The sequence below is a fragment of the Sphingobium sp. genome, assembly GCF_035511395.1.
Classification (GTDB): domain Bacteria; phylum Pseudomonadota; class Alphaproteobacteria; order Sphingomonadales; family Sphingomonadaceae; genus Sphingobium.
Window position 1 is genome coordinate 1 of record NZ_DATKFP010000235.1, and the last position, 55713, is coordinate 55713.

Here is a 55713-nt window from a genome sequence, read left to right on the forward strand (position 1 = left end):
CTACTTCGGCCCCAGCCAGTCCGACGAGCCGATCCTCGGCCTCGATGCCCGCGAACTGAGCATGGTGCTCGGCCTGGCGGTCCTGCTGGTCCTGCTCGGGGTCTACCCGCAGCCAGTGCTGGACATCTCCGCGGCCAGCATTTCGGTGCCATTTGCCGGGCTGGTGCCAGTGGCCGGGCACCGATTGGACGAGATTGAGCGCGACATCACGGCCCGGCTGCGCGGCAAGGCCCATCTGCCGCAAGTCGCGGTGCGCCTGCTTCGCAACCAGAGCGCCAATGTGGCTGTCGTGGGCGAAGTGGCCGAGAGCACCCGCATGCCGTTGACGCCGAAGGGCGAACGGGTTCTCGACGCGATTGCGGCAGCCGGCGGAACCAAAGCACCTTCCGACAAGGTCACCATCCAGGTCAGCCGCGGCGGGCAGGTCTATGCCATGCCCATGTCTGCGGTGATCCGCGACCCAAGCCAGAACGTCGTGTTGCAACAGGGGGACGTCGTCACGGCCCTGTTCCAGCCCTACAGCTTCACCGCGCTCGGCGCTTCAGGCAAGAATGAGGAAGTAAATTTCGAGGCTACCGGCATCACCCTCGCCCAGGCCATGGGCCGCGTGGGCGGCCTTCAGGATGGCCGCGCCGATGCCAAGGGCGTTTTCCTTTTCCGTTGGGAAGACCCGGCACTGGTCCCCAACCACGGCGCGGACGTCGCGCCAGGACCAGATGGCCGGATTCCGGTTATCTATCGGGTCGACCTGAAGGATCCAGCCACTTATTTTGCGATGCAGCAGTTCGCTGTCCACAACAAGGACGTGCTCTACGTATCCAACAATCCGGTTGCCGAAGTCCAGCGGATCATCGGCCTGTTCGCATCGACAGTCCTGCCCCTTGTCGCGATCGACAATGCGGTGAGTACAAACTGATCGGAGCATGAGGAGCAGCGGATTGGCCCGTGCCGTACGACAATTGCAGCCGCGCCTCGTGGAAAAGCCTTGGGGTCGCGAAGCCTTGCCACCCCTCTTCGGACCGACCGGCGGGACACCGATCGGCGAAATCTGGTTTGAGGACGAAGCCAGCCTGTCGCTGCTCGTCAAATATATCTTCACCAGCGAACGGCTTTCAATCCAAGTCCATCCCGACGATGCGGCCGCCCGCGCATCGGGTTTGCCCCGGGGCAAGGAGGAAATCTGGTATATTCTCGATTGCGAGCCGGGCGCGACTTTGGGAATCGGCCTCAAACGGCCGACGACGCCGCAGGATTTTCGTCTCGCCGCGCTGGACGGCTCGATCGAGGACATGATCGACTGGAAGGCTGTACAGCCGGGCGACTGTTATTTCATCCCGGCCGGAACCGTTCATGCCATTGGCGCCGGCATCGTGCTGGCCGAAATCCAGCAGAATGCCGATATCACCTATCGGCTATACGATTATGGGCGACCGCGCGAACTGCACCTCGACCAAGGACTATCGGTCAGCCTCCTCGAACCCTATCGGCGGCCGGTCATCCACGCGCCGATCGGAACGAAAGAAACGACGCTCACACCGGACGGTGCCCCATTTACACTGACGCTGTGCCATTGGGACATCGGCGCAATGACGTTGCCGGCAACTGATCAGCTATGGTTCACGCCGCTTGACGGACATGGTACCATCAATGGCGCAAACTGGAGCAAGGGTGAATGCTGGTTGCTCGATGGCCAATGCCTGATCGAAGCGCTGGCGCCCACATCCGCCTTGCTCGCAACATCGACCCGGATCTAGCGTCACCTGAAGGCCCCATCGCGCCAGCCTGAGAAGCCCCGCGCGATCTGCGGATCAGACAAGCGCGCCACCCCTGATCCTCTCCACCACGGTCTTCACATCCTGAGACCTGTCGCGTGGCATCACCAAGACGCCCTTTGCCGTCGACACGACCACGGAATCGCGCAGCCCGATCATCGCGACTGGCGGCCCGCCGTCAACATAGATCAGGTTGCCGACACCATCGACGCTGACCACGCCGCCCTTCATGCTGTTGCCATCGCCATCCCGGTCGCGGATCGCCCAGAGCGCATCCCAGGAGCCGACATCGGACCACCCCATATCGACCGGCACAACGGCGGCACGATCCGTTTTCTCCATCACTCCGACGTCGATCGATATGTCGGGGCTTGCGCCAAAAGCCGTTTCATCCGGAAGGATGAAGCCATCCTCCTGACGCGATGCTGCCATGGCGTGACCTGACGAAGCTGCCACCGCAGGCGCATAACGCTCCAGTTCGTCGAGCAACACCCCCGCGCTGAACAGGAAGATGCCACCATTCCAGTAGTGCCGCCCCCCGGCCAGATAGGCTTCAGCCTGGGCACGCGGCGGTTTTTCGACGAACTGGGCGACCGTATGAACCACGCCATCGGCGTCGAGAGCATCTCCCTTGGCAATATAGCCATAGCCGGTTTCAGGATAATGGGGCTGAATACCAAAAGTGACGAGACGTCCATCTCGCGCGGCCGGGGCAGCGGCAGCGATCGCTGCATGGAAAGCAGGCACGTCTGCAATGACATGGTCGGAAGGCATGACCAGCATCAGCGCTTGGCGATCTTGCTTGGCAATCCAGTTGGCGGCAAGAGCGATGGCTGGCGCGGTGTTGCGGCCCATCGGTTCCAATATGACGGCCGCAGGCATATGGTTCAGCGCGGCTACCTGTTCCCGAACCAGTGCCCCATGGCTAGCGCTCGAAACGACCAGCGCCGGCTCGAAACCGGGCACCCCCAAAGTGCGCAACAATGTTTCCTGCATCATGGAACGATCGGTCACAAGCGGGATGAACTGCTTGGGACACTCGGGCCGCGAAAGAGGCCATAAGCGCGTACCGGACCCACCCGACAAGATGACCGGATAGATGGGCCCATGAGAAGAGATGACGGAAATGGCTGATGGTCCCTGACAATTGACTGAGGCATTATCGGCATGTCGATGCGACCGGCAGTCGATACGACATGTCAACTCAACCATTTATGACTGTCTATTCGGGCAAATGATCCGATGCAATCCGATGTGGCAAGGCGCCGACTTTTTTGCGCCCCGCGCCAATCGACAAAAGGGGTTGTTCGCCCCCGGTCGCTGCGGATATGCCCCTGCGAGCATCGCCCGATCAAGGCATTGCGGACTTGGGGGTGTGAATGGATTGGTTACATGCGGTCGCCGGACTGTTCGTCGGCGTCATGGTGGGCATGACCGGCGTGGGCGGCGGATCGTTAATGGCGCCGATCCTGATCCTCCTTTTTGGCGTCTCACCGACTACCGCGGTTGGCACCGACCTTTGGTTCGCGGCCATCACCAAGTCGGTGGGCGGCTTCGTCCATCACAGGCATGGCGGCGCGCACGGCGGTCCCGACTATGAAGTGATTCGGCGTCTCTGCCTTGGCAGCCTGCCTGCCGCCATCATCGTTGTGATCCTGCTCGCCCAGATCGACGCCCACCAGATCAAAAGCGGCCTGATCATGTCGGCCCTGGGCATCGTGTTGATCCTGACCGCCTTCGCCACCCTCTTCCGCAACCGCTTTCACCATTGGGCCGTCCACGCCCGCACTGATACGGCAAGTAACTTTCTGCGCTATCAGACCGGGCTGACCGTGGCAGCCGGCGCCCTCCTGGGAACGATGGTGACGCTGACGTCCGTCGGGGCGGGCGCGTTGGGCGCAACCCTGTTGCTCGCGCTCTATCCGCTGCGGATGCGGCTGCAACGGTTGATCGCCACCGATATCGTCCATGCCGTGCCGCTGACATTGGTGGCGGGCATAGGGCATTTGTGGATCGGCAATTTCAACCTGATCCTGCTGCTCAACCTGCTGATCGGATCTGTCCCCGGCATCATATTGGGGTCGATGCTGGCATCGAAAGTGCCGGAACGCGTGTTGCAGCCCTTGCTCGCAACAGTGCTGCTCGTCGCAGGATGGCGCCTGATCGGCTGACCACGCGCTACCCGATGTCCCACTGGCCGCTGCCATATTGTCGGCGGCTCAACCCATCGCATGGCATTCGGCAATTAACCTCCCATATGGGAGGTTTTCGATCCATTGCTTGATGGCATGGGATTGCGCACAGAAATTGCGAGGATTGATTGGTGGACGCAAAGACTCTGACCCATTTGGAGCGACTCGAAGCCGAGAGCATCCACATCCTGCGGGAAGTGGTGTCGGAAGCGGAAAAGCCGGTGATGCTCTATTCCGTCGGCAAGGACAGCGCGGTGATGCTGCATCTCGCGCGGAAGGCCTTCTATCCCTCGCCGCCACCCTTCCCGCTTCTGCATGTCGACACGACCTGGAAGTTTCAGGAAATGTACAAGCTGCGCGACCGGATGGCGCAGGAAAGCGGCATGGAACTGCTGGTCTACCAGAATCCCGAGGCGCAAGAGCGCGGCATCAATCCGTTCGATCATGGCCCGCTGCACACTGACATGTGGAAGACGGAGGGCTTGAAGCAGGCACTCAACCTCTACGGTTTCGACGCGGCTTTCGGCGGTGCGCGCCGCGACGAGGAAAAGAGCCGGGCGAAGGAACGCATCTTTTCCTTCCGCACCGCCAGCCACGGCTGGGATCCCAAGAACCAGCGGCCCGAGCTGTGGAACCTCTACAATGCCCGCAAGAACAAGGGCGAAAGCATCCGCGTCTTCCCGATCAGCAACTGGACCGAGCTGGATATCTGGCAATATATTCACCTCAACAATGTTCCGATCGTGCCGCTCTATTTCGCCGACAAGCGTCCGACCGTGGAGCGGGACGGCATGTTGCTGATGGTCGATGACGAACGCTTTCCGCTGAAACCCGGCGAGGAGCCGGTGATGCGCTCGATCCGTTTCCGCACGCTGGGCTGCTATCCGCTGACCGGCGCGGTGGAGAGCGAGGCGAAGACGCTGCCGGAGGTGATCCAGGAAACGCTGCTCACCACCACGTCGGAACGCCAGGGCCGCGCCATCGACAAGGATGCGGGCGGCGCCGGCATGGAGAAGAAGAAGCAGGAAGGCTATTTTTGACGCGCCACGTCATCCGCGCAGCGGGTGACGAAGTGTCAACCCCAGCGCAGGCTGGGGCCTCGTGCCTCTCCGGCAGCCCCTCCCCAAGATCACAACGATCCCAGCCTTCGCTGGGATGACGGGACAGACAACATGACCGATATTGCTGAACCCATCTACAAGACCGATGCCTTGATCGCCGAAGATATCGACCAGTATCTCAAGGTGCATGAGCACAAGACGATGCTGCGCTTCATCACCTGCGGCAGCGTCGACGACGGCAAGTCCACGCTGATCGGCCGCCTGCTTTACGACAGCAAGATGATCTTCGAGGATCAACTCGCGGCGCTGGAGGCCGACAGCAAGAAGGTCGGCACGCAGGGGCAGGAAATCGACTTCGCCCTGCTGGTCGACGGCCTCGCCGCCGAGCGCGAACAGGGCATCACGATCGATGTCGCCTATCGCTTCTTCGCGACCGAAAAGCGCAAGTTCATAGTCGCCGACACGCCCGGCCATGAACAATATACGCGCAATATGGTGACGGGCGCGTCGACCGCCGACCTCGCCGTCATCCTGATCGATGCGCGCAAGGGCGTGCTGACGCAGACGCGGCGCCACTCCTATCTGGCTCACCTGATCGGCATCAAGAATATCGTGCTGGCCATCAACAAGATGGACCTCGTCGACTATGACCAGGCCGCCTATGACGCGATCCTCAAGGATTATAGCGAGTTCGCCCAGTCGATCGGCATCAAGGCCTTCACGCCGATCCCGATCTCCGGATTCAAGGGCGACAATATCACCGGCCCGTCGGCCAATACGCCCTGGTACAGGGGACCGGCGCTGATCGAGCATCTGGAGACGGTCGAGGTCAACAGCGCGACCGACGCGGAAAAGCCCTTCCGCATGCCTGTGCAGTGGGTCAATCGCCCCAATCTCGACTTCCGTGGCTTTTCGGGCCTGATCGCCACCGGCACGGTGAAGCCGGGCGACACCGTCCGCGTACTGCCTTCGGGCAAGACCAGCACGATCACGCGGATAGTGACGCTTGGTAGCGATCTGGAACAGGCGGTGGCCGGCCAGTCGGTGACGCTTTGCTTCGCCGACGAGATCGACTGTTCGCGCGGTGACGTCATCGCGCTCGCCGACAATCCGCCGCAGGCCGCTGACCAGTTCGAGGCGACCATCGTCTGGATGGCGGATGACGAAATGCTGCCTGGCCGCTCCTATTGGCTCAAGATCGGCACGCAGACCGTAACCGCCACCATCCAGCAGCCTAAATATCAGGTCAACGTCAACACGATGGAGCATCTGGCGGCGAAAACGCTGGAACTCAATGCCATCGGCGTCGCCAACCTGTCGACCGACAAACAGATCGTGTTCGAGCCCTATGAGCAGAACCGGGCACTCGGCGGCTTCATCCTGATCGACAAGATCACCAACGCTACCGTGGCGGCAGGCATGCTGCACTTCTCGCTGCGGCGCGCGCAGAATGTCCACTGGCAGGCGACCGACGTCAGCCGCGACTTCCATGCGGGCCTCAAGAACCAGAAGCCCGCTGTGCTATGGTTCACGGGCCTCTCGGGTGCGGGCAAATCGACCATCGCCAACCTTGTCGAGAAGAAGCTGGCGCGGATGAACCGCCACACCTTCCTGCTCGACGGTGACAATGTCCGGCATGGCCTGAACAAGGATCTGGGCTTCACCGACGCCGATCGGGTGGAGAATATCCGACGCGTGGGCGAGGTCGCCAAGCTGATGACCGATGCGGGCCTGATCGTCATCACCGCCTTCATATCGCCCTTCCGTTCGGAACGCGACATGGTGCGACAGATGATGCAGCCGGGCGAGTTCATCGAAGTGCATATCGACACGCCGCTGGCCGATGCGGAAGCGCGCGACGTCAAGGGTCTCTACAAGAAGGCGCGGTCGGGTGAGCTGAAGAATTTCACCGGCATCGATAGCCCTTATGAGGCGCCGCACGATCCCGAAATCCACATCGACACGACCAGCCTGACCGCCGAAGAAGCGGCAGACGCCATCGTCGCAAGGATCATCCCATGAGCGAAGCCCAGATAGACATCACGACGATGACCGACGCCGACCTCGCCGCCCATCTCGCCGAGGTGGCGGGGCGCTTACTGCTCGACGTCCGCGCATCCGGCCTGTTCAGCGCCAAGGCGCTGGGCAAGGCAGGCGACCAGACCGCCAACCAGTTCCTCTGCCACGCCCTGCGCGAAGTGCGACCGGAGGACGGGCTGCTCTCCGAGGAGGAGAAGGACAATCCCGCACGGCTCGACCAGAGCCGGGTATGGATCGTCGATCCGGTAGACGGCACGCGCGAATATGGCGAAGCACGCGCCGACTGGGCCGTCCATGTCGGCATGGCGATCGACGGAACGCCGGCGATCGGCGCGGTGGCGCTTCCGGGGCTGGAGGGCGGCACCGTGCTGCGCTCCGATCAGCTGCGCGCTGTGCCGCCCGCACCCGCAAAGCTGCGCATGGTGGTCAGCCGTACCCGTCCTGCCGCCGAGGCGGTCGCGGTGGCGGACGCGCTGGACGCCGAGCTGGTGCCCATGGGGTCGGCCGGCGCCAAGGCGATGGCCGTGATCCTGGGCCAGGCAGACATCTACCTCCATTCGGGCGGCCAATATGAGTGGGACAGCATGGCGCCGGCCGCCGTCGCACTCGCCCATGGCCTTCATGCGAGCCGGATCGACGGCAGTCCGCTGGTCTACAACCAGAGCGACGTCTACCTGCCCGACCTGCTCATCTGCCGGAAAGAGCATGCCGATCGCGTACTCGGCCTGATCGCCGGGCTGGCGAAGGACGCCGCCTGACAGTCATGCGGCCGGGGGATTTTCGATCACCCGGCCAGCAGGCGGCCGGCCAAATCCGCCCAACCCGCCGATACGCGGTCCATCCCGAAGCGATCGATCCGGTCGCCGGGACGGATGCGGGTGGCCGGATCGACCTGCGCGGCCATTGCCAGCGCTATCGCGCGCGGGTCCGCCGGATCGACCAGCAGGCCATGGCGCCCATCGTCCAGCAGTTGCGCCGCATTGCCCGCACTGATCGAGGCGATGCAGGGCGCATCGACCGCCATCGCCTCCAGCAGGACATTGGCCGACCCTTCCCACCAGGACGGCAGCACGAAAGCATCACACCGGGCAAGCCAGGGGAAGACATTGTCGACCGTGCCTGGCAAGGCCACATGCTGCGCCATGCCCAGCTGGTGGGCCTGTGCCATCAGCGCCGCGCGCGCGTTGTCCCGGCTTTCGCCCAATATGATGAGGCGCGCCGGCCTTTCCTGCCGCAACAGCGCGAAGGCGCGTAGCAGGGTACCGAAATTCTTCTGCGGCGCGAGCCGGCCGATGGCGAGCAGGACCGGCACATCATCGACGAACCAGGGATGCGGTATATCTGTACCGATCCGCTGTCGCGCGGCGGTCGCGTCGATCCCATTGGCGATGACGCTCACCCGCTCCGCCCGCGCCGCTCGGACGAAGGCAGGCGCGTCCGTCAGGGTCGGCGACACCAGCACCAGATGCGCGGCATCGGCTGCGATGACTCGCATCATGGCGCGGCGGATCGAGCGGGAGAGGCTAAGTGACGGTGCGCCGGGAATGCGTCGAACGATATCGTTGCTGATGCGATAGACCCGGTGCAATCCGGGCACGCCACGGCTGCCGGCCCAGACCACGCCATGACCGTGATTGCCGGCCGAGATCAGCATTGCGGGCTTCTGACGCCGCAGGTGGCGGCGAAGCGCCAGCGCGGCCTGCCCCTTTTCCAGCAGACGCGACCGGCGCGCATTGGGCAGCAATATATGATGTGAAACGCCCGACACGCCCTCCCCGCCGGGCAAGGCCGTGACCAGTTGCACCCGGTGCCCCTGCGCGGCGAGATCGGCTGCGATCAGCCGGGCATTGCGCACCACGCCCGTTGCAACCAGCGCATGGACATAGACGCAGATCAACGGCCGCGCCGGTCCCATTCCACCACCCGCGCCGTGCGCCAGCATTCGGTCGAAAGCCGGGCCAGATGATGCCGATAGAGCATGCCGAGCCGCATATCCGCCAGCCCCTGCCCGGTCACAAGCTGGAGGATGTCGGTGCCAGGGTTCCAGTTCCCCTCGATCAGCACCGGCCCGTCGCCGGTCAACCCCACGTCCCAGCCGATCACCGTGAACTCCGCAAAGGCCAGATGCGCGCGGGCCGCCAGCGCCAGCGCCTCGACCAGATCGGGTACGGGCGTTCCGACGATCGCCGCACCCGTTGCGGGATGGCGATCATTCGCCACCGGGCGTCCCCCGCCGCCCAGCCAGCCAGTCAGGCAACGCCCTTGGTCGTCCACCCCTAGCACCAGATTGCCGGCGTTGAAATTGTCGACCGGCCGCACCCCGCCCGCCGACAGGCGCAGCGCCAGACCGCAGGCTTCCGGAACACCCGCTTCATTCAGGCAGGTGACGACCCGCAAGGTCGGCAACGCGCCGGGCGACAATGACTCCAGCACATGGTGCGTCGGCAGCCGGCGCTGGATCACGCCGCCCGCCTGGCACAGCGCCCGCAACCGGGCCAGCAACCTCGCGTCGGCGATCGCACCGTCTATGCCGTACCAACCGGCCTCACCACGCTGGAACCGCTCCACACCCTGCCCCTTCGACCGGAAGCTGGGTTTGGCGATGATGTCGGTTTCTCCCGCCAGCCAGTGTTCCAGATCGTGGCGCGCCGGATCGCAGGACGCGGCGACCGGCAACCCGGCCGCTTGCGCCACCTCGGCAAAGAGCTGCTTGTTCTTGAGCGGATTGGCGGCGAAGGGGAAGGCGCCCTGATTGAGCAACCTGTGCATCCCCTTGCGATCGCGCATCGACAGGCCGGCCTGCCGCACGGCGTCGGGCAGCAATTGCCGTTCCGACGAAGACCATCCCCCCTGTCCCGTTCTGGCCAGCAATTGCGCCAACGCACGCGCGCCACACGGCCAGTGCCGCCGCAACCCGGCATGATAGGCGGCGAGCAGGCTGTTGTCGTCCCGGCGCGGGACTGCGCGGATGGTGAGCAAGCGCTACTCCGCGGCCTGCAACAGAGCGGCGCGCTGTTCGAGCACCTGCGTCGCGACACCGCGCGTGCGCGCATTGTCGACGTCGATCGCGATCGCGCCGTCCGACAGGATCACCGGCGCGATCGTCATGTGGAAACGGCGCGAGAAACGCTCGAACGTCGCCGCCAGCGTGCCGAGGCCAAAGCGGAAGCGGATGAGGTTGGTGAGGCCGAAGGCGCCGACGATGCGCAGCGGATGCTTCACGAACTGCCCGCCGGTACGAAAGGTTTCCGCCGTCGCCAGCGCCGCGCGGTCCTTCATCCAGTAGGTGTTGCAGTTGGAATAGCTGTCTTCGGAAAACCGGTAGAATTTCCGCTGCCCTTCAGAATGCGCCGCCAGCACGGATTCGCGCCGAGTGAAAGCCACGGCCGCGTCCGCACACTGCGCCATGCAGCCGTCCAGCATTTCGGCAATGGCGGACGGGGTCAGCAGCACATTGTCGGCGGTGGTGATGAGCAGCGGGAAGGCGGCGCCCTCCGCCGCTGCCAGCACCGAATCCACCAGATTGAGTCGGGCGGCGACCGGCACCAGCCGTCCGGTCGTTATCAACCCGCGCAGTTGCGCCAACCCCTCCAGCACCGCCGGTTCCTCGATCGCGACGCGGATTTCGCCGATCCGGTCGCTCGCCGCCAGCGCATCGATCACATGAACGAGCATCGGCTGGCCCGCGACCGGCACCAGGCATTTATGCGTGACGCCCGCCTCCAGCGCGAGCGGATCGGTGGCACCGTCGCGCTTGCCGGCCAGCACCAGCGCTGTCGTCAGAGCGCCCATGTCAGGCCGCGACCCGCAGCGGCGCCTCGGTCAACATTCCCTGCCGCTCCAGGCTGTGGCCGATGATGGTTTCGACCAGGGTCTGGTGATCGACGCCGATCGAGCGGGCCGAGCGCGAGATGGTCTTCTTCGACCAGAGGTTGCAGGACAGGTTTACTTCCATGAACTGCACCGCGCCGCTCACCGGGTCATAGCGAAACTCGAAGCGGCCATAATCGAACGGCCAGAGTTCGGGGAGCAGCCGGCGGGTCATGTCTTCCAGTTGCGTTAGCAGCGCGCGATCCTCGACCAGCACCAGCGGATCGTCGCCGGCGTCGATCAGGCCGCGCTTTTCCTCATGGCTGCGCGCGCGATGCGGATCGGCGGGCACATACATCATCGGCGGCAATATCCAGGGCTGGCCGCCGCTGCCTCCCACCACAGGGACGGCGATGTCGAGTAGCGGCGCCCAGGCCTCGACCAGCGCGTCATGCCCCTCGCCATGCAGATAGTCGATCTGCGCCTGCGCCTGCGCCCAGCTGTCGACCATGGCGAGGCCCCAGGAGGCGGAGGAGGCATTGGGCTTCACCACCAGCCGCTCGGCGCGGAAGGCGGGTTCGGCGGGCAAGCCGCCGCGGCGGAAAATCTGCGCGTCCATGGTCGGCACACCATGCGCGCGAGCGATCAGCTTGCTTAGATATTTGTCGTCCGACACGCCGCGCAGGATCGGGCTGGCGCCCATGTGCGGCACGTCGCGCCAGTTGAGCAGCAGCGGCGCCATCATCTCGCTATTCTGGAAGCCACCGCGATTGAGGAGCGTGACGACGAAATCGACGTCCGGCCGTTCGAACAACGATTCATAGCTGTTAGCGACCCGGATATTGAAGCCGATATCCTCCAGCGTCGTGCGCATCTCATGATGATAGATGGCATGATTGCCGTCCACCACGTCAGGCGCGCCCGTCGCCCGCGCATGTTTGGCAAGGAAGAGGACGCGCAGCCGGGCCTTGTCGGCCGGGGAGATGCGTACGCAGCGGTCGATATGGGTCAGCATGCGGGCCTTTTGCCCGATGCGCGTGACATGTCCTTGACCGGGGGATGACGCCGCCACGACGGGATGACGGCATCGTCATGACGATGCTGTTACGGGAAAATGTCAGCCGGCGGTGATCGCCAACGCCACGCCCTCCGCCACCTTGATGCCGTCGATCGCGGCGGACAATATGCCCCCGGCATAGCCGGCGCCCTCCCCGGCCGGATAAAGGCCCGCGACGTTGAGACTCTGGAAATCCTTGCCGCGCGTGATGCGCAGCGGGGAGGATGTGCGGGTTTCGACGCCTGTCATTACCGCATCTGGGTGGTCGTAATTGGCCAGTTGGCGACCGAAGACGGGCAGCGCCTCACGGAACGCCTCGATCACGAAGCCGGGCAGGCATTGCGACAGGTCGGTGGGCGCCACGCCCGGCTTGTAGGAGGGCGTGACGGAACCCAGCGCGGTGGAGGGACGACCGGCCAGGAAATCGCCAACTGTCTGACCTGGCGCCCAATAGGAGGAACCGCCCGCCATATAGGCCAGGCTTTCCCAGTGGCGCTGGAAGTCGATGCCGGCGAGCGGTCCGCCGGGATAGTCGCGCTCCGGGTCGATGCCGACCACCAGTCCGGAATTGGCGTTGAATTCGGCGCGGCTATATTGGCTCATGCCGTTGGTGACGACGCGGCCTTCCTCTGACGTGGCAGCGACCACGCGGCCGCCGGGGCACATGCAGAAGCTGTAGACGGTACGGCCATTGTCGCAATGATGGGCAAGGCTGTAGGCTGCCGCGCCGAGGTCCGGATGCCCCGCACAATTGCCGTAACGCGCGCGATCAACCCAGCTTTGCGGATGCTCGATCCGTACGCCGATCGAAAAGGGCTTGGCCTCCATATGGACGCCGCGACGATGGAGCATTTCGAAGGTCGGGCGGGCGCTGTGGCCGACCGCCAGGACGACATGGTCCGTCTCGATCACGCTGCCGTCATGGAGGAGGAGACCGCGCAACTGCTGCGTGCCGTCGCCCTGCCGATCCAGCACCAGATCGTCGACCCGGTGCTGCCAGCGATATTCGCCGCCCAGCGATTCGATCTGCCTGCGCATCGCCTCCACCATCGAGACGAGGCGGAAAGTGCCGATATGGGGATGCGCTTCCCACAGAATGTCATCGGGCGCGCCGGCAGCGACGAATTCCTCCAGAACCTTGCGGCCCAGGAAACGGGGATCCTTCACCCGGCAATAGAGCTTGCCATCGGAGAAGGTACCCGCCCCGCCCTCACCGAACTGGACGTTGGAATCGGGGTTGAGTTCGCCGCGCCGCCACAGGCCCCAGGTGTCCTTGGTCCGTTCGCGCACCACCTTGCCGCGATCGAGGATGATCGGCTTGAAGCCCATTTGCGCGAGGATGAGGCCGGCGAACAGGCCGCATGGCCCAGCGCCGATCACCACCGGCCGCTTGCCCTGCCAGCCTTCGGGAACATGGGCCACGAACTTGTAGCTGGTGTCCGGGGTCGGGCGGACATCATGATCGGCGGCGAAGCGATCCAACACGGCGGCTTCGTCGGTCACATCGACATCGACGGTATAGACCAGCTGGATCGCATTCTTGCGCCGCGCGTCGTTGCCGCGCCGGACGACGCTGTGGCTGCGCAGTTCCTGCGGTTCGAGGCCAAGGCGCTCGCAAATGGCGACGGGCATCGCCTCGGCCGGGTGGTCGAGGGGCAGTTTCAGGCCGGAAAGACGGATCATCGCCGCCCCATAGTCCTTCCCGGCCCGAAAGGGAACTATGCCCGCTTCAACCGCCCGACCAGCCATTCGCCCGCGAGCGCCGCAACCATGCTGAGGCCGGTCAGCGGGAAGAGCAGGCCCAGCGCCAGCATCAGTCCCGCGATCATGCGCTGCACGCCGGGCGGTGCGGGCGGCGGGCTGGCGAAGCGGCGTTTCCACCAGAGGATGGGCGCTGTGAGGCAGAGAGCCAGCAGGCACAGGCAGCCCGCCAGCATGAGCAGCCGGTTGGCTTCGCCATATTGCTGGCCCTGATGAGTGGCGACGCCCCATTCGACCGACTTCGCGCCGATGCCGAACTGACGCCAGTCCATGTCCTGCAAGACAGCGCCGGTGCCCGCGTCGATGGCGATGGCGCGGGCGGCGTCGGCACGGGTCGTGACGGCCGTAACCAGATAGGGCGCGCCGGGACTCGCAGGCAAAAACAGCTGGTAGCCGGAGGCAAAACCATGGCGCGCCGCGATGCGGGCGACGGCATCGACGCCGATGTCGCCGGGGCCGCCGGCGGGCGCGCCCTGCTCCCGCAAAGTCCAGGGCAGCGCCTGCTTCACAGGGGTCGCCCAGGGATTGACCTTCATCGGTGGGCGACCGACGCCCCTGGCCGCAACGACCGCACGCAGCCCACCGCCCCAGACGTTGGTCCAGGGCATGCCGGTGATGGCAAGGAACAGGATGACCCCGGCCGACAGGAAACCCAGCGTGCCATGGACATCGCGCCAGAACAGGCGTCCTCCTGCCCGGCCCCGGATAGCCAGCGCCGGCTGCCCGCGCCGGGGCCAGCGCAGGTAGAGGCCGGTGACGCAGAGCAGGATCGCCCAGCCCGCCACGACCTCCACCAGCCGGTTGCCGACCGGCCCGGTCAAGGCAAGACTGTGGAGGTCGCGCACCGTCTGCATCACGCCGCCGTCGGTCATGTGGCCGAGGATGAGACCGCTTTTCGCGTCAACGAAATAGACAATCTCGCGGCCGTTTCTCGTATCCGTGGTGACACGCCAACTTTCGTCGGGCGCTGATGGATGGAGGAGCTGGATCACCCTGGCCTTCGCAGATTGTTCCGTTATCGAAATGATATGCGCGGGCGCCAGTGTGGGCCGGTCCTCTGTCGACATGACGTGCACCGGATAGAGCAGCGCCTCGATCTCCGACTTGTAGAGATAGAGCGCGCCCGTCACCGCCATCAGCGCCAACACGGGAAGGACGATGAGGCCCGCGTAGAAATGCCAGCGCCACATCGCCCGATAGACATCGGCCTGTTTCATCGCCGTCTCCATCAGAAATGCGCGCGGACGCCGGCGTAGAAGGCGCGGCGTTCGACCGGGTAGAAGCTGGCGCTGCCTTCATCGGCGGCGGTGGCGGGGTTGTCGGGCGTGTAGCGGACCAGCGCGCTGATATCGCCGATCGCCCGCTTGCCGGTTAGGTTACGGGCATCGAGGAAGAGGGTAACACCGTCGCGCAATTGCGCCTGCGCGGCGAGGTTGAGCAGGGCGTAGCTACCGACGCGCTTTGTGTTGGCATAGTCGACCCATGCGCCCTGCGGCAGCCATTCGACTGCCGGGGAAATGCTGAACCGGTCCGTGCCGAGCGCCAGTTCGGCGCGGTAGAAATGGCGCGGGATGACCGGCAGGCGGTTGTCGCCGAACTGCACATCGTCGCGGAACCGGAAATCGCTATACTGATAGACCTGCCGCAGCATCGCCCAGGGCGCCAGGGTCAGGTCCAGACCTGCCTCGATACCCTGATGGCGCGTGCGGTCGGCGTTGAAGGTCGCGGCGGGGATGGTCCCGGCGACGACGCTATATTGCAGCATCTCACCCTCTATGCTGGCGCGATAGAGGCTGATGTCCCAGGCCGCGCTGCCCAGCCGGCCGCGCGTGCCGACTTCCGCCGTCCACGCCTTTTGCAGGCCGACGGGCGTGAAACCGGGGGAGCCGTCGGTAGGCGTCTGGCTGAGTTCGCCGAAACCGGGCATTTCGACCGAGCGGCTGTAATTGGCGTAGACTTGCAGCGTTTCGGCCGGTTGGTAGAGCAGACCGAATTTGGGCGCGAAGCTGTCAAAATCCGCGTCGCCGCTGCGGGCGGGAATGAAGCGGCTGGCGATCTTCCGCTCGCCATGGCTGTAGAGGCCGCCGCCGATCAGCCAGAGGTTCGGCACGGGCGCGATACGAAATTCGCCATAGCTGTTGATCGTCTGCGCCGTCTGGCGGGCGTTGGCGGTGATCGCTCCGCGACGGCCAGCGACATTGACGAATTGCCGCGCCTCGACCTCGCCGAAGCGCGCCTGACTGCCGATCGCCAGTTCGAACGGCATGCCGCCCAGATCGCCCGCCAGGTCGAGGCTGGCAAAAAGGCCGCGATCCTCCGACTTCTGGTCGATCACCTGATAGATGGGGTGGAAAAGGCTCTTGGCATTATAGAAGAGACCGAAGGCGAGGCTGCCTGAGCCAAGGTCCACGGTGGTGCGGTTCTGGAGGCGAAGCGAATCGATGTCGCGCGCCTGATCGCCGGTAAAGTTGCCTTTGGCTGGATTTTTGAGCGAGTCCTTTTCGCTCAGGGCACCCGCCAGATGCTGGCGGATCGTCTGCGCGCCGGCATAGAAGCGCGTTTCGACCCGGTCGGACAGGTGCAAACCGACATTGGCGTTGAAGCGCAGCGCCTTGCGGTCGCCATGCGCGCGATCGCCATCGGATCGATCGCCCGCGACAGCGACATAGGCATCTCCATCATCATCGGCATGGCCATAGGCGATTTTGCCGCGCTGGGTATCGAAGCTGCCGCCATCGACGCGCAATTCCAATCCTGGCGCGCTGCGCCCGGTCGGCGTCACGGCGTTGATCGCGCCGCCCAGGGTCGAGCCGCCGTAACGCAGGGCGTTGGCGCCGCGATACACCTCCAGATGCTGGAAGAACTGCGGGTCCAGCTCCTGGAAATCGCCATTGTCGTCGGCGGCGTTGATGGGGATGCCGTCCTGCAACAAGGTCAGGCCGCGCATATGATAGCCGCGCGACAGGCCCGAGCCGCGGATCGATATGCGGACCTCCTGACCGAAACGCGGCTGAGTGTAAACGCCAGGCGAGAAGGCCAGCGCGTCGCGAAGCGAAACAGCGAGCCTGTTCTCAAACTCGTCCGCCGCGACGACATCGACGCCACCGGGCGTTTTCTGGATGCGGGCAGCAACTTCCCCAACGACGGGGCTGGCGGTGACGATGATCGCGCTCTGTTCGCACTCGTCGGCGAAGGCTGGAGCGGCGGACAGGATGAGGGCGCACAGCGGCAGGCTGCGCACGGCATGAATGGGACGCATGAATCCGGTGACTTTCTGAAATAGCATAACGAAGCACGCGCCAATGAGGCACGGCCGGACGTTGAATTTCAGGAAATCGCGGGTGGCCCCAAGGCAGGCGGCGGCGGCGCGGCAAGGCGGGCGATCAAGCCTGTCTTGAGCGCGAAGGCGATGGGACCGAAGGCCAGTTGCCATGCGGGAAGCGGCAGGTCGGCCAGCACCAGTGGCGGTATGACCGGCTGGACCGAGGCGGCAAAGGGGCAATGCTGCTGCCCCGCCATCCCGTCATCGGTCCGGTGATCGCGCCGATCGGGCGCCATGCCGCGATCGACCACCACATTGACCGGCCCGGTCCCGGTGCAGAGCGTGACGACCACGCCCCGCTCGGTTCGCACCGGCATGAAACCTGATGGTGCGACAAGCTGGATGGCGAGGACGAGCAGCGCCAGCGCGGCCAGTAGACCGCGCGCGCCTTCATTCTGTCTGATCGCCCCCATCATGTCCTTGCCGTAGCGGCTTGGCCCCTGCCTGTCACTGAGGCAAAAGGACCATGGGAGCAGGCTGGGACTCTTCTTCCACTAACCTTGACGTAAACGTAAAGCAAGGCTACATTGGCAATATGGACAAGCGCAGCAGCATCGCCGGCATCGAACTGCCCGACCATAGCGAACGGCAGAGCTACACGATCACCGATCTTTCGGAGGAATTCGGCGTCACCGCGCGGGCGCTTCGCTTCTACGAGGATGAAGGCCTGATCTCGCCCGAGCGGCAAGGTCTGGCCCGCATCTATTCGCGCCGTGACCGCGCCCGCCTCGCCTGGATCCTGCGGGGCAAGCGAGTTGGCTTCAGCCTCACCGAAATCCGCGAGATGATCGATCTCTACGACGCGGACGAGGGCCATGAGGAACAGCGTCGCGTCACCGTCGACAAGTGCAAGGCGCGGATCGATCTGCTGACGCGGCAGAAGGACGATATCGACGCCGCCATCGCCGAACTGGCGAGCTTCGTCGCGACCATCGAAGCAAACTGAACCTTCCCCTTCCGGGGCCACAATATTTGTCAGGAGAAGATCATGCCCAGCTATGCCGCCCCCATTCGTGACACCCGTTTCGTGCTGGACCATGTCGTCGGGCTGGATCGCTATACCAACCTGCCCGGCTTCGAAAACGCGACCCCCGACCTTGTCGAGGCGATTCTGACCGAAGGTGGCAAGCTGGCGGCGGAAATACTTTTCCCGCTGAACGCTGTGGGCGACAAGGAAGGCTGCACCCGCAACCCGGACGGCAGCGTGACGACGCCGACGGGCTTCAAGCAGGCGTTCGACGCCTATGTCGAGGGCGGCTGGACAACGCTGCACGGCCCGACCGAATATGGTGGCCAGGGCCTGCCGAATGTCGTCGCTGCGGCGGTGGGCGAATATGTTCTGTCGTCCAACCACAGTTTCGAAATGTATCATGGCCTGACCAGCGGCGCCGTTTCCGCCCTGCTTGCCAAGGGTAGCGACGAGCTGAAGCAGAAATATGTCCCCAACATGGTGTCGGGCAAATGGACCGGCACGATGAACCTGACGGAGCCGCATGCAGGCACCGACCTCGGCCTCATCAAGACCAAGGCCACGCCCAATGCCGATGGCAGCTACGCCATCAGCGGCACCAAGATCTTCATTTCCGCTGGCGAACACGACCTGTCGGAAAACATCATTCACCTGGTCCTGGCCAAGACGCCAGGCGCGCCGGACAGCAGCAAGGGCATTTCGCTGTTCGTCGTGCCGAAGTTCCTCGTCAATGAGGACGACTCGCTGGGCGACCGCAATGCCGTGTCCTGCGGTTCGCTGGAGCACAAGATGGGCATTCACGGCAATGCGACCTGCGTCATGAACTATGACGGCGCGACCGGCTGGATCGTGGGCGAGGAGAATAAGGGCCTTGCCGCCATGTTCATCATGATGAACGCCGCACGCATGTGGGTCGGCATGCAGGGTCTGGGACAGGCCGAGATCGCCTATCAGAATGCGGTTCACTATGCCCATGACCGCCGCCAAGGCCGCGCCCTGACCGGCCCCAAGGAGCCGGACGAAAAGGCCGACACGCTGTTCGTCCATCCCGATGTGCGCCGCATGCTGATGGAGGCCAAGGCGTTGACCGAAGGACTGCGCGCGCTGATGCTGTGGGGCGCCTTGCAGGTCGACCTCGCCCATCAGGCCGCGACCGAGGAAGAGCGGCAGGCGGCCGACGATCTGGTCCAGTTGCTGACGCCGGTGCTCAAGGGCTATGGCACGGACAAGGGCTTCGACGTCGCGGTTATGGCGCAGCAGGTGTTTGGCGGCCATGGTTATATCTGGGAAAATGGCGTCGAGCAGTATGTCCGGGACGCGCGCATCGCGCAGATCTATGAAGGCACCAATGGCGTGCAGGCGATGGATCTGGTCGGCCGCAAGTTGCCGATGAACGGCGGCCGTGCACTTCAGGGCTTCCTGAAGATGGTCGGTGACGAAGTCGCCGCCGCGAAGGACAATGAGAAGCTGGCCGGCATTGCCGACGCGCTGGAAAAGGCCAGCGGCCAGCTCGGCGCAGCGACCATGTGGCTGATGCAGAATGCCATGAAGAACCCCGATCATGCCGGCGCCGGTGCGCATCACTACATGCACATCCTTGGCATCGTCGCGACGGGCCTGATGTGGCTGCGTATGGCGAAGGCCGCCACCGCGCTGATCGAGGCGGGCGACGGGGATGCCAAATATCTGGAAGCCAAGCTGGTGACGGCGCGCTTTTTCGCCGAACGGATCATGCCGGATGCGGGATCGCTGCGCCGCAAGATTGAGGGCGGCGCCGATGCGCTGATGGCGCTCGATCCGGATATGTTCCTGGCCGCCTGATCAGGCAACCGAAACGATCATGCAAGGGGCGGCCTCCGGAAGGATGGCCGCCCTTTCTGCATGTATCAGGCTGCGAGCGGCAGCTGTTCGTCGACCGGAACCAGAGCCGGGTCGATCGTCACGTCGTCGGCGACGGGCGCCTTTGTCTTGTTCAGCGCGGCGATGTAGCGCTCGGCCGAAACGACGTCACGGCGATAGGCGAAATAGAGCGACAGCAGGGAAAACATATTCAAGCCTCGACAGGAAATTTGCTGCGTTGCAGCATCGCAGCCCATCTGCGCTTCCTGGACCGACTTCGCAAATGCAATGAAATCAAACACGATTGCAGGAAATGTATCCTCCCTCTGAGCGCGCATGGTGCGGAGGGGCCAGGGCAACGTGCGGATGGCGGGATGGCGGGATGGCGGGATGGCGGGATGGCGACCGTCCTTTTCTTTCGAGCCTCATTTTGGAAGAGGAAATGCGCTTCGACAGGCTCAGGGCGAACGGAAGTTGCGGGCAGCCCGCCGCCAAACCACCTTGCCCAACCGCCCGATCCTCGCCGGATAAGCGCCCATAGCCTAGCAATCGATCGCCTCCGCCATTAGGCATCCTCATATGAGCAATCCGTCGAACGACGTCGGCATCCAGTCGGCATCCTCCCGCACCTTGGGCCTGGCCGCCTGCATCGCGCTCGTCATGGGCAACATGATCGGGTCGGGCGTGTTCCTGCTGCCCGCGTCGCTTGCGCCCTTCGGCTGGGATGCGGTTGCGGGATGGGTGTTCACCATCGCAGGATCGCTGGTGCTGGCCTTCGTCATCGCGCGACTGACGGTCGCGATGCCCGACGCAAACGCATCGCAGATGATCGCGCGCGCCTATGGGCCGTTGGCAGGCTTCGCGATCGGATGGATCTACTGGATTTCGATCATCATCACCAACGTCACCATCGCGGTGGCGGCGACGGCCAACCTCAGCAGCATCATACCGTCATTGGCGGAACCGGGGGTCGGCGCGATCTGCTCCATCGCCTTCCTCTGGGCAATGACCGGCATCAACCTGATTGGCGCACGGGCAGCGGGCATGACGCAGATCGCCACCACCTGCGTCAAGCTGATCCCGATCATCGTCGTGCTTGTACTGCTGGCGCTGATCCTGGGCAGCGGCCGGGCGGAGGTCGCACCCTTTCCCGCGCAGGGCCTGACCGGCGCGGGCATCACCGCGTCGGCGGCGCTTACCCTTTGGGCGCTGCTCGGCTTCGAATCCGCCAGCGTCGCTGCCGACAAGGTGCGCGATCCCGCCCGGACGATCCCGCGCGCGACACTGATCGGCACGGCGGCGACCGGGCTCGTCTATCTGATCGTCTGCTCCGGTATCGCGCTGACCCTGCCCGCGGCGGAAACCCAGACCGGATCGCCCTTCGGTGCCTTCGTCAGCCATTATTGGTCGTCCGGTCCCGCCGGCTTCATCGCGATCTTCGTGGTCGTAAGCTGCCTCGGCGCGCTCAATGGCTGGACGCTGCTCCAGGGCGAGGTGCCGCTGGCGATGGCGCGGGCAGGCGAGTTACCGCGCTGGCTGGCGACTACCGATGCCAGGGGAACGCCCTGGCGTGGGCTGATCCTGTCGACCGTGCTGGCCAGCCTGATGCTGGTGGCGAACAGTTTGCAAGGGCTGGTGTCGCTGTTCACGGCGATGGCGCTGCTGGCGACATCCGCAACGCTGTGGCTCTATGTCGGCTGTGCGCTGGCCAGCCTGCGATTCCGGCTGGTGATGCCGGCGGCAATCATCGGACTTGGCTATGCGCTCTGGACGCTGTGGGGCGCGGGCGTGGTGGCGAGCGGGTCTAGCATCCTGCTGATGCTGGCGGGCCTGCCCTTCTACTGGTGGGCGCGGCGGGGGCGAATGAATAACCCATGATCCGTTCGTTTCGAGCGCAGTCGAGAAACATGTCGTATTGCACTTGCGCTTCTCGACTTCGCTCGAAGCGAACGGAGGTTTGATTTGGGGAGGACTTAATCCCCCCACAATTCCTTGAGCTTGGAGAAGAAGCCCGTCGATTGCGGGCACTCCTCGCCGGTTTCCGTCTCGCGGAAGGCTTCCAGCAGTTCCTTCTGCTTGGCGCTGAGCTTGGTCGGGGTCTCGACATCGACCTGGATGACGAGGTCGCCCTGCCCGCGCCCGTTCAGCACCGGCATGCCGGCGCCGCGCTGGCGGATCTGCTTGCCCGACTGGATGCCGCTCGGGATCTTGATTTCATGCCGCGAGCCGTCGAGACCCGGCACTTCGATCACGCCGCCGAGCGCAGCCGTGGTGATGCTGACCGGTGCGCGGCAGAACAGCGTCGTGCCGTCGCGTTCGAAGATCGTGTGGCGCTTCACATGCAGGAAGATATAGAGGTCGCCCGCGGGCGCACCCCGCGCGCCGGCCTCGCCCTCGCCCGACAGGCGGATGCGGGTGCCTTCGTCAACGCCGGCCGGAATATTGACCGACAGCGTCTTGGGCTTGTCGACGCGGCCTTCGCCCCGGCAGGAGCGGCAGGGGCTTTCGATCACCTGGCCCGCGCCATGGCAGGACGGACAGGTGCGCTCGACCACGAAAAAGCCCTGCTGCGCACGGACCTGGCCATGGCCGCCGCAGGTGCCGCAGCTCTTGACCCCGGTGCCGGGCTGCGCGCCCGACCCGTCGCAGCTCTCGCAGGCGGCCGACACCTCGATCTGGATTTCGGTCTGTTTGCCATGATAGGCCTCGTCCAGCGAGATTTCCATATCATAGCGCAGGTCCGCGCCGCGGCGCTGTTGCTGGCGACCACCGCCGCCACCGCCGAACCCCGCCTGGCCGAAGATCGTCTCGAAAATATCGCCCAGGTCGGAAAAGCCGCCCGCGCCGCCACGGAAACCACCACCGCCGCCGCCGCCCGACTGGGCGTTGGTATAGGCCGCATGGCCATAACGGTCATAGGCCGCGCGCTTTTGCGGATCCTTCAGGCATTCATAGGCTTCGGATACGGCCTTGAACTTGGCTTCGCTGTCGGTGCAGCCCCCGGTCTTGTCCGGGTGATATTTCATCGCCAGTTTGCGATAGGCGCTCTTGATGGCCGAGCCATCGGCGGTGCGCTCGATTTCGAGCAGTTCGTAATAATCAACTTCGGTAGTCATATCGCCCCCGGCGCGCACGGTCCCCGGCTTCGCCCCGAACGGTCGCGCTGGTCAAGGACCATGCCGTCCGCGCGGAGCGAAGTCGAGAAGCGTTTCATCGGGCTTACGCCTTGTTGTCGTCCACTTCCGAGAATTCGGCATCGACGACATCGTCGTCGGCCTTGGGCGCGTCATCGCCCGGAGCAGCAGCCGAAGCCTGCTCCTTCTCGTAGATCGCCTGGCCGAGCTTCATCGCGACCGTGGCGAGTTCCTGCGCCTTGGTCTTCATCGCTTCGGCGTCGCCGCTTTCGATCGCGCTCTTGGTCGCGGCGATCGCGGTCTCGATCTCGCCCTTCAGCGATGCGTCGATCTTGTCGCCATGTTCGACCAGCTGCGCCTCGGTGGTGTGGACCAGGCTTTCGGCATTGTTCTTGGCTTCGGCCGCTTCACGACGCTTCTTGTCCTCTTCGGCGAAGCGCTCGGCATCCTTGACCATCTGGTCGATGTCGGAATCGCTGAGGCCGCCGGAGGCCTGGATGCGGATCTGCTGTTCCTTGCCGGTGCCCTTGTCCTTGGCGGACACGTTGACGAGGCCGTTGGCGTCGATGTCGAACGTGACTTCGATCTGCGGCACGCCGCGCGGTGCGGGCGGGATGCCGACGAGGTCGAACTGGCCGAGGATCTTGTTGTCCGCCGCCATTTCACGCTCGCCCTGGAACACGCGGATCGTCACCGCCTGCTGATTGTCGTCGGCGGTCGAATAGACCTGCGACTTCTTGGCGGGGATGGTCGTGTTACGGTCGATCATGCGGGTGAACACGCCGCCCAGCGTCTCGATGCCCAGCGACAGCGGGGTCACGTCGAGCAGCAGCACGTCCTTGACGTCGCCCTGCAACACGCCGGCCTGAATGGCGGCGCCCATGGCAACGACTTCGTCCGGGTTCACGCCGGTGTGCGGTTCCTTGCCGAAAAATTCCTTCACGGCTTCGCGCACCTTGGGCATGCGGGTCATGCCGCCGACGAGGACGACTTCGCTGATCTCGCTCGCCGAAACACCCGCGTCGGCCATCGCCTTCTTGCAGGGTTCCATCGTGCGCTTGATCAGGTCGGCGACCAGACGCTCCAGATCGGCGCGCGTGATCGTCTTCACCAGATGCTTGGGACCATTCTGGTCGGCGGTGATGAAGGGCAGGTTAACTTCGGTCGTCTGCGCGCTGGACAGCTCGATCTTCGCCTTTTCAGCGGCTTCCTTCAGACGCTGGAGCGCCAGCTTGTCCTTGGTGAGGTCGATGCTTTCCGCCTTCTTGAAGTCGGCCGCCAGATATTCCACCAGCTTGGCGTCGAAGTCTTCGCCGCCCAGGAAGGTGTCGCCGTTGGTCGACTTCACTTCGAACACGCCGTCGCCGATTTCGAGGATCGAAATGTCGAACGTGCCGCCGCCAAGGTCATAGACGGCAATGGTCTTGCCGTCCTGCTTGTCCAGCCCGTAAGCAAGGGCCGCCGCGGTCGGCTCGTTGATGATGCGCAGCACTTCGAGGCCCGCGATCTGGCCGGCGTCCTTGGTCGCCTGACGCTGGGCGTCGTTGAAGTAGGCGGGAACGGTGATGACCGCCTGCGTGACGGTTTCGCCGAGATAGCTTTCAGCCGTTTCCTTCATCTTCTGAAGGATGAAGGCGCTGATCTGCGACGGGCTGTAATCCTCGCCACCGGCCTTGACCCAGGCGTCGCCGTTGGGACCCTTTGAAATGTCATAGGGGACGAGTTCCATGTCCTTCTTGGTCATGGGATCGTCGAAGCGGCGGCCGATCAGGCGCTTCACCGCGAAGATCGTGTTGTCGGGGTTGGTCACCGCCTGGCGCTTGGCCGGCTGACCGATCAGACGTTCGCCATCCTTGGCGAAGGCGACGATCGACGGGGTGGTGCGGGCCCCTTCCGCATTCTCGATCACCTTGGGCTTGCCGCCGTCCATCACAGCGATGCAGCTGTTGGTGGTGCCAAGGTCAATACCGATTACTTTTGCCATCTCTTCCTCTTGTAACCCCAAAATACTCAGCGGTTGTCGGCCCCATACCTCACTAAAGCGCCAAGGCAAGGCCGGTTTGCAAGGGGGGATATAGGCGTGCTTTCGCTTGGCACAAGAAGGGCGCGCGATTACCTATGCTTGCAGACCAAAAACGAGACAGTCATGGAGTGTCGGATGCGTGCGCCTCTTGCCCTTTTCGCCCTCGCCGCGCCGCTGGCGCTCAGCGCCTGCGGCGATCCCGCACCCACTTATGTCGACCAGGCCTGGATTCGCCTTTCCCCCAACAAGGAAATGCCGTCGGCCGGTTATTTCGTCGCCCATGGCGGCGATGCGGGAACGCAGTTGCGCGGCGTCATCACCGACTATGCGCTCAAGGTCGAGATGCATGAAAGCCTGACCAAAGACGGGATGACGACGATGGAGCGGATCGACAGCGTCGACATTCCCGCGAAGGGCAAGGTCGCCTTCGCGCCGGGCGGCAAGCACCTGATGCTCTTCGGCATCAACGATACCGCGATCAGCCGGGGCAAGATGCAGCTGACCTTTCTGATGGCCAATGGCGACCGGTTGCTGGTCGACGCGGTGATCCGCAAGCCCGAGGCCGCCGCCGTGCCCGCGCCCAAGGCCGGCGACGCTTCCGAGCATTGAGCGGGCGCGCATTGAGCGGGCGGCCGCTTACCCGGCAGGAAGCCGCCCTCGCCCGCTCGATCTTCGGTCCGGCGATCGATTATGGGCGGGTGCGGGTCCATAATCGTAAATGGTGGCCGCTCCAACCCAGGGGCGTGACCATGGCGCCCGACGGCGACCTCTGGTTCCATCCCGACGGCGGCCTGTTCTGCGCCGACTTCTGCGACAGTCCGCTACATCTTCAGGGCCATTTCATCCACGAGATGACCCATGTCTGGCAGGCGCAGCGGTCGGGCAAATATTGGCTGCCGCTGATGCGTCACCCCTTTTGTCGTTACGCCTACGACATCGTGCCGGGCAAGCCGTTCGCGCGCTACGGCATAGAGCAGCAGGCCGAGATCGTCCGCCATGCCTTCCTGCTGCGGAGGGGTGCGGCGGTGCAGGGCAAGCCGGGGGGCGAGGTATATGAGGCGCTGCTGCCGTTTTAGGGTGAACGGGCTGATTTGGGGGGGTAGCGGACAGACGGCTTTTGGAAGAGAAATGCAGAATGCGGACGCTTCTTTCCCTTGGCTTGGTTTGTGCCTGCGCTACTGCCTCAGCTTCTATTCCGGTCGGCAAGAAGCATGGACCGTGGCATGTCAGTAGCATTTCTAGCTTGTCGGGAGCGGGAGGTAACGACGCTTCTGTGAGCCTTACGCAAGATAATGAGGAAAACTCTTTTGAAGTTCGATGGATCGACGGTGGTCCTGTCACAGTGTCGATCAGTATCGACAAGTGCGAACACGAGTATGAAGATCAATACGAGGATTTTTCAGTGTCTTACGCTGTGACCACGAAAAGGTGGTTAGAAATGTCAGACGGAGAAGTTCAGGGACGTCTGCGCGCTGACGCTAAAGCGTGGATCGATGAGAGGCAGTTTGTTTGCACCATGCCTTCGACGTTCAAAGTGGATTTGAAGGGTTTGGAAGCAGCCGTCAACGACTTCAACGATCGGCTGCGATACTTTGCTAAGGTGTCCAGTCCACAGGGTGATCGCTGAACGGCCCGTTTCGGCAACGCCAAAGCTTCATTCGAACGACCAACTTTGGTCCTTAGCTGACGCCGCGCTTACCACGCCGCCCCCAGCATCGCTTCCAGCAGGCGCGCGAAATCCCAGCCGTCGGCGCGGGCGGCGATTGCGGACAGGCAATCCTGATCGTCGCGGCCGGGGCGGCCGGGGCCGGTCATGTTGGGCTTCATGTTGAGGTCGAACAGCTTGAAATTCCCGCTGGCATCGGCCCGGCAATCGATGCGGATCGGCGCGCGTGCGCCGACCAGCGCCGCTGCCCGGACGCAGGCACCCAGCATCGCCTGTACAGTCGGCGACGCCAGTTCATGTTCGCTGATCGCTACGCTGTTGGCGGTCACTGCTACATCCCCATTATAGGGCGCTACGCCATCCTTCTGGTCGAAACGGCGTACCGGGCGCAGCGCCCGATGAGTGCGGCCGTCGCCAGCCGGCGGCATCACCGTTACCGTGACTTCCTCTCCGGCCAGATATTCCTCGATGATCAGCGTGTCGCCGAACTTCGCGTCCGCGATCAGGCCGGTCGCCGCCGCCCGAAGCGCCACAAGATCGGCGACTCGCGATACGCCCTGGCTACCACGCCCGCGCACCGGCTTCACGATCAGCGGGAAAGACAAGCCGGCCTCCGCCAGTGCCGCCTCGACCTCGGCCAGCGCCCAGACGCCCGCCCGCGCCGCCTGCGCCATCAGGAAGGAGCGCGCCACCGGCAGTCCGTCCTGCTCCAGCATCCGGTTGGTCGCGAACTTGTCGTCATAGCGCTGCATCAGTTCGGGCAATTGCCCGACGATCCGCACCTGACCCAGGACCGCCTCCAGCGGATGCCCCTCGAACAGCACGCTATTGGCCCAGAGGATGGTCGCACCCGCAGCGATCGCCGTGGCGATGCCGTCGACCGTGTCGGGGAAGACCCAGTCGAGCGGCCGGGTCGGGTCGGGATCGGCCGCCGGCGTCAGCACGCGATGCCCCTGCCCCCGCAGCACGAACGCGATGTCCGCGCCGCCATCCGAATAGCCGCCGGGCTTGGCATCCTTGCGCAGCCCGTCGATTACCGGCGGCGGCAGCGCCTGATAGAGGATGGCCACTGCGTCCTGCGTCATATCGTCATTCCCGGCAAATTGGTCGTGAAAGCAAAAAGGGGGCCAGCCTTTCGACTCGCCCCCTTCCGCATGTTTCGGCCTGTCGGCGCGGCGTTTAGTAAACGCGCGCCTTGGGCTTGATATATTCGGCTTCGTCCGTGAGCGTGTAGTCATGGACGGGACGATAATCGAGCGTCACCTTGCCGCCCTGACCACCCCAGCCTTCGAACCAGCTGATGGTATGCTTCATCCAGTTTTCGTCGTCGCGGTTCGGGAAATCCTCATGCGCATGAGCGCCGCGGCTTTCCTTGCGGTTTTCCGCGCTGACCATGGTGCAGACGGCCGACGACATCAGATTGTCGAGTTCCAGCGTCTCGATGAGGTCGGTATTCCAGATCAGCGAGCGGTCGGAGACGGCGACGTCTTCCAGGCGCTTGTTGACCTGCTCCATCTTCTTGACGCCCTCGCCCAGCAATTCGCTGTCACGGAACACGGCGGCATGCTTCTGCATGGTGTGCTGCATTTCCAGACGGATCTGCGCCGTGGGCGTGCCGCCCTTGGCATTGCGATACTTGTCCAGACGCGACAGCGCCAGATCGGCGGCATCGGCCGGCAGCGGCTTGTGCGACGCTCCGGGCTTGAGATTTTCCTTGAGGTGCAGGCCGGTGGCGCGGCCGAACACGACAAGGTCGATCAGCGAGTTGGAGCCGAGGCGGTTGGCACCATGGACCGACACGCAGGCCGCTTCGCCGACGGCATAAAGCCCCGGCACCACGACTTCCGGATCGTCGCCGACCTTCGTCACCACCTGACCATGATAGTTACAGGGGATGCCGCCCATATTGTAATGCACGGTCGGGGTCACGGGCAGCGGCTGGCGGGTCAGGTCGACGCCCGCGAAAATCTTGCCGCTTTCGGTGATGCCCGGCAGACGCTCCGCCAGCACCTTGGGATCGATATGGTCGAGGTGCAGGAAGATGTGATCCTTGTTCGGACCCACGCCGCGCCCTTCGCGCATTTCCATCGCCATCGAGCGCGACACGACGTCACGCGACGCCAGATCCTTCGCCGACGGGGCATAACGCTCCATGAAGCGCTCGCCTTCGGAATTGGTGAGGTAGCCGCCCTCGCCACGCGCACCTTCGGTGATGAGCACGCCCGCGCCGTAGATGCCGGTCGGGTGGAACTGCACGAACTCCAGATCCTGGAGCGGCAGGCCCGCGCGCAGCACCATGCCGCCGCCGTCGCCGGTGCAGCTGTGCGCCGAGGTGGCGGAGAAATAGGCGCGGCCATAGCCGCCCGTCGCCAGCACGACCGCATGGCTGCGGAAACGGTGAATGCTGCCGTCTTCCATGCAGATGGCGATGACGCCGCGGCACTCGCCATTTTCCATGATCAGGTCGATGGCGAAATATTCGATGTAGAAGTCGGCGTCATACTTCAGGCTCTGCTGATAGAGCGCGTGGAGCATGGCGTGGCCGGTGCGGTCGGCCGCGGCGCAGGTGCGCTGCACCGGCGGGCCGGCGCCCATATTCTGCATATGGCCGCCGAACGGACGCTGGTAGATCGTCCCATTCTCGTTACGGCTGAACGGCACGCCGGCATGCTCCAGCTCGATCACGGCCGCCGGCGCTTCGCGCACCATATATTCGATCGCGTCTTGGTCACCCAGCCAGTCGGACCCCTTGACGGTGTCGAACATGTGCCAGGTCCAGTGGTCGGGCGAGTTGTTGCCGAGCGAGGCGGCGATGCCGACCTGCGCCGCCACGGTGTGGCTGCGGGTCGGGAACAGCTTGGTGATGCAGGCAGTCTTGAGGCCCGCTTCGGCGCTGCCCATGGTGGCGCGCAGGCCCGAGCCGCCGGCACCCACGACGACGGTGTCGTAGCTGTGGTCGATGATCTTGTAGGCGTCGCTCATTACTTGACGATCCCGATGAAGGCGATCTTGGCGATCGCGAAGACGCCCGCGGCCGCGCCGCCAAAGGCATAGAAGTTCAGCACCAGCATGGAGAAGAAGGCCAGACCCTTGTCATGGACATAGTCCTCCAGCATCACCTGCATACCCAGGCGCAGGTGCATGAAGATGCTGACCACCATCAGCATCAGCGGCACCGCGACCAGCGGATTGTGAATCCAGTTCACCACGCTTTCATAGTCGAGGCCGGGCAGCGCGATCAGGCTGAAGAGCAGCCACAGGATCAGCAGCAGGTTGCCGACGGCGCTGTAGCGCTGCGCCAGCCAATGATGCGCGCCATGCTTGGCCGAACCAAGACCACGGACGCGACCGATTCCGGTTCCGGTTCCCATCAGAATTTCCCCAGGCAGATCGCGGCCCAGAAGGCGGCGGTGGCGAGAGTGGACAGGACGAAGGTCAGGACCGACCACATCTTGTTGTTCTTCAGCTCATAACCCGCGCCCATGTCGAGCACGAAGTGGCGAAGACCGGAGAAGAGATGCTGGAAGAAGAACCAGCTGAGGCCCGCCATCACCAGATAGCCGATCGGCGATGTCGCGCATTTGACGAAGGTCGCATAGGCTTCCGGCCCGCTTGCGGCAGCCATCAGCCACCAGACGAGGCCGAGCGCGCCGGCGGTCGCCAGACCGTTGCCCGTCACGCGGTGCATGATGGAGACGGCCATGGCCGGTCCCCATTTCCAGATCGTCAAATGCGGCGAGAGTGGCCGGCTGGTGGAACGCGCCATGTCTACCCTGGTCCTTGATACTTGTCCCTGTGTCCGGTCCCCTTAAGAGCGAAGTGCCAAGAGGGCAAGCCGCGTAGAAAAAGTGCGGCGACGGGTTGGAATAAGGATGAATTAACCAAAGGGCGCTATCCCTGCCGACCAAAGGTTCGCGCATTGTCGAGGGGCACCCGAATACCATGAATTTCGCCGAGTCATTCCGGATGGTGAACGCCAATAATATGGCCAACCCCGACCTGGCCGACAGTATCGCGCCCGAAGCGCTGGAAATTCACGCGATGATCCGGGATTCTCTGCCGCTCGTCACCCGTACCTTTTTCGACAGCTATGCCGCCGACGCCAATCTGCGCCTGCATCTGAGCGACACGGCGCTGCGCAAGATCGAAATGGAAACCGCCCGCTATATCGAGGAAAAGCTGGCGAATTTCGCCGCCGGTGCCTGGATCGAGATGGCGACCAACTGCGTCCGTCACGCCAGCAAGCACGGGTTTCCGGTGCAGGCGGTGCTGACGGCCGTGTCCCGTTCCAACGAGAAGATCGCCGATCTGGTGTGTGATCAGTGCTGGGATGATCGTCCCCGCTGCCAGCGGCTGCTGCGCGCGATCAACCGTCTGTCGGCGCTCGACATCGCGATCATGAGCAATGTGCTGGCGCAGGATGTCGCCGAAACCCAGAAGGCCGAGCGCCAGCGCTATGGATCGCTGTTCGAACAGCGCATCGTGGGTGAGATCGACGGCGCGTCGAAGCTGGGCGAATCGCTGCGCGAACAGGCCAAGGATGCGTCGGCCGCGACGCGCGGGATGCTGGGCAAGGCGTCCGAAGTCGCCGCCGCCGCCGAACAGTCTGCCCTCGCCATGCGCGAAGCAGCCCGCACCTCCGCCGGCCTGATCCGGGCGATCGAGGATGCCCGCACCGAAGTCGAGGGCGCCGCCGATGTCGCCCAGCGCGCCGCGCGCCAATCCGGAGATGCCGTCACCATGTCCGCCACCCTGTCCGAACATGCCAAGTCGATCGAATCGATCCTGGGCCTGATCCGCGACATTGCGGGCCAGACCAATCTGCTGGCGCTCAACGCCACGATCGAGGCCGCCCGTGCAGGCGATGCCGGTCGCGGCTTCGCGGTCGTCGCGCAGGAAGTGAAGAGCCTCGCCAACCAGACCGCGCGCGCCACCGACGAAATCGCCGGCAAGATCGCCGACATCCAGATGTCGACCCGCCAGTCGGTCGAAACCAACGAACGTATCCGCGATACGGTGGGCGAAGTGCAGGCCAGCGCCGAACGCATCCGCCACGCCATGGATGCGCAGGCGCAGACCGTCACCATGATCACCGCCGCCGTGGACGAGACCGCGCTGGCGGCCGATTCGATGTCGACCACCATTTCGGCAATCCGCCAGGATACCGAGGTCGTGGCATCGGAGATCGACCAGCTGGAACGCGGCTTCATGAGCGTCGAAGAGAAGCTGGCCAGCCTGCGCCATGCCTCGTCCGACTTTGGCCGTCAGGTCGCCTGACCCCGCCAAATACTTCCCCTCCTCCCTCCCCTCGTCTAAAGGCGCGGGATGAATGATGCCGTCACGACAGCGCAAAGCTGGAAAGTCACCCTGCCCTGCACCCGTGCCGAAGCGGAGGCGCTGGACGGGGATATCGCCGCTTTCGCCTTAATGGAGCATCCGCCGGTGCTGATGACCAGCGAAGCGGAGCCGGATGACGAGGACAAGTGGCAGCTCGACGCCTATTTCGAGGGCAAGCCCAGCGCCGCTGCGATCAAGCTGCTCAAGACTTTGGTGCCCAGCGCCACCGGGGTGAAACCGATCATCGAACAATTGCCCGACGAAGATTGGGTGACGCTGAGCCAGCAGGGGCTGGAAGCCGTCACCGCCGGGCGATTCCATGTCCGCAACCTTGCCAGCGACCCCGAACTGGCCGGCCACAAAAATCTGCTGATCGAGGCGAGTCGCGCCTTCGGCACCGGCCAGCATGAAACCACGGCCGGCTGCCTGATCATGCTCGACCGGATGCGCCGCGTCGGCATCCGGGCACGCAACGTCGCCGACATCGGCACCGGCACCGGGCTGCTCGCCTTTGCCGCGCTGCATCTGTGGCCTCATGCCCACGCGATCGCGTCGGACATCGATCCGGTCGCCGTGGAGATCAGCGCCGACAATGCACGCGCCAATGGCGTGGCGCTGGGCGACAGGGCGGGCCAGCTGGCGCTGGTCACGGCCGCCGGGGCGGATCATCCGGCGCTGGTCGGCCGGGCACCCTACGACCTGCTGATCGCCAATATCCTGGCCGGGCCGCTGATCGAGCTGGCTCCGGCGCTCTGCGCGCTGGTCGAGGATGGCGGGACGATCCTGCTGGCGGGTCTGCTCAAGGAGCAGGCCGACGCGGTGCTGGCCGCCTATCGCGCCGAAGGGATGCGCCTTGCCGAGCGCAGCGACCGGGGCGACTGGCCGACGCTGCGGCTGCGCAAACGCCCCAGCATCGGCTGGAAGCGCCCGCGGCGGCTGAGCGCCACGGCGCGCGGCGAAGCGCCCGGCTTCGGTAGCATCTGACCTATTTTACAGACAGCGAGGTAGACAGTCATGAGCATCGCCCGCAGCGCCATCGTTTCGAACATGGACGACCAAGCCTTTGAACATGTGGTCGTTTTCGACGAATCCGACATAGGGGCACGTCCCGGCATCCTGCTTTTCCCCAATGTTCTGGGCACCAAGGAAGCGGATTTCATCCGGGCGGAAATGGTGGCGGCGCTGGGCTATGTCGTGCTCGTCGTCGACATGTTCGGACAGGGCAAGCGCACCACCCGCGCCGATCCCGATCCGGCGCGCTACATGAATGAACTGAACTCCGATCGCGCGCTGCTGCGCGATCGGGCGAATGCGGCCCATGCGCTGCTCAAGGGGATGGACGGGGTCGATCCGGCACGGACGGCGGCGATCGGCTTCTGCTTTGGCGGGCGCTGCGTCCTCGATCTGGCGCGGAGCGGCGCGGACATCGCCGGGGCTGTCAGCTTCCACGGCGTCTATCAGGCGCCGCCCTTCCCCAACACGACCATCACCGCCAAGCTATTGATCTGCCATGGCTGGGACGATCCGATCGCCCCGCCCGACGCGACCGTTGCACTGGCGAAGGAACTGACCGAGGCGGGCTGCGACTGGCAGATCCATGCCTATGGCGCGACCGGCCACGCCTTCACCGACGAATCGGTGAACATGCCGGAAAAGGGCCTGGCCTACAGCGCCAACGCCGACCGACGCAGCTATAAGGCAATGGTGGATTTTCTGGCCGAATTGTTCGGTTGAGATGTAACTTCTGTTCGCGCCAGCATTCGACAAAGCCAGCGCGAACAGAGGTAAACAGCCTCAAATCTCGTCGATCATCTCCGCCAGCACGGCGAGGCAATCCTTGCCCAGTTGGATCGATCTCGCCGGCGACCAGCCATAATCGGCGTCGGGCAGGTCGTCATTGTCCTTGAACGGCATTTCCAAGGTCATCGCGACCGCGCCGAAGCGTTCGGCCACCTGATTGGTCGACATGGACAGGTTAGCCTTTCCCGCAGTCGCGACCGGATAGCCCAGCCGCGTCTGAAAATCGGGCGTGCGGCTGGCAAGCGTATCGCGATAGCGATGATAGAGCGCCGTCTGCTTCTCCGTAATCGACGGAATGCCGTCGAATCCCGCGATGAAGACGGCGGCGATCGCCTCATCCCCATGCACGTCCATCGCAAAGTCTACGCCCGTCGCGTCCATTGCGTTGCGGACCAGCAGCACTTCGGGACTCCTGTCGGCCGTCGGCTCATGCCATTCGCGATTCAGGTTCACGCCCGCCGCATTGGTGCGCAGATGGCCACGGCGGCTGCCGTCCGGGTTCATGTTCGGGACGAGGTGGATGGTGGCTTTCTGCCGCAACAGGCGGGCGACCGCGTCCTGCTCGTCGCAGAGCCGCTCCAGCGCGCCTTCCATCCACCATTCGGCCATCGATTCGCCCGGATGCTGGCGGGCATAGAGCCACACCTGCTTGGGACCATCGCCGATGGTCAGCAGATCGAGCGGCTGGCCGTCCAGCGTCAGGCCCAGCTCGCGATGCACGACGCCCGGCTGGCTCGCCGCCCAGGCGATCAGGTCATGGTGGCGTTCCATCGAATAGGGCGCGAAGTAGGCCAGCCAGACGGCATTGCTGTCGGGCGTCAGGCGGATCGTCAGCGTGCCGTTGGCATAGCTGGTGTCGGCCAGATACCAGTTCTCGCGATCCTCGCTCGCCCGCGCGCTATAGCCCGGCCAGCCGTCGGGATAGGCGGAACCTGCCCCGTTCACGATCGCCAGTTCCACCTCGCGCCCCGCCGCATTGGCGAGCCGGAAGTGGAACCATTGATAGAAGTCGCTCTGATGATCGTGCACGATCTCCAGCTCGGCGCGGACGCCGGCGGGCGTATCGGTGATGGAGAGGACGCGAATATTGCCGCTGTCGAAGCCGCTGGAAATGCTGATGGTCATTTGACGTTTATAGTGCGGCCCGATTCGCCCGGATAGCCCCCGATCAACGCGTTAGCGAGTTTCTGCGCCGCCGTGGCGGGCTGCGCGGCGGGCGAGCCCTGCTTTGCCTCGGTCGACGCACGCCCTTCCCAGATGGCAGTCGAATCGGACCGGCGGCGCACCTGCACATGCAATTGCGTCGTCACGATATCCTTGGGCTTGCCCGACAAGTTGATGCCGACGCCCACGCCCAGCCCACCGAAACTGCCACCGCGGCGACCACCGCCGCTGCCCAGCGCACCGCCCACGCCGACGCTGACCGGCTTGTCGCTGCTGCGGTCGATGCCGGACGGACGGAAGCTGCGGCTGAAGCTGACGAGCGCGACATAGTCGCTCTGCTTGCCGTCGTCCGGTGTGAAGCCGACCTGTTGGAACGCCTGCGACACGGCCGAGGCATAGGTGCGGAATTCAAGGCTGACGTCCGGGTTTCCGGGCATTTCCTCGACCGCGAGCGAACCCGATCGCGCAGGATTGTCGATATGGAAGCGCGTCACCTCCACCGGCGGCGCGGCAGTCGCACAGGCGGAAAGTGGCAGGGCGAGGCTGGCGGCAAAAAACAGGCGCTTCGACATGGGCTTACTCCAACGGGCATTTACCGATACACGGCGCGGAGGACATAATCCCCTCCAACGCGTGAAGCCATCTTCTTGCTGCATGAAGGATGAATGGAAGGATGCTGAGGGCCAAAAACCGGCGCACCACCCTTGACTTTGGCCCGCCACGCCCATAGGGGCTGCGCTTCGATTTTCCGATCAAACCAAGATTCATCAAAGGCCGATAGCCATGAAGATCCGCAACTCGCTCAAGTCGCTCAAGGGCCGCCACCGGGACAACCGCGTGATCCGTCGCCGCGGCCGCACCTACGTCATCAACAAGACCAACCGCCGCTTCAAGGCCCGCCAGGGCTAAGCGACGGCCGCCGCCTCCTTCGGGAGGCTGCGCCTCAAGGATCTTGTATCCCGATCAGCGCCCGGTTATCGACCGGGCGCTTTTCTGCGTTTCCATGATGCAGGTGGGCGAGGCGATTCGGCACCGGCCCCGCGCATAACACCATCCGTTCGCTTCGAGCGAAGCCGAGAAGCGGATAGAACTGCGCTTCCCGTTTCTCGACACGCTCGAAACGAACGGAGAGTTGGTGGCTTAACCCTCGTCGCGGCCCTTGAGTTCGTCGCCGCGCACAGCCGCGACATGGAGCACGTTGGTCGACCCCGGCGTGCCGAAGGGAACGCCGGCGAGGACCACGATCTTGCCGCCCTTCTCGGCCATGTCATGGCGCAGCGCCATGCGGCGGGCCTTGCCGATCATCTCCTCGAACGTCCCGATATCCTTGGTGCGGATCGCATGGACGCCCCAGGTCAGGCCCAGCTTGCGCGCGGTGTCGGCCCGCGGCGTCAGCGCCAGGATCGGCGCGGACGGCCGTTCGCGCGCGACGCGGCGCACGGTACTGCCCGACGAGGTGAAGCAGGTGATGGCGCTCGCCCCCACGACGGAGACGATGCCACCGGCCGCCTCGGCCAGCGCGTCGGCGGTGGTCGGGTCGGGCCGCGTCTCAGTATAATGAAGCCGGCCGAAATAGCCCGGATCGCGCTCAACGCTATGCGCGATACTGTCCATCATCGCGACCGCCTCGACCGGCCAGTCGCCCGCCGCCGTCTCGGCCGACAGCATGATTGCGTCGGCGCCGTCATAGACCGCCGTCGCGACGTCCGACACCTCTGCACGGGTCGGGGACGGCGACTTGATCATCGATTCGAGCATCTGGGTGGCGACCACCACAGGACGGCCCATGCGCCGCGCGGTGGCGACGATCTGCTTCTGGAGCGGCGGCACGGCCTGGGGCGGCAGTTCGACGCCCAGATCGCCGCGCGCGACCATCACGCCATCGGCCAGCTCGACGATCTCCTCCAGCCGCTGGACGGCGGAGGGCTTCTCGATCTTGGCCATCAGTGCGCCATGGCCACCCATCAGTTTGCGCGCCTCGGCCAGATCCTCCGGCCGCTGGACGAAGCTCAAGGCGATCCAGTCGCAGCCCTGCTCGACCGCGAAACTGAGGTCGCGGCGATCCTTGTCGGTCAGCGCCGGCACCGGCACCACCACGTCGGGCACATTCACCCCCTTGCGGTTGGACAGCGTGCCACCAACCTCGACGATCGTGTCGATCCTCTCGTCGCTGACCGCCTTCACCCGCAGCACCATCTTGCCGTCGTCCAGCAGCAGCCGGGTTTCGGGCACCAGCGCGGCATAGATTTCGGGATGGGGCAGATTGACGCGACGCGCATCGCCGGGGGTTTCATCCTTGTCGAGAATGAAGGACGCGCCAGTCTCCAAGATGGCCAGCCCCTTCTCGAATATGCCGACGCGCAGCTTTGGCCCCTGAAGGTCCCCAAGGATGGTCGTCGGGCGGTTGAATTCCCTTTCCAGCGCGCGGATGGACGCGATGCGCGCGGCATGATCCTCATGCGCGCCATGGCTCATATTGATGCGGAACGCGTCGGCCCCTGCGACGAAAAGAGCCCGGATCATCTCGGGCGTATCGCTCGCAGGACCGAGGGTCGCGAGGATGCGAACCTTGCGCGAACGGGGCGGTAGTCGTGTCATGTCTTCTCCTGGCCGTCATGATCGCTCCCGATCTTGTCAGGGCGTCGTTATGGGTTATCCGTGCTGCACGACAGGATGATGTAGATCAGCGAAAGGGATCGCCGATGGCCGACACCATACTCACAGATGCGGTTGCTGCAACCGCCTTCCGCCGTCTGGTTGCGCATTTGCAGCACAGGACCGACGTTCAGAATATCGACCTGATGGGCGGCGCGGGCTTCTGCCGGAACTGCCTCGCCGACTGGATCGCGGAGGCGGACGGCAATCTGACCAGGGATGAAGCACGCGAAATCATCCACGGCATGCCCTTTTCCGAATGGAAAGCGAAGCATCAGGGCGAAGCGACGCCACAGCAGATCGCAAAGATGCAGGAGAGTGTGGCGAAGAACGCGGACAATCATTAGAGGCGTCCGCCAACCTGATTCATTTCGGCCGATTCATCTCGACCGATTCACATTTTCACCCTCATATGGAGATTCCCATGAGCGAACCCAATGTCGCCGCCGATCAGCTACGCCTCTTCATCGAGCGCATCGAGCGCCTGGAAGAAGAAAAGAAGGGTATCGGCGACGATATCAAGGATGTCTATCTGGAAGCCAAGGCCAACGGCTATGACGGCAAGATCATGCGCCAGATCGTCCGCCTGCGGAAGATGCAGCCCCATGACCGCCAGGAAATGGAAGCCATCCTCCAGACCTACCTGTCCGCTCTGGGCATGGAATAAGGCCTGCCCCGAACGCGCCGCCCTTGTCGAAGGGCGGCGCGCGGGGTAGCCAGAAAAGGTTGTAGCGGAGAGGAGCATCCCCATGTCCGAGATCATCGTCAGCACCACCAGTCGCCTGGAAGGAAAGCCCGCGAAGGAATATCTCGGCATCGTCACCGGCGAGGTGATCGTGGGCGCCAACCTCTTCCGCGACCTGTTCGCCAGCGTGCGCGACATCGTCGGCGGTCGGTCGGGCGCCTATGAGGATGTGCTCCAGCGCGCCCGCGAACAGGCCATATCGGAAATGCGCACCCGCGCCGCGACCATGGGCGCCAATGCCGTGGTCGGCGTCGACCTCGACTATGAGGTGATCGGGTCGAACGGATCGATGCTGATGGTGTCGGCTTCGGGCACCGCGATCATTTACTGATCCTGCGCGGCCGACCTGGGCGCGGAGTTTCCTCTGACGGTTGCCCTTGGGGCAGGCGCTGGTGTAAGGGCGCCCATCATATTTCAACGGCAGATAAGAATTCAGGACCATGGCAGGCCATTCCAAATTCAAGAACATCATGCATCGCAAGGGCGCGCAGGACAAGAAGCGCTCGTCGATGTTCTCCAAGCTGAGCCGCGAAATCACCGTCGCGGCCAAGATGGGCATGCCCGATCCGGACATGAACCCGCGCCTGCGTCTGGCGATCAACGCCGCCAAGGCCCAGTCGATGCCCAAGGACAATATCCAGCGCGCCATCGACAAGGCCACGGGCGGCGACATGGAGAATTATGAGGAAGTGCGCTATGAGGGCTATGGCCCCGGCGGCACCGCCATCATCGTGGAAGCGCTGACCGACAACCGCAACCGCACCGCCACCAATGTCCGCACCGCCTTCGCCAAGAATGGCGGCAACCTGGGTTCTTCGGGCGCGGTGAGCCATGGCTTCGACCGTCTGGGCCTCATCACCTATCCGGCCAGCGCGGGCGACGCCGAAACGGTGTTCGAAGCGGCGCTGGAAGCGGGCGCGGACGATGTGACCTCGAACGAGGAAGAGCATGAGATCTGGACCGCGATGGACGCGCTCCACGAAGTCGCCAAGGCGCTGGAAGCAAAGCTCGGCGCGGCGGACGCCGCCAAGCTCGCCTGGCGGCCCACCACCACCGTCGAAGTCGACGAAAGCAACGCCGCGACCCTGCTGAAGCTGGTCGACGTGCTGGAAGATGACGACGACGTCCAGACCGTGTGGGGCAATTATGAAGTGTCCGACGAGGTGATGGAGAAGCTGGGCTAAGATGCCCGGCATCCGTTCGCTTCGAGCGGAGTCGAGAGGCGCTTGCGCTACCGTGCCTCGACTTCGCTCGGCACGAACGGAATTTGTTTCATGATCCTCCTTGGACTCGACCCCGGTCTCGGCACCACTGGCTGGGGACTTATCGCCGCCGACGGCAATCGGCTGACCCATATCGGCAACGGCCAGATCAAGACTGACAGCGCCATGTCGCTGGCGACGCGGCTGCTGGCGCTCGATCTGGCGCTGACCGACCTCATCCTCGAACATCGGCCTGATGGCGCGGCGGTCGAGGAGGTGTTCGTCAATGTGAACCCGCAATCGACGCTGAAACTGGGTCAGGCGCGCGGCGTCGTGCTGCTGGCCGCGTCGCGGTCGGGCATGGAAGTGGGCGAATATGCCGCCCGGCTCGTCAAGAAGTCGGTCGTCGGCGTCGGCAATGCGTCGAAGGATCAGGTCCACGCCATGGTGTCGCGCCTGCTGCCGGGCGCGAAGATCGCAGGGCCGGATGCGGCCGACGCGCTCGCCGTCGCCATCACCCATGCTCATCACCTGGCGAGCGCGCGGCGAATCCCGCACAAATGAAAAGGGGCGGATCGCTCCGCCCCTCTTTCCGCATTTGCAGTGGACCGATTATTTCCAGTCGAACGGCAGCGGCGCCTCGCGAAAGGCGAAGCGGTCGAGATGGTCGGCGACCACCTGCTTGAACTTTTCGACATCGGCTTCCGCGTTGGGTTCCAGCACGACGATTAGCGCCTCCGCAGTCGCCTCCATGCGGATCGGCCCCATTGGGAAGGCGATCTCGCCCTGTTGGGGGTCGAACGTCACCTCGAACTTGTGGCTCCAATGCTTGCAGAGCTGCTGGAGATAGCGGCTGCCGTTGGTGGTCGGAACGGTTGCGGTCAGGGTCATGGGTTACAGCCTTTCGATCTTGGCGACGGCTTCGTCGATCAGGGCGGCGACGTCGAACATGGTCTGGTTATCCGCCCCTTCCTTTTCAAGCCGTTGCTGGACGGCGAAGCGCAGATTGTGCATCGCGCGACGCACCGGGCCGCCATCGGCCCGCTCCGCCTTGCGGGCGAGATGGGACAGGCGCTCCAGCGCCATGTCGAGCGCGTCCTTGCGCTCTTCGATCTGCGCCTTGCCTGCATCGGTGATGGCGAAGCGCTTGCGGCTCCCCTCGGCGGGCTGCTCCGCGATCAGGTCCATTTCCGACAAAAGGGTCAGGGTCGGATAAACGACGCCAGGGCTGGGCGCATAGGCTTCGCCCGACAGTGCCTCGATCGCGCGGATCAGTTCGTAGCCGTGGCGTGGTTCGTCCGCGATCAGCTTGAGCAGGATAAGGCGCAGCGCGTCATTATCGAACAAGCGCCGACGGCCACCGCCGCCGCGCCCGCCCCGGCCTCCGCCACGCAGGCCGTCTTCGCCGAAGGGATCACCGCCGAAAGGACCGCCACGTCCACGGCCGAAACCATCAGGGGAAGCGAGGCGGCCGTGGTGGGGTCCATGGTGATGGCCGCCATGGCGGCCGTGGAAATTATGAGGGAAACGCATCATTTGCTCTTTCATATATGTCATGATGCTTTGTGATATATCTTATAAATTAACGACGTCAAGATTTACGATATATCTTTTTATATCGCATAACAGATGACGGGCTTTCTCTTGATGCTTACCACCTTCGTCTGATGACCGGAGATAGCGTAATTATCGTTGCAGGGCTGGGAGATGAGCTGATTCGATAATGGCGTGCCATTGCAAGGCCTGAGCGGAAGGCGGACCAGCATCGAGACCCGCCGCCTGGTCATCTCTCAATCGGACCGACGAGATCGGTTCCGTTGCACCACACCTCCCGGATTGGCTGGTGATAGCGTCGACACGCAAAAACCCGGCCTCCCCCGCCGATCTTCACCAGAAGCAGCTATAACGAATAGAAATGCCCCCAAGTGGGCGAGGACCAAATCCCGACAGCGTTGTCCCACCTTTACAGCGACCAGCGCGTCACAACCGACGAGAATGATCCATGACGCTCCTCTCCTCCTTCCTCGACGGTCGACAATTGTCGACCAAGGTCGCGTTGATGACGGTTTGCGCGCAGATACTGCTCTCAGCGATCACTCTGACGGGCGCGCGGATATTGCTGGTCGACAGCGCTCAGGTGCAAGGAATGGAGCGGCTCGACACGAACATGCGGGTCGCCTGGTCCATTCTTGACGGCCTTGGCAAGGAGCGTTCCGTCCGCGACGGCAACATGATTGCCGGCAATGTCATACTCAACGACAATGATGAGGCCGTTGACCGCATAACGACGCTGGTCGGCGGCAGCGCCACGATTTTCCAGGGCGATACGCGCATCGCGACCAATGTTAAAAAGGATGATGGACGCCGTGCAACCGGTACGCCGTTGGCCGCCGGTCCCGCGCGCGAGGCTGTGCTGGGCCGCGGCAAACCCTATCGCGGCGAAGCCGACATTCTGGGCAAACCCTATTTCACCGCCTATGACCCGATCAAGAATGCGCAGGGCGAGGTAATCGGCGTCCTCTATGTCGGCATTCCTGCCACCAGCTTTTACGCGCATGTCAATCGAGTCGGCTGGCAAGGATTATTGGTTACGGTGCTGGTGACGGCGCTTGCCGCCTTCATCTGCCTTCGCGTAGCCGCGCGCCTGTTCCGTCCGCTGGAAGGCGTCACCACGTCGATGAAGAGTCTGGCGGAAGGCAATAGCCGCATCGCCATTTCCGACACCGACCGCCCCGACGAGATCGGCAACATCGCCCGCGCGCTACTGATCTTCCGCGACGCCGCCGTCGCCAAGGAAAAGGCCGATAATGAACAGAAGATGGTCGTCGAAAGCCTCTCCAATGGCCTGGACAGGCTTTCCGCCGGCGACATGACCGCCGACATTCGCCAGGAATTCCCTGCCGGCTATGCAACCGTGCGGAGCAACTTCAACTCCGCCCTTACGAGCCTGCGCGACCTGATCGGCGCCGCTGGCGAAAGCGCAATTTCCATCCGCGGCGGATCGCAAGAGATTGCCCAGGCGTCGGAAGATCTTGCCCGCCGTACCGAGGCGAATGCCGCCAGCCTTGAGGAGAGCTCAGCCGCTTTGATCGAGATCGACAACCGACTAAAGGCCACAGCCGACGCCGCGGGGCGAACGGTCGCCAGCGCCGATCATGCGATCACAACTGTTTCGGGCGGACGCTCTGTCGCGAATGAGGTGGTGCAGGCCATGATCCGCGTATCGGAGAGCGCCAAGAACATCGACAGCGTCATCGAGGGAATGGACAAGATCGCTTTCCAGACGCGCGTGCTGGCCATGAACGCTGCCGTCGAGGCGGGACGCGCCGGCGAGGCAGGGCGCGGTTTCGCCGTGGTTGCTGACCTTGTCTCCGCACTCGCCATGCGGTCCGAGGAAGAGGCCAAGCTGGCCCGCGAACAACTCACCGTCACTCAGGCGGAGATTGTGATCGCCGTCAGCGCCGTGCAGAAGGTCGACGGCAGCTTCGCCGGTATCGCCGACGATGTGCAGCAGGTGCATGAACTGCTCGGTGACATGGCGGCAGACAATCTGGCCCAGTCGACCGCCATCAGCCAGATCACCGTCGCCATCGGCACGATGAACCTCTCCACCCAGCAGAACGCCGCCATGGTCGAGGAAACATCGGCAGCGGCGCGCAACCTGACGGCGGAGGTCAGCAAGCTGACCGGCCATACGGCACGGTTCAACACGGGCGAACCCAAACGCGCCTGGGCCATTGCGGCTTTATAGAGCCGAAAAATCGATCGGCGCGTGGCGGTCCAGGGTTCGGCTCTGATCCTCCAGCGGATATTTGAGGCCGCTGGCGCAGTTGAACAGCACTGCCCGCTCGTCCCGGCCGATCAGCCCTTCGTCGAGTGCGCGCTGGTAGGCGGCGAGCGTCGCCCCACCCTCCGGGCAAAGCAGCAGACCATCGTCGCGGGCGACATCCCGCACTGCCGCTCCGATCGCATCGTCGGACACGGCCAGCGCCGCGCCGCCGCTTTCCCGCACGGCGCGCAGGATCAGGAAGTCGCCCACCGCGCGCGGCACGCGGATGCCCATGGCGATGGTCTGCGCATCCTCCCAGCGTTCGGCGAACTCGACGCCCTGATCAAAGGCGCGGACCATCGGCGCACAGCCCTCGGCCTGCACAGCGAACATCTTGGGGCGCTTCGATCCGATGAAACCGATCTTCTCCAATTCGTCGAAGGCCTTCCACATGCCGATCAGGCCGGTGCCGCCGCCAGTGGGATAGAAGATCGCGTCGGGCAGTTCCCAGTCGAGCTGTTCGGCCAGTTCCAGGCCCATCGTCTTCTTGCCCTCGATCCGATAGGGTTCCTTGAGCGTCGAGAAGTCGAACCAGCCACGTTCCTTGACGCCCTGACCCACGATTGCGCCGCAATCGTCGATATAGCCGTTGACGCGATAGACGCGCGCGCCCTGCGCCGCGATTTCGCGCACATTCACTTCGGGCGTGTCGGCGGGGCAGAAGACGACCGATTCCATGCCCGCGACGGCGGCATAGGCGGCCAGCGCCGCACCTGCATTGCCGTTGGTGGGCATGGCGACCTGAGTCACGCCCAGTTCCTTGGCCATGGAGACGGCCATGACAAGGCCGCGCGCCTTGAAGGACGCGGTCGGCAAGCGGCCTTCATCCTTGGCCAGCAGATGCTTGGCCCCAAACCGGGCCGCCGTGCGCGGCAGCGGAATGAGCGGCGTCGTGTTCTCGCCGAGACTCACGATATTGGATGTCTGCCGAACCGGCAGCAATTCGCGCCAGCGCCACAGATCCATCGGCCGCTGCGCGAGCGCCTCCTTGTTCAGCGTGGCGCGCACGCCGTCAAGGTCATAGCGGACCAGCAGCGGCTTTCCCACTGCCGACAGCCCGTGCAACCGATCCGCCTCATAACGCTCGCCAGTCAGCGAACATTCGAGGTGCGTGACGAAGGTCGGGCGATCAGTGGTGAGGTTGAGGTCGTGGCGCATCTAGGCCTCCCTGAATCCAAATCATCCTCGCCTGTAAGGGGAGAGGTGGCAGGGCGTATCCCTGACGGAGGGGTGTCGCCCTATCGAGAGGAAGCACCCCTCCACCACTTCGTGGTCCCCCTCCCCTTGCAGGAAAGGATTTCAGGCAGATTATTCCGGCTTCTTTGCCACGCTCACCATGGCGGGGCGCAGCAGGCGGTCCTTGATCATGTAGCCGGCCTGCATCTCTACAAGAATGGTGCCCGGCTCGGCGTCGGCCGAGGGGACTTCCATCATCGCCTGATGCTTGTTGGGGTCGAGCGGCTGACCGACCGACTCCAGTTTGGCTATGCCGTTGCGGCCGAACACGCTTTCCAGCTCACGGCCGGTGGCTTCGAGGCCGACGACCAGGCTCTTGAATTTCTCATCCTCGCGCAGGTCGGCGGGAATCGAGGCGAGAGCGCGGCTCAGATTGTCGGCGACCGACAATATGTCGCGGGCGAAAGCGGTCGCGGCATAGGCGCGCGCGTCGGCCAGTTCCTTTTCCAGCCGGCGACGCACATTCTGCGTATCGGCATGGGCGTAGAGAATGTCCTGCTTCGCGGTGGCGAGTTCCCCCTCCAGCGCAGCGATCTTCTCTGCCGTGGCGTCTCCCGCAGGCGCAGCATCCTCGGGCAGCGCGTCCACGACTTCGGTATTTTCCAGATTCTGTTTGTCTTCGCTCATCTCATCAATCTCGACAGCGTCTGTGCAGTGAAGTCCACCATGGGGATCACCCGCGCATAGTTCAAGCGCGTCGGGCCGATCACGCCGACAACGCCGACGACCCGACCGTCCGCGCCACGGTAGGGGGCGGCTATGACCGAAGAACCCGACAGGGAAAAGAGCTTGTTTTCCGAGCCGATGAAGATTTTGGTCGCGCTGCCCGCCAAAGCGCCGCGCAACAGGTCCAATATTTCCTGCTTGCCTTCCAGCTGCTCCAGCAATTGCCGCGCCCGTTCCAGGTCGGCGGCGGCCCCGTCATCCAGCAGATGCGACTGCCCGCGCACGATCAGCACCGGCCGGTCGTCGGCGTCATGCGACCAGATCGCCAGGCCCCGCGCCACCAGATCGCGCGCGCTCTGGTCGAGCGCGCTGCGTTCCGCCTCCATCTCGCGTGCCAGCGCCTCACCTGCCTCGCGCAGGGTCAGGCCGCCGAAACGCGCCGACATGAAATTGGCGGCCTCGTTCAACATGACCGGGCTGACACCGTCGGGCAGGTCGAGTACGCGATTCTCGACCGATCCGTCCTGCCCGACCAGCACCGCCAGCGCCTGCCGTGCATTGAGCGGCACGAAACCGAACTGGCGCAGGACCGGCTCGCGCTTGGGCACCATGACGATGCCGGCGCAGGCCGAAAGCCCGGACAGCGTCGCGGTCGCGGCGGACAGCGCCTCCTCGATTGGGCCACTTTCGGAAATACCCGCCTCGATCGCACGGCGTTCCTCGGGCGAAGGCTCCGCCGCCTGCATCATGCCGTCGACGAACAGCCGCAATCCCGTTTCGGTCGGCATCCGCCCAGCCGAAGTATGGGGCGCGGCGAGCAGGCCCACCTCCTCCAGATCCTGCATGACGTTGCGGATCGAGGCGGGCGAGAGGCTCAGCGATGCCATCTTGCTGATGGTGCGCGATCCCACGGGCAGACCCGTCCCCAGATAGCTTTCCACCACCAGGCGAAACACGTCGCGCGCGCGATCGTTGAGTTCGGAGATCGGAGTGACCGACATGCGCCTTATCTAAGCGAGAGGACGAGGGTGCTCAAGGCGCGACCGCCTTGGGATTGAGCATATGTTGCATGTCCAATATCTTGGGTACGGACGATATGGCGACGCGCAGCTTGCCATATTGCGGGTCCATGCAGCCGGACTGATAGTCCAGCCGCGTCGGCGCCTGCCCCGGCCTGCTCCATTCGATCGTGTAGCTCGGCATGTCGGTAGCGAAACGCTGGCAGCTCTTCTGATCGATCTTCTGCGTGGTGCCCGCCGCCGGACGGTGCGGGGCCAGGGTTGCCAGCAATTTGCGATATTGCGCGCGCGTGACGGTGAAGCGCGTCGCCCCCGGCACCGAGGTGAAGCGCTCCGGCGTCAGCAGGCCTGCCCCATCGGGCGACACCTGAACCGTATAGGTCGGACAGGCGCCGAAACAGCGTCCGGCGGTGAAGCGGATCACGTCACCCGGCGCCTTGGGCGGCTCCAGCCCTTCCTGCTCAGCCATACACCCCGCCAGCGCCAACAGCCCGGCCAGACCCAAGATTTTTATCTTCATAACCCCTCATATCGTCCAATTCGCGCTCTGGACACTGGCAAGTCGTGCCTGCCGACGCTAAGCGGCGTCTTAAGTGCGCTTCTCGGCGCATCGGCGGCTTGTGCTGCCTTTCGAACGCTTCGGAGAAGTATATTATGCGTCCTTCCGGCCGCGCGCCCGACCAGATGCGCGACATCACCATGGAACCCGGCTTCACCATCCATGCCGAAGGCAGCTGCCTCGTCAGCTTCGGCGATACGCGCGTGCTCTGCACCGCCTCGGTCGAAGAGAAGGTGCCGCCCTTCCTGCGCGGCAAGGGGGCGGGCTGGGTCACGGCCGAATATGGCATGCTGCCCCGCGCCACCCACACCCGCGGCAGCCGTGAGGCAGCCAAGGGCAAGCAGTCGGGCCGCACCCAGGAAATCCAGCGCCTGATCGGACGTTCGCTGCGCACGGTCGTAGACCTCAAGAAGCTGGGCGAGCGCCAGATCGTGATCGACTGCGACGTGATCCAGGCCGATGGCGGCACCCGCACCGCCGCCATTTCGGGCAGCTGGGTCGCCCTGCGCATCGCCGTCGACAAGCTGCTGGCGTCCGGCGCCCTTGCCGACGACCCGATCATCCAGAAGGTCGCGGCGATCAGCTGCGGCATCTATGAAGGCACGCCGGTACTCGACCTCGACTATGCCGAGGACAGCAACGCCGAGACCGACGCCAACCTGATCCTGACCGGTGACGGCAAGTTCGCCGAAGTTCAGGCCACGGCGGAAGGCGCTGCCTATGACGAGGAGGAGCTGCTCCGCCTGCTCCGCCTCGCCCGCATCGGCTGCGCGAAGATCTTCGCCGCGCAGGATGTGGCGACGGGGCGGTAATCCGCTCGAACCATTGCAACCCCGCCGTGCTCCTGCGAAAGCAGGAGCCTAGGGTTTCGGGCGCTGCGCATGGTGCCCTGGGTTCCTGCTTTCGCAGGAACACGAATTTATGCAGGGTAGAATGACATGAGCGACGAATTCGGACAGGAACAGGCGATCCGCAAGCTGACGCCGGGCAAGCTGGTGATTGCCAGCCACAACCCTGGCAAGGTGCGGGAAATCGCCGCTTTGCTTGGCCCCTATGGAATCGAGCCAATTTCCGCCGCGTCGCTCGACCTGCCTGAGCCGGAGGAAACCGGCACGACCTTCATCGCCAATGCGGAACTGAAGGCGATGCAGGCAGCCGACCTTTCCGGCCTGCCCGCGCTGGCCGACGACAGCGGCCTGTGCGTCGATGCGCTGGGCGGCGACCCGGGCCTGTTTTCCGCACGCTGGGCGGGGCCAGACAAGGATTTCGACTTCGCCATGCGGACGGTATGGGAAGGTGTCGAGGCGAAAGGGCCGGACGCCGGCCATGACGCCCATTTCATCTGCGCCCTCGCCCTCGCCTGGCCCGACGGTCATGTAGAGGCGTTCGAAGGCCGCGTCGACGGCACGCTGGTCTGGCCGCCGCGTGGACCGCACGGTTTCGGCTACGACCCGATGTTCCAGCCGATCGGCTACGACATCAGCTTCGGCGAGATGGACCCGGACAAGAAACACGCCATGAGCCACCGTGCCGATGCCTTCGCACAATTGGTGAAGGCGGTTTTCTGAGGGCTGCTACGGCGGCCTGAGATGGCCAGGAACAGGCATTCTTCCGACGTCATCCCGGCCTATTCCGCCGGCACCGCCTTCAGCTTCGCCGCGCCGATGTGCCAGCGCAGTTGCGACGACGACGCGCCGTCCACGCCATTCACCCGGCGCACCACATAGTCGCCGATGAAGCGCTGGCGCTTGCCGTCCCGTAATTGCGAATCCACCGTCACCGGCACCGTTTGGTAGATTGACCCTGCCCCGGCATCGCCTGGCTCCAGCTTGCCGATCGTCACACGCGTCGATCGGGTGCTGGCGAAGCCGGCTTGAAAACCATCCATCGTCTGGTCCGGCGGCCCATTCTCGCCCCATTGCGACCAGGCGGTGCCAAAGTCGCGCGCGTCGATCGCGGCATAATAGAGCTTCACGACATTGGCCGCCGCCGCCATGCTTCCGGGCGAGGGGCTGCATCCGGGCGTCGGTTTCCCCTCTTCGCCAAAGCCGTCGATCAGGGCGCAACTGCGTGCAATCTCATCCTCGATCATCGCGCAACTGTTCGCGGCATTGCAGGGCGGACGGGTTGCGGGCGAAACCTGCCGACACAGCCTGACCCGCTTTTCCGCCGCGGCGGCGCCGATCTCCGCCGCGCAGGAGAGCGGTCCCGTTTCCGCCGTCTCGGCAAGCGGGGACGCAGCCGGCGCTTCCCCTGTCCCATTCAATGCCGCGTTCAATGTCTCTGTTGGACTGGATGCGGCGGCATTGGCCGCATTGGCGGCAGGCTCGCCTTGCCGGTCAGGCGGGGAGCCACAGGCCGCCAGCGCCAGAAGCGAACAGGCCATGAGGATGGATGACAGCTTTGGGCGGCGCATGATCTTCTCTCCCGGTCGGCGCGACATGGCTATCCAATGTTCGCGCCTCCGGAAATATCCGCGCGACGCTATTTCGTGCCGTGCGCCATCACGCCAGCGCCGCTCGCCAGCACGCTCGGCTCGGCATCCAGCGGACCCTGCCCGAAGACATTGCCGGCGGGATAATAGCGGCAGACCAGATAGTCATATTGCGCGCTTTCGCCCAATGCACAGCCGACCTTGCGCGTGCTGCGCCAGATGATCTGGCTGTAGTGGCCGACATCCTGCCAGCGGCCCGTCATGCTGAGGTCTGGCATCCGCCCACCGCGCCGCATCATCCGCTTTTCATCGAGGAAGCTGGCGATCATCGCTTCATAGTCGAAGGCGCCATGCGTCCCCATCCACAGATTCTCGCCGCTCGGCACCGAGCGGCTGGCGCGATTTGAATGGGCGAAGACGCCTGTCCGCGCCATCGACCGCGCATAGCTGCGCGCATCCGCCGCGAGCGCCGCGTCCCACTCCAGCGGCGCAAGGCCGAGCGATTCGCGCTCCTCATTCTGCATGCCCATAATAACGTCCTGCATCAGGTGGTCGCCGCGCTCGACCTCGGTCGTCTCTTCATAATAATATTGCTGCGCCTCACCGGCGCTCGCCGCCATCATCAGCACCGCCGCGCCTGCCCGTAGCAGCGCGCGGCAAATCGGTCTAAAGCCCGCCCTATCCATGTCGATCAACCAGTCCAGCAACCCGTCGGCTCCTGCCGCTCCCTTAGCCTTATATGTGCATTGGCCCTTTTGCGTCTCCAAATGTCCTTACTGCGATTTTAACAGCCATGTGCGTGACCGGATCGACACAGAGGCATGGCGCACGGCCCTGCTCGCCGACATGGCGCATGAAGCGGCGCTGACCGGCGGAAGGCCGCTTTCGTCGATCTTCTTCGGGGGCGGCACGCCCTCGCTGATGCCGCCTGCGCTGGTCGCGGAGCTGATCGCGGCGGCCGATCGCCATTGGGGGCTGGCAGATGACGTGGAGATCACGCTGGAGGCCAATCCGAATTCGGTCGAGGCGGCGCGCTTCGCCGATCTCGCCGCGGCCGGGGTCAACCGCGTGTCGCTCGGCCTTCAGGCGCTGGACAATGAGGCGCTGCATTTCCTTGGCCGCGCGCATGATGTGGACGAAGGGCTGGCGGCGCTCGATACCGCACAACGCGTGTTCAACCGGGTGAGCTTCGACCTCATCTACGCCCGGCCGGACCAGAGCGAGGCCGACTGGCAGGCGGAACTGGAGCGCGCCCTCGGTTTTGGCACCGGGCATCTCTCGCTCTACCAGCTGACGATCGAACCGGGCACGCGCTTCGCGACGCTGGTGGCGCAAGGCAAGCTGACGCCCGCCGATCCCGATCAGGGCGCGACGCTCTATGAACTGACGCAGGCGATGACCGGTGCGGCGGGCATCCCCGCCTATGAGATCAGCAACCATGCCCGCGCGGGCCAGGAAAGCCGGCATAACCTTACCTATTGGCGCTATGGCGACTATATCGGCATCGGTCCCGGCGCGCATGGCCGCCGCACCGGCGCGGCAACGCTGCGCCACAAGAAGCCGGAAAACTGGATGGGCGCGGTGGAGCGCAACGGCCATGGCACGCAGAGCGAGGAGCCGCTCGCCGGCGAGGATCGCGCGCGCGAGGCGCTGCTGATGGGATTGCGTCTGGCCGAAGGCGTTGATCTCGACCGGATCGCCGCCCTGTCCGGCATCGGAATCGCCCAACTGGTGGACGAGCGCACCATCGATCAGCTGATCGACATCGGCCTGCTGCATCGCAAGGGCGCGAAACTCCAGGTCGCGGCAGCGGGAATGCTGCTGCTCGACGCGATCCTGCCGGAAATCGTGAGGGTTTAGTTGAAAGCCCGGATCAAGGCTGCTCGGTCGTCTTGCCCTGAGTGCCCTGCGGCGAAGGCACGGCGTCCTTGCTGGTCATGGCGACGGCCGGCGGCCCCTTCTGGATCGCGGCGGTCAGCTTGCCGACTGGCGCGCAATCGCCCTTGCACAGCTTCTGCGCCTCGGCGAGCACTTCCTTGGCGCGCGCGACAGCGCCTTTCTCCACCATTGCCTCGCCCTGCCCGGCCAGCGCCGCGACATCAGTCGGGTCGAGCAGCAGCGCTTCCTTATAGAGGCGAATCGCCTTGCCTTGCAGGCCCTGCGCACGGGCGACCTCGGCCAGTTCGATGAAGGCGGCGCGGTTGCGCGGGTCGACCGCCAGAGCGCTTTCCAGCGCGTCATTGGCGCTTTGCAAATTGCCGGCCTTGCGCGCTTCCTCGCCGGCCTTTTGCCATTCGATCGACCTGGGGCTGATCTGGTTGTCCGGCTTCTGGCTCAACCCCATGCTGGAAACGGTGGTCAGAACGGCAGCAAGGGCAATCGAGGCAGGGGTGAAACGCATTATAGTCTCCAGCCATGTTTCAGGCGCTGATTCATGCCAAGTGTCGCGATTTTGCGCGGCCTTGTCCATGCTCTGTTTCAAGCCCCCCGCTTGAGCCGCGCGAAATAGAAGCCGTCGCTGCCGTCATGTCCGGGCGTCAGCAGCAGCCCCGCGCCATGGCGCCGGCCCACCGGAAGGTCGATCGACTCCGCCGTCCAGCCGGCATGGCGGCTGAGGAAGGCATCGACCTGATCGCGCCCTTCCCGGTCGGTCAGTGCACAGGTTGCATAGACTAGCACGCCATCCGGCGCGAGCAAGGGCGCCGCAAAATCGAGGATTCGGGCCTGTTCCGCGGCGAGCCGGTCCAGCCGCGCCTGTGTCAGCCGCCAGCGCGCCTCGGGATTGCGCCGCCAGGTGCCGGTGCCCGAACAGGGCGCATCGACCAGCACGACGTCCGCCTGCCCCTGCAAGGGCTCCAGCCCGCGCGCTTCATGGGCCTGATCCAGCAACAAGGTTTCGATGAAGGTTGCCCCGGCGCGCCCGGCGCGCGGCTCCAGCCGGGCGAGGCGCGATCGGATGGTATCGGCGGCCAGCAACCGCCCCTGCCCCGCCATGGCAGCGGCAAGCGCCAGCGTCTTGCCGCCCGCACCGGCGCACAGGTCGACCACGGTCATGCCAGGCTGCGCGCCGCAGGCGACGGCGATCCACTGGCTGCCGGCATCCTGCACCTCGACCAGCCCGGCCTTCCAGGCCTCATTCTGCTCGACCGGCGATCCTTCGGGCAGGCGCAGCGCATCGGGCAGGCCCGCGATCGGCGCCGCATCGGGCAACAGCGGCGCGACATCGGCCGGCACCGCCTTCAGCCGGTTGATGCGGAGGTCCACAGGCGCGCGGCCCAGCAGTGCATCCTGCTCGACCGGCGCGGCGAACAACGGTTGCAGCCAGCCAGGCACCGCGCCCGCCAGCGCCCCGACCTCGCCCGGCTCGATCGGCAGAGGCGCATGGGGGGAACCGTCGAACAGGGTAGCGATCTCGGGCCGTTCCTGCACCAGTCCGATCATCGCGGCACGGCCCGTCTCCGGGCGCTCGGCAACGCGGCGAATCGCATCATAGACATGGTCGCGCACCGCCCGCCGATCGCGCGACCCGGCATAGCGCCGCTCCTTGAAATAGCGGGCAATCAGCGTATCAGCCGCCGGCCCGCCATCGCGCGCCGATGCGATGATGGCGTCGAGAAGGTCGATCGCGGCCTGGATGCGGGCGGATGGGGTCATGCGTTACTCCACCCTGCCCGCCTGCGAGAGGGGTCGGAGATGCTCGCTACGCTCGCGACCCACCCCTAACCCCTCCCTTGGAAGGGAGGGGAATGGAAAAAAGATCAGCGCGTCGGATAGTTCGGCGCTTCGCGGGTAATGGTGACGTCATGCACATGGCTTTCCGAAAGGCCGGCATTGGTGATCTGGACGAAGCGCGCGCGCTCCTGAAGATCCTTGATCGTGCGGCTGCCGGTATAGCCCATCGCCGCCTTCACACCGCCGACCAGCTGGTGGATGACATCCTTGGCCGGCCCCTTGAACGGCACCTGACCCTCGATGCCTTCAGGCACCAGCTTCATCTGGTCCTTGATGTCCGCCTGGAAATAGCGGTCGGCCGAGCCGCGCGCCATGGCGCCGACGCTGCCCATGCCGCGATAGCTCTTATAGGCGCGCCCCTGATAGAGGAAGGTTTCGCCCGGCGCTTCGGCCGTACCCGCCAGCAGCGACCCGACCATGACGCAGCCCGCGCCCGCCGCCAATGCCTTGGCAACGTCGCCCGACGTGCGCAGGCCGCCATCGGCGATCACCGGCACGCCATGCCTGGCGGCTTCATTGGCCGAATCCATGACGGCGGTCAGCTGCGGCACGCCAACGCCGGCGACGACGCGGGTGGTGCAGATGGAACCGGGACCGATGCCGACCTTCACGCAGTCAGCGCCCGCGTCGATCAGCGCCTTGGTCGCTTCGGCGGTGGCGACGTTGCCGGCGACGACCTGGACATGGTTGGACAGCTTCTTCACCGCCTCGACCGCGACCGCGACCTGCTTGCTGTGGCCATGAGCGGTGTCGATGACGATCAGGTCGCATTCCGCATCGATCAGCGCCTTGCTGCGCTCCAGCCCCTTGTCGCCTACGGTGGAGGCGGCGGCAACGCGCAGGCGGCCCGATGCATCCTTGGTCGCCTGCGGATAGGTGACGGCCTTCTCGATATCCTTGACGGTGATGAGGCCCACGCAATGATAGCTGTCATCGACCACCAGCAGCTTCTCGATCCGGCGCTGGTGCAGCAGCCGCTGCGCCTCATCCTGACTGACGCCGGTCTTGACCGTGGCGAGATTATCCCTGGTCATCAACTCGCTGACCGGCTGGTTCGGGTTTTCGGCAAAGCGGGTGTCGCGGTGGGTCAGGATGCCGACCAGCTTGCCGCTGGCCTCGACAACCGGAATGCCGCTGATCTTGTGGCGCTGCATCAGCATCTGCGCGTCGGCCAGCGTGGCGGTCGGCAGGATAGTGATCGGATTAACGACCATGCCGCTTTCGAACCGCTTGACCGCGCGCACCGCATCGGCCTGTTCCTCGACGGTCAGGTTGCGGTGCAGCACGCCGATGCCGCCAAGCTGCGCCATGACGATCGCCATGTCGGCTTCCGTTACGGTATCCATGGCGGACGACAGGATCGGGATGTTGAGCTTGATCGCCTTCGTCACATGGGTGGATGTGTCTGCCTGACTGGGCAGCACATCGGATTCGGCGGGCTGCAACAGCACGTCGTCAAAGGTGAGGCCGAGGCGGATATCCATGTGAAAGCCACTTTCTGCTGCGGGACGGAGGGGCGCGTCCCATGGGGATTCGTGGCGGCCCATGTAACCACTTCACCCCGAAACGGCCAGACCCTTCGCATCATTTTGTTGCGTGGCGAAAACCGGCGGTGACGCTCATGCCGCGCGGCCATCAGCAAGGTGCCGCCGGCATCTACAAAAAGGCGCAAGCCATAAGGTTATCATCCAAAAGCGCGCTCTGCGCAGGTCCGGCCGGCCGCCTATCATCGTCCGATGGAAACGAACCCGATACGATTGGCCATGAAAAGCCCCGCCCTGCTCGCCCGCCGGATGTCTGCCGCGCGAAGCTTGCGGCTGGCGTCATGCGCCGCCAGCGCGCTGCTTGCTTCCTATCCCAAATCCGGCAGGACATGGCTCCGCTTCATCCTGGCGCAATATTTCCTGGCGTCCCGCGAGGTGTCGCCGATCACCACGCGCACCATGTTCGATTTCGCGCCCAATTTCGATCTCGACCCAGTGCGGGGCATTCCGGCCTTCATCCGCCGGTCAGAGGAAGCGGCCCTGCCGCTCGTGCCGTCCACGCACCTGCGCTACAGTCCGATGCTGCCCAGCCACCTGCCAGTCATCTTCCTGATCCGTGATCCGCGTGGCGCGCTCAATTCCCACTATCACCATGTCACCCGGCACAAGAAATCCTTCACCGGCGGGATGGACGATTTCCTGACCGATGCGCACGTTGGCATCCCGCATTATGCCAGATATATGAACAGCTGGGGCTGGGGCCTGTCCCGCCACCGGCACCATATCCTTTTCTACGAGGATTTGATCGCCGATACCGCAGCGGAGATGCGCAAGCTGCTCCATTTCCTCGGCGAGCAGGTCGATGAGCAGGCATTGGCGATCGCAGTCGAACGCTCCTCCTTCGACCGGATGCGCGCGCTCGAAATCGCGGAAGGGATTCCGGGACACAGCTATGACCGGTCGGATGCCGACGCGCTGCGAATGCGGAAGGGGCAGGCGGACAGTTTCCGGAAGGAAATGACCCGCGCGCAGCAGATATGCGTGGAAGAAGGCTGCCGCACGGCGCTGAACCGGCGCATCCTGCCGAAAATGGCGCACTATGATTTCGCAAGGCCGCATCGGGCACCTACGATAGGGGCAGATGGCCGATCCACTTCGCCAGCCCGGCGCAGCATGGGCAATGGCCATGCCAATCTCGCGATTC

At 64.4% G+C, this 55713-nt stretch carries 56 protein-coding genes (1 of these 56 only partly in view); 26 read left to right on the forward strand and 30 right to left on the reverse strand.

Features of this window, described 5'->3' with window-relative positions; all coding sequences use genetic code 11:
* A partial coding sequence (locus VMR39_RS15995) for a polysaccharide biosynthesis/export family protein (RefSeq protein WP_325416932.1) occupies window positions 1-916 on the forward strand: 916 nt, incomplete at its 5' end.
* Between the two features lie 22 nt (window positions 917-938).
* Complete coding sequence (locus VMR39_RS16000) at window positions 939-1754, forward strand: class I mannose-6-phosphate isomerase (protein ID WP_325416933.1); 816 nt, start codon at window positions 939-941, stop codon at window positions 1752-1754.
* 54 nt (window positions 1755-1808) lie between these two features.
* Here VMR39_RS16000 and VMR39_RS16005 read toward each other — a convergent pair whose 3' ends face one another.
* Window positions 1809-2900, reverse strand: coding sequence for a mannose-1-phosphate guanylyltransferase/mannose-6-phosphate isomerase (locus tag VMR39_RS16005; RefSeq protein WP_325417103.1), 1092 nt, complete (start codon window positions 2898-2900; stop codon window positions 1809-1811).
* A 251-nt stretch (window positions 2901-3151) separates the two neighbouring features.
* Here VMR39_RS16005 and VMR39_RS16010 point away from each other — a divergent pair, with 251 nt between their 5' ends.
* The 4 genes from VMR39_RS16010 to VMR39_RS16025 all read left to right on the forward strand — a co-directional run bounded on the left by VMR39_RS16010 (window position 3152) and on the right by VMR39_RS16025 (window position 7823).
* Entirely contained in the window at window positions 3152-3943 is a 792-nt protein-coding gene (locus VMR39_RS16010) for a sulfite exporter TauE/SafE family protein (protein ID WP_325416934.1), read from the forward strand.
* Window positions 3944-4092: 149 nt separating this feature from the next.
* Window positions 4093-5004, forward strand: coding sequence for a sulfate adenylyltransferase subunit CysD (gene cysD, locus VMR39_RS16015; RefSeq protein WP_325416935.1), 912 nt, complete (start codon window positions 4093-4095; stop codon window positions 5002-5004).
* A gap of 132 nt (window positions 5005-5136) precedes the next feature.
* On the forward strand, window positions 5137-7047 hold the full coding sequence (gene cysN / locus VMR39_RS16020; protein ID WP_325416936.1) for a sulfate adenylyltransferase subunit CysN: 1911 nt from the start codon (window positions 5137-5139) through the stop codon (window positions 7045-7047).
* A gap of 26 nt (window positions 7048-7073) precedes the next feature.
* On the forward strand, window positions 7074-7823 hold the full coding sequence (locus VMR39_RS16025) for a 3'(2'),5'-bisphosphate nucleotidase CysQ (RefSeq protein ID WP_325417105.1): 750 nt from the start codon (window positions 7074-7076) through the stop codon (window positions 7821-7823).
* A 26-nt stretch (window positions 7824-7849) separates the two neighbouring features.
* Here VMR39_RS16025 and VMR39_RS16030 read toward each other — a convergent pair whose 3' ends face one another.
* The 8 genes from VMR39_RS16030 to VMR39_RS16065 all read right to left on the reverse strand — a co-directional run bounded on the left by VMR39_RS16030 (window position 7850) and on the right by VMR39_RS16065 (window position 17431).
* Window positions 7850-9007 carry a glycosyltransferase gene (locus VMR39_RS16030; RefSeq protein ID WP_325416937.1) on the reverse strand — a complete coding sequence of 386 codons (1158 nt, stop codon included), beginning with the start codon at window positions 9005-9007 and terminating at the stop codon, window positions 7850-7852.
* A complete protein-coding gene (locus tag VMR39_RS16035; protein ID WP_325416938.1) occupies window positions 8959-10044 on the reverse strand; it encodes a sugar-transfer associated ATP-grasp domain-containing protein in 1086 nt (361 codons plus the stop codon). The genes VMR39_RS16030 and VMR39_RS16035 overlap by 49 nt, the downstream gene beginning before the upstream one ends.
* A 3-nt stretch (window positions 10045-10047) precedes the next feature.
* Window positions 10048-10857: an NTP transferase domain-containing protein gene (locus VMR39_RS16040; RefSeq protein WP_325416939.1), complete on the reverse strand. Its 810-nt coding sequence runs from the start codon at window positions 10855-10857 to the stop codon at window positions 10048-10050.
* Window position 10858: 1 nt separating this feature from the next.
* On the reverse strand, window positions 10859-11890 hold the full coding sequence (locus tag VMR39_RS16045; protein ID WP_325416940.1) for a phosphoribosylglycinamide synthetase: 1032 nt from the start codon (window positions 11888-11890) through the stop codon (window positions 10859-10861).
* A 102-nt stretch (window positions 11891-11992) separates the two neighbouring features.
* On the reverse strand, window positions 11993-13615 hold the full coding sequence (locus tag VMR39_RS16050) for an NAD(P)/FAD-dependent oxidoreductase (RefSeq protein ID WP_325416941.1): 1623 nt from the start codon (window positions 13613-13615) through the stop codon (window positions 11993-11995).
* A gap of 35 nt (window positions 13616-13650) precedes the next feature.
* Window positions 13651-14910, reverse strand: coding sequence for a PepSY domain-containing protein (locus VMR39_RS16055; protein WP_325416942.1), 1260 nt, complete (start codon window positions 14908-14910; stop codon window positions 13651-13653).
* An 11-nt stretch (window positions 14911-14921) separates the two neighbouring features.
* Window positions 14922-16952 carry a TonB-dependent receptor gene (locus VMR39_RS16060; RefSeq protein ID WP_325416943.1) on the reverse strand — a complete coding sequence of 677 codons (2031 nt, stop codon included), beginning with the start codon at window positions 16950-16952 and terminating at the stop codon, window positions 14922-14924.
* Between the two features lie 68 nt (window positions 16953-17020).
* Window positions 17021-17431 carry a DUF2946 family protein gene (locus VMR39_RS16065; RefSeq protein WP_325416944.1) on the reverse strand — a complete coding sequence of 137 codons (411 nt, stop codon included), beginning with the start codon at window positions 17429-17431 and terminating at the stop codon, window positions 17021-17023.
* 119 nt (window positions 17432-17550) lie between these two features.
* Here VMR39_RS16065 and VMR39_RS16070 point away from each other — a divergent pair, with 119 nt between their 5' ends.
* Window positions 17551-17961, forward strand: coding sequence for a MerR family DNA-binding transcriptional regulator (locus tag VMR39_RS16070; protein WP_325416945.1), 411 nt, complete (start codon window positions 17551-17553; stop codon window positions 17959-17961).
* Between the two features lie 42 nt (window positions 17962-18003).
* On the forward strand, window positions 18004-19806 hold the full coding sequence (locus VMR39_RS16075; RefSeq protein ID WP_325416946.1) for an acyl-CoA dehydrogenase C-terminal domain-containing protein: 1803 nt from the start codon (window positions 18004-18006) through the stop codon (window positions 19804-19806).
* A 65-nt stretch (window positions 19807-19871) separates the two neighbouring features.
* On the opposite strand, the gene VMR39_RS16080 is transcribed toward VMR39_RS16075, so the two are convergent.
* The gene (locus tag VMR39_RS16080; RefSeq protein WP_325416947.1) at window positions 19872-20033 is read right to left on the reverse strand and encodes a hypothetical protein; all 162 of its coding nucleotides are present in this window, start codon (window positions 20031-20033) and stop codon (window positions 19872-19874) included.
* Between the two features lie 370 nt (window positions 20034-20403).
* Here VMR39_RS16080 and VMR39_RS16085 point away from each other — a divergent pair, with 370 nt between their 5' ends.
* Entirely contained in the window at window positions 20404-21702 is a 1299-nt protein-coding gene (locus tag VMR39_RS16085; protein ID WP_325416948.1) for an amino acid permease, read from the forward strand.
* Window positions 21703-21797: 95 nt separating this feature from the next.
* Here the strand turns inward: VMR39_RS16085 and dnaJ are convergent, their stop codons facing one another.
* Both dnaJ and dnaK read right to left on the reverse strand, forming a co-directional pair.
* Complete coding sequence (gene dnaJ / locus VMR39_RS16090; RefSeq protein ID WP_325416949.1) at window positions 21798-22940, reverse strand: molecular chaperone DnaJ; 1143 nt, start codon at window positions 22938-22940, stop codon at window positions 21798-21800.
* Between the two features lie 103 nt (window positions 22941-23043).
* Window positions 23044-24942, reverse strand: a complete 1899-nt coding sequence (gene dnaK, locus VMR39_RS16095; protein ID WP_325416950.1) for a molecular chaperone DnaK — start codon at window positions 24940-24942, stop codon at window positions 23044-23046.
* 174 nt (window positions 24943-25116) lie between these two features.
* Here dnaK and VMR39_RS16100 point away from each other — a divergent pair, with 174 nt between their 5' ends.
* The 3 genes from VMR39_RS16100 to VMR39_RS16110 are packed head-to-tail and all read left to right on the forward strand — an operon-like array spanning window position 25117 to window position 26608.
* Window positions 25117-25590 carry a copper chaperone PCu(A)C gene (locus VMR39_RS16100; protein ID WP_325416951.1) on the forward strand — a complete coding sequence of 158 codons (474 nt, stop codon included), beginning with the start codon at window positions 25117-25119 and terminating at the stop codon, window positions 25588-25590.
* 11 nt (window positions 25591-25601) lie between these two features.
* Window positions 25602-26057, forward strand: a complete 456-nt coding sequence (locus tag VMR39_RS16105; RefSeq protein WP_325416952.1) for a vgr related protein — start codon at window positions 25602-25604, stop codon at window positions 26055-26057.
* A 59-nt stretch (window positions 26058-26116) separates the two neighbouring features.
* Complete coding sequence (locus VMR39_RS16110; RefSeq protein ID WP_325416953.1) at window positions 26117-26608, forward strand: hypothetical protein; 492 nt, start codon at window positions 26117-26119, stop codon at window positions 26606-26608.
* A gap of 68 nt (window positions 26609-26676) precedes the next feature.
* Here VMR39_RS16110 and VMR39_RS16115 read toward each other — a convergent pair whose 3' ends face one another.
* The 4 genes from VMR39_RS16115 to sdhC all read right to left on the reverse strand — a co-directional run bounded on the left by VMR39_RS16115 (window position 26677) and on the right by sdhC (window position 30413).
* A complete protein-coding gene (locus VMR39_RS16115) occupies window positions 26677-27732 on the reverse strand; it encodes a biotin carboxylase (protein WP_325416954.1) in 1056 nt (351 codons plus the stop codon).
* A 94-nt stretch (window positions 27733-27826) separates the two neighbouring features.
* Window positions 27827-29629: a succinate dehydrogenase flavoprotein subunit gene (sdhA, locus tag VMR39_RS16120; protein WP_325416955.1), complete on the reverse strand. Its 1803-nt coding sequence runs from the start codon at window positions 29627-29629 to the stop codon at window positions 27827-27829.
* The gene (sdhD, locus tag VMR39_RS16125) at window positions 29629-30018 is read right to left on the reverse strand and encodes a succinate dehydrogenase, hydrophobic membrane anchor protein (RefSeq protein ID WP_325416956.1); all 390 of its coding nucleotides are present in this window, start codon (window positions 30016-30018) and stop codon (window positions 29629-29631) included. Before sdhD ends, sdhA begins: the two co-directional genes overlap by 1 nt.
* The gene (sdhC, locus tag VMR39_RS16130) at window positions 30018-30413 is read right to left on the reverse strand and encodes a succinate dehydrogenase, cytochrome b556 subunit (RefSeq protein WP_325416957.1); all 396 of its coding nucleotides are present in this window, start codon (window positions 30411-30413) and stop codon (window positions 30018-30020) included. The genes sdhD and sdhC overlap by 1 nt, the downstream gene beginning before the upstream one ends.
* 176 nt (window positions 30414-30589) lie before the next feature.
* On the opposite strand from sdhC, the gene VMR39_RS16135 reads away from it, so the two are divergent.
* From VMR39_RS16135 to VMR39_RS16145, 3 genes are read left to right on the forward strand one after another with little or no spacing between them, the layout of a single operon-like run.
* Window positions 30590-31924, forward strand: coding sequence for a methyl-accepting chemotaxis protein (locus VMR39_RS16135; protein ID WP_325416958.1), 1335 nt, complete (start codon window positions 30590-30592; stop codon window positions 31922-31924).
* Between the two features lie 48 nt (window positions 31925-31972).
* Window positions 31973-32968, forward strand: a complete 996-nt coding sequence (locus VMR39_RS16140; protein ID WP_325416959.1) for a 50S ribosomal protein L11 methyltransferase — start codon at window positions 31973-31975, stop codon at window positions 32966-32968.
* A 30-nt stretch (window positions 32969-32998) separates the two neighbouring features.
* Window positions 32999-33718 (forward strand): dienelactone hydrolase family protein, encoded by a 720-nt coding sequence (locus VMR39_RS16145; protein ID WP_325416960.1) that lies wholly within the window; start codon window positions 32999-33001, stop codon window positions 33716-33718.
* A 60-nt stretch (window positions 33719-33778) separates the two neighbouring features.
* Here VMR39_RS16145 and VMR39_RS16150 read toward each other — a convergent pair whose 3' ends face one another.
* Window positions 33779-34909 (reverse strand): M14 family metallopeptidase, encoded by a 1131-nt coding sequence (locus VMR39_RS16150; RefSeq protein WP_325416961.1) that lies wholly within the window; start codon window positions 34907-34909, stop codon window positions 33779-33781.
* Complete coding sequence (locus VMR39_RS16155; protein ID WP_325416962.1) at window positions 34906-35520, reverse strand: hypothetical protein; 615 nt, start codon at window positions 35518-35520, stop codon at window positions 34906-34908. Before VMR39_RS16155 ends, VMR39_RS16150 begins: the two co-directional genes overlap by 4 nt.
* A 211-nt stretch (window positions 35521-35731) precedes the next feature.
* On the opposite strand from VMR39_RS16155, the gene ykgO reads away from it, so the two are divergent.
* Complete coding sequence (ykgO, locus tag VMR39_RS16160; protein ID WP_004210176.1) at window positions 35732-35857, forward strand: type B 50S ribosomal protein L36; 126 nt, start codon at window positions 35732-35734, stop codon at window positions 35855-35857.
* Between the two features lie 231 nt (window positions 35858-36088).
* Here ykgO and pyk read toward each other — a convergent pair whose 3' ends face one another.
* A complete protein-coding gene (pyk, locus tag VMR39_RS16165) occupies window positions 36089-37546 on the reverse strand; it encodes a pyruvate kinase (protein ID WP_325416963.1) in 1458 nt (485 codons plus the stop codon).
* A 104-nt stretch (window positions 37547-37650) separates the two neighbouring features.
* Here pyk and VMR39_RS16170 point away from each other — a divergent pair, with 104 nt between their 5' ends.
* The 5 genes from VMR39_RS16170 (at window position 37651) to ruvC (ending at window position 40114) form a co-directional block, all read left to right on the forward strand.
* The gene (locus VMR39_RS16170; protein ID WP_325416964.1) at window positions 37651-37950 is read left to right on the forward strand and encodes a DUF1244 domain-containing protein; all 300 of its coding nucleotides are present in this window, start codon (window positions 37651-37653) and stop codon (window positions 37948-37950) included.
* 77 nt (window positions 37951-38027) lie between these two features.
* Entirely contained in the window at window positions 38028-38270 is a 243-nt protein-coding gene (locus VMR39_RS16175) for a DUF2312 domain-containing protein (protein WP_024019628.1), read from the forward strand.
* 82 nt (window positions 38271-38352) lie between these two features.
* A complete protein-coding gene (locus VMR39_RS16180) occupies window positions 38353-38679 on the forward strand; it encodes a heavy metal-binding domain-containing protein (RefSeq protein ID WP_325416965.1) in 327 nt (108 codons plus the stop codon).
* Between the two features lie 109 nt (window positions 38680-38788).
* On the forward strand, window positions 38789-39532 hold the full coding sequence (locus tag VMR39_RS16185) for a YebC/PmpR family DNA-binding transcriptional regulator (protein WP_325416966.1): 744 nt from the start codon (window positions 38789-38791) through the stop codon (window positions 39530-39532).
* Window positions 39533-39622: 90 nt separating this feature from the next.
* Window positions 39623-40114, forward strand: coding sequence for a crossover junction endodeoxyribonuclease RuvC (ruvC, locus tag VMR39_RS16190; RefSeq protein ID WP_325416967.1), 492 nt, complete (start codon window positions 39623-39625; stop codon window positions 40112-40114).
* 48 nt (window positions 40115-40162) lie between these two features.
* Here the strand turns inward: ruvC and VMR39_RS16195 are convergent, their stop codons facing one another.
* Both VMR39_RS16195 and VMR39_RS16200 read right to left on the reverse strand, forming a co-directional pair.
* The gene (locus tag VMR39_RS16195) at window positions 40163-40441 is read right to left on the reverse strand and encodes a DUF2218 domain-containing protein (RefSeq protein WP_325416968.1); all 279 of its coding nucleotides are present in this window, start codon (window positions 40439-40441) and stop codon (window positions 40163-40165) included.
* 3 nt (window positions 40442-40444) lie between these two features.
* Window positions 40445-41086, reverse strand: a complete 642-nt coding sequence (locus VMR39_RS16200; protein ID WP_325416969.1) for a PadR family transcriptional regulator — start codon at window positions 41084-41086, stop codon at window positions 40445-40447.
* 466 nt (window positions 41087-41552) lie between these two features.
* On the opposite strand from VMR39_RS16200, the gene VMR39_RS16205 reads away from it, so the two are divergent.
* Complete coding sequence (locus tag VMR39_RS16205) at window positions 41553-43301, forward strand: methyl-accepting chemotaxis protein (RefSeq protein ID WP_325416970.1); 1749 nt, start codon at window positions 41553-41555, stop codon at window positions 43299-43301.
* On the opposite strand, the gene VMR39_RS16210 is transcribed toward VMR39_RS16205, so the two are convergent.
* From VMR39_RS16210 to VMR39_RS16225, 4 genes are all read right to left on the reverse strand, one after another.
* Entirely contained in the window at window positions 43296-44537 is a 1242-nt protein-coding gene (locus tag VMR39_RS16210; RefSeq protein WP_325416971.1) for a threonine synthase, read from the reverse strand. The two genes, VMR39_RS16205 and VMR39_RS16210, sit on opposite strands and share 6 nt — an antisense overlap.
* A 150-nt stretch (window positions 44538-44687) precedes the next feature.
* Entirely contained in the window at window positions 44688-45242 is a 555-nt protein-coding gene (grpE, locus tag VMR39_RS16215; protein ID WP_325416972.1) for a nucleotide exchange factor GrpE, read from the reverse strand.
* Complete coding sequence (hrcA, locus tag VMR39_RS16220; RefSeq protein ID WP_325416973.1) at window positions 45239-46282, reverse strand: heat-inducible transcriptional repressor HrcA; 1044 nt, start codon at window positions 46280-46282, stop codon at window positions 45239-45241. The genes grpE and hrcA overlap by 4 nt, the downstream gene beginning before the upstream one ends.
* 31 nt (window positions 46283-46313) lie before the next feature.
* Window positions 46314-46820, reverse strand: a complete 507-nt coding sequence (locus VMR39_RS16225) for a DUF6438 domain-containing protein (protein WP_325416974.1) — start codon at window positions 46818-46820, stop codon at window positions 46314-46316.
* Window positions 46821-46954: 134 nt separating this feature from the next.
* Here VMR39_RS16225 and rph point away from each other — a divergent pair, with 134 nt between their 5' ends.
* A complete protein-coding gene (rph, locus tag VMR39_RS16230) occupies window positions 46955-47671 on the forward strand; it encodes a ribonuclease PH (protein WP_325416975.1) in 717 nt (238 codons plus the stop codon).
* A 126-nt stretch (window positions 47672-47797) separates the two neighbouring features.
* Window positions 47798-48427 (forward strand): RdgB/HAM1 family non-canonical purine NTP pyrophosphatase, encoded by a 630-nt coding sequence (gene rdgB, locus VMR39_RS16235; protein WP_325416976.1) that lies wholly within the window; start codon window positions 47798-47800, stop codon window positions 48425-48427.
* A 59-nt stretch (window positions 48428-48486) separates the two neighbouring features.
* On the opposite strand, the gene VMR39_RS16240 is transcribed toward rdgB, so the two are convergent.
* Both VMR39_RS16240 and VMR39_RS16245 read right to left on the reverse strand, forming a co-directional pair.
* On the reverse strand, window positions 48487-49275 hold the full coding sequence (locus tag VMR39_RS16240) for a hypothetical protein (RefSeq protein WP_325416977.1): 789 nt from the start codon (window positions 49273-49275) through the stop codon (window positions 48487-48489).
* Window positions 49276-49343: 68 nt separating this feature from the next.
* A complete protein-coding gene (locus VMR39_RS16245) occupies window positions 49344-49838 on the reverse strand; it encodes a CAP domain-containing protein (protein ID WP_414712537.1) in 495 nt (164 codons plus the stop codon).
* A 139-nt stretch (window positions 49839-49977) separates the two neighbouring features.
* On the opposite strand from VMR39_RS16245, the gene hemW reads away from it, so the two are divergent.
* Entirely contained in the window at window positions 49978-51153 is a 1176-nt protein-coding gene (gene hemW, locus VMR39_RS16250; RefSeq protein ID WP_325416979.1) for a radical SAM family heme chaperone HemW, read from the forward strand.
* Window positions 51154-51166: 13 nt separating this feature from the next.
* Here the strand turns inward: hemW and VMR39_RS16255 are convergent, their stop codons facing one another.
* The 3 genes from VMR39_RS16255 to guaB all read right to left on the reverse strand — a co-directional run bounded on the left by VMR39_RS16255 (window position 51167) and on the right by guaB (window position 54509).
* Window positions 51167-51694, reverse strand: coding sequence for a tetratricopeptide repeat protein (locus VMR39_RS16255; RefSeq protein WP_325416980.1), 528 nt, complete (start codon window positions 51692-51694; stop codon window positions 51167-51169).
* Between the two features lie 77 nt (window positions 51695-51771).
* Window positions 51772-52947 carry an RsmB/NOP family class I SAM-dependent RNA methyltransferase gene (locus VMR39_RS16260; protein WP_325416981.1) on the reverse strand — a complete coding sequence of 392 codons (1176 nt, stop codon included), beginning with the start codon at window positions 52945-52947 and terminating at the stop codon, window positions 51772-51774.
* A 104-nt stretch (window positions 52948-53051) separates the two neighbouring features.
* The gene (guaB, locus tag VMR39_RS16265) at window positions 53052-54509 is read right to left on the reverse strand and encodes an IMP dehydrogenase (RefSeq protein ID WP_325416982.1); all 1458 of its coding nucleotides are present in this window, start codon (window positions 54507-54509) and stop codon (window positions 53052-53054) included.
* Between the two features lie 279 nt (window positions 54510-54788).
* Here guaB and VMR39_RS16270 point away from each other — a divergent pair, with 279 nt between their 5' ends.
* On the forward strand, window positions 54789-55713 hold the 5' portion of the coding sequence (locus VMR39_RS16270; RefSeq protein ID WP_325416983.1) for a sulfotransferase domain-containing protein. The gene runs 356 nt beyond the window's last position; only the first 925 of its 1281 coding nucleotides appear in the window; it begins with the start codon at window positions 54789-54791; the stop codon falls past the right edge of the window.

What these genes read in the sequence shown, in the direction of transcription:
- VMR39_RS16010 (WP_325416934.1), top strand. Translation starts at nt 3,152, where the DNA reads ATGGATTGGTTACATGCGGTCGCCGGACTGTTCGTCGGCGTCATGGTG.
- cysN (WP_325416936.1), top strand. Translation starts at nt 5,137, where the DNA reads ATGACCGATATTGCTGAACCCATCTACAAGACCGATGCCTTGATCGCC.
- VMR39_RS16025 (WP_325417105.1), top strand. Translation starts at nt 7,074, where the DNA reads ATGACCGACGCCGACCTCGCCGCCCATCTCGCCGAGGTGGCGGGGCGC.
- VMR39_RS16030 (WP_325416937.1), bottom strand. Translation starts at nt 9,007, where the DNA reads ATGCTGGCGCACGGCGCGGGTGGTGGAATGGGACCGGCGCGGCCGTTG.
- VMR39_RS16040 (WP_325416939.1), bottom strand. Translation starts at nt 10,857, where the DNA reads ATGGGCGCTCTGACGACAGCGCTGGTGCTGGCCGGCAAGCGCGACGGT.
- VMR39_RS16045 (WP_325416940.1), bottom strand. Translation starts at nt 11,890, where the DNA reads ATGCTGACCCATATCGACCGCTGCGTACGCATCTCCCCGGCCGACAAG.
- VMR39_RS16050 (WP_325416941.1), bottom strand. Translation starts at nt 13,615, where the DNA reads ATGATCCGTCTTTCCGGCCTGAAACTGCCCCTCGACCACCCGGCCGAG.
- VMR39_RS16055 (WP_325416942.1), bottom strand. Translation starts at nt 14,910, where the DNA reads ATGAAACAGGCCGATGTCTATCGGGCGATGTGGCGCTGGCATTTCTAC.
- VMR39_RS16060 (WP_325416943.1), bottom strand. Translation starts at nt 16,952, where the DNA reads ATGCGTCCCATTCATGCCGTGCGCAGCCTGCCGCTGTGCGCCCTCATC.
- VMR39_RS16065 (WP_325416944.1), bottom strand. Translation starts at nt 17,431, where the DNA reads ATGATGGGGGCGATCAGACAGAATGAAGGCGCGCGCGGTCTACTGGCC.
- VMR39_RS16070 (WP_325416945.1), top strand. Translation starts at nt 17,551, where the DNA reads ATGGACAAGCGCAGCAGCATCGCCGGCATCGAACTGCCCGACCATAGC.
- VMR39_RS16075 (WP_325416946.1), top strand. Translation starts at nt 18,004, where the DNA reads ATGCCCAGCTATGCCGCCCCCATTCGTGACACCCGTTTCGTGCTGGAC.
- VMR39_RS16080 (WP_325416947.1), bottom strand. Translation starts at nt 20,033, where the DNA reads ATGTTTTCCCTGCTGTCGCTCTATTTCGCCTATCGCCGTGACGTCGTT.
- VMR39_RS16085 (WP_325416948.1), top strand. Translation starts at nt 20,404, where the DNA reads ATGAGCAATCCGTCGAACGACGTCGGCATCCAGTCGGCATCCTCCCGC.
- dnaJ (WP_325416949.1), bottom strand. Translation starts at nt 22,940, where the DNA reads ATGACTACCGAAGTTGATTATTACGAACTGCTCGAAATCGAGCGCACC.
- dnaK (WP_325416950.1), bottom strand. Translation starts at nt 24,942, where the DNA reads ATGGCAAAAGTAATCGGTATTGACCTTGGCACCACCAACAGCTGCATC.
- VMR39_RS16100 (WP_325416951.1), top strand. Translation starts at nt 25,117, where the DNA reads ATGCGTGCGCCTCTTGCCCTTTTCGCCCTCGCCGCGCCGCTGGCGCTC.
- VMR39_RS16110 (WP_325416953.1), top strand. Translation starts at nt 26,117, where the DNA reads ATGCGGACGCTTCTTTCCCTTGGCTTGGTTTGTGCCTGCGCTACTGCC.
- VMR39_RS16115 (WP_325416954.1), bottom strand. Translation starts at nt 27,732, where the DNA reads ATGACGCAGGACGCAGTGGCCATCCTCTATCAGGCGCTGCCGCCGCCG.
- sdhA (WP_325416955.1), bottom strand. Translation starts at nt 29,629, where the DNA reads ATGAGCGACGCCTACAAGATCATCGACCACAGCTACGACACCGTCGTC.
- sdhD (WP_325416956.1), bottom strand. Translation starts at nt 30,018, where the DNA reads ATGGGAACCGGAACCGGAATCGGTCGCGTCCGTGGTCTTGGTTCGGCC.
- sdhC (WP_325416957.1), bottom strand. Translation starts at nt 30,413, where the DNA reads ATGGCGCGTTCCACCAGCCGGCCACTCTCGCCGCATTTGACGATCTGG.
- VMR39_RS16135 (WP_325416958.1), top strand. Translation starts at nt 30,590, where the DNA reads ATGAATTTCGCCGAGTCATTCCGGATGGTGAACGCCAATAATATGGCC.
- VMR39_RS16140 (WP_325416959.1), top strand. Translation starts at nt 31,973, where the DNA reads ATGAATGATGCCGTCACGACAGCGCAAAGCTGGAAAGTCACCCTGCCC.
- VMR39_RS16145 (WP_325416960.1), top strand. Translation starts at nt 32,999, where the DNA reads ATGAGCATCGCCCGCAGCGCCATCGTTTCGAACATGGACGACCAAGCC.
- VMR39_RS16150 (WP_325416961.1), bottom strand. Translation starts at nt 34,909, where the DNA reads ATGACCATCAGCATTTCCAGCGGCTTCGACAGCGGCAATATTCGCGTC.
- VMR39_RS16155 (WP_325416962.1), bottom strand. Translation starts at nt 35,520, where the DNA reads ATGTCGAAGCGCCTGTTTTTTGCCGCCAGCCTCGCCCTGCCACTTTCC.
- ykgO (WP_004210176.1), top strand. Translation starts at nt 35,732, where the DNA reads ATGAAGATCCGCAACTCGCTCAAGTCGCTCAAGGGCCGCCACCGGGAC.
- pyk (WP_325416963.1), bottom strand. Translation starts at nt 37,546, where the DNA reads ATGACACGACTACCGCCCCGTTCGCGCAAGGTTCGCATCCTCGCGACC.
- VMR39_RS16170 (WP_325416964.1), top strand. Translation starts at nt 37,651, where the DNA reads ATGGCCGACACCATACTCACAGATGCGGTTGCTGCAACCGCCTTCCGC.
- VMR39_RS16175 (WP_024019628.1), top strand. Translation starts at nt 38,028, where the DNA reads ATGAGCGAACCCAATGTCGCCGCCGATCAGCTACGCCTCTTCATCGAG.
- VMR39_RS16180 (WP_325416965.1), top strand. Translation starts at nt 38,353, where the DNA reads ATGTCCGAGATCATCGTCAGCACCACCAGTCGCCTGGAAGGAAAGCCC.
- VMR39_RS16185 (WP_325416966.1), top strand. Translation starts at nt 38,789, where the DNA reads ATGGCAGGCCATTCCAAATTCAAGAACATCATGCATCGCAAGGGCGCG.
- ruvC (WP_325416967.1), top strand. Translation starts at nt 39,623, where the DNA reads ATGATCCTCCTTGGACTCGACCCCGGTCTCGGCACCACTGGCTGGGGA.
- VMR39_RS16195 (WP_325416968.1), bottom strand. Translation starts at nt 40,441, where the DNA reads ATGACCCTGACCGCAACCGTTCCGACCACCAACGGCAGCCGCTATCTC.
- VMR39_RS16200 (WP_325416969.1), bottom strand. Translation starts at nt 41,086, where the DNA reads ATGATGCGTTTCCCTCATAATTTCCACGGCCGCCATGGCGGCCATCAC.
- VMR39_RS16205 (WP_325416970.1), top strand. Translation starts at nt 41,553, where the DNA reads ATGACGCTCCTCTCCTCCTTCCTCGACGGTCGACAATTGTCGACCAAG.
- VMR39_RS16210 (WP_325416971.1), bottom strand. Translation starts at nt 44,537, where the DNA reads ATGCGCCACGACCTCAACCTCACCACTGATCGCCCGACCTTCGTCACG.
- grpE (WP_325416972.1), bottom strand. Translation starts at nt 45,242, where the DNA reads ATGAGCGAAGACAAACAGAATCTGGAAAATACCGAAGTCGTGGACGCG.
- hrcA (WP_325416973.1), bottom strand. Translation starts at nt 46,282, where the DNA reads ATGTCGGTCACTCCGATCTCCGAACTCAACGATCGCGCGCGCGACGTG.
- VMR39_RS16225 (WP_325416974.1), bottom strand. Translation starts at nt 46,820, where the DNA reads ATGAAGATAAAAATCTTGGGTCTGGCCGGGCTGTTGGCGCTGGCGGGG.
- rph (WP_325416975.1), top strand. Translation starts at nt 46,955, where the DNA reads ATGCGTCCTTCCGGCCGCGCGCCCGACCAGATGCGCGACATCACCATG.
- rdgB (WP_325416976.1), top strand. Translation starts at nt 47,798, where the DNA reads ATGAGCGACGAATTCGGACAGGAACAGGCGATCCGCAAGCTGACGCCG.
- VMR39_RS16240 (WP_325416977.1), bottom strand. Translation starts at nt 49,275, where the DNA reads ATGCGCCGCCCAAAGCTGTCATCCATCCTCATGGCCTGTTCGCTTCTG.
- VMR39_RS16245 (WP_414712537.1), bottom strand. Translation starts at nt 49,838, where the DNA reads ATGCAGGACGTTATTATGGGCATGCAGAATGAGGAGCGCGAATCGCTC.
- hemW (WP_325416979.1), top strand. Translation starts at nt 49,978, where the DNA reads ATGTCGATCAACCAGTCCAGCAACCCGTCGGCTCCTGCCGCTCCCTTA.
- VMR39_RS16255 (WP_325416980.1), bottom strand. Translation starts at nt 51,694, where the DNA reads ATGCGTTTCACCCCTGCCTCGATTGCCCTTGCTGCCGTTCTGACCACC.
- VMR39_RS16260 (WP_325416981.1), bottom strand. Translation starts at nt 52,947, where the DNA reads ATGACCCCATCCGCCCGCATCCAGGCCGCGATCGACCTTCTCGACGCC.
- guaB (WP_325416982.1), bottom strand. Translation starts at nt 54,509, where the DNA reads ATGGATATCCGCCTCGGCCTCACCTTTGACGACGTGCTGTTGCAGCCC.